The organism is Paenibacillus sp. sg306046, from assembly GCF_059821225.1.
Genome location: NZ_JCAMRT010000025.1, coordinates 1 through 57,671 on the forward strand (window position 1 = coordinate 1; position 57,671 = coordinate 57,671).

The 57,671-nt window shown below is 47.1% G+C and carries 30 protein-coding genes and 12 tRNA genes (1 of these 42 running past the window's edge); 41 read left to right on the forward strand and 1 reads right to left on the reverse strand.

Going from position 1 to position 57,671, the window contains the following annotated elements:
- The first annotated feature begins 74 nt into the window (after nucleotides 1–74).
- From AC6ROY_RS21165 to AC6ROY_RS21225, 13 genes are all read left to right on the forward strand, one after another.
- Nucleotides 75–150 (forward strand) — tRNA-Thr (locus tag AC6ROY_RS21165).
- A gap of 4 nt (nucleotides 151–154) precedes the next feature.
- Nucleotides 155–226, forward strand: a tRNA-Glu gene (locus AC6ROY_RS21170).
- Between the two features lie 38 nt (nucleotides 227–264).
- Nucleotides 265–340: transfer RNA gene (locus AC6ROY_RS21175), tRNA-Val, on the forward strand.
- Between the two features lie 13 nt (nucleotides 341–353).
- Nucleotides 354–429 (forward strand) — tRNA-Thr (locus tag AC6ROY_RS21180).
- A gap of 7 nt (nucleotides 430–436) precedes the next feature.
- Nucleotides 437–511: transfer RNA gene (locus tag AC6ROY_RS21185), tRNA-Gln, on the forward strand.
- Nucleotides 512–515: 4 nt separating this feature from the next.
- Nucleotides 516–588, forward strand: a tRNA-Lys gene (locus tag AC6ROY_RS21190).
- 7 nt (nucleotides 589–595) lie between these two features.
- Nucleotides 596–678, forward strand: a tRNA-Leu gene (locus AC6ROY_RS21195).
- Between the two features lie 26 nt (nucleotides 679–704).
- Nucleotides 705–789, forward strand: a tRNA-Leu gene (locus tag AC6ROY_RS21200).
- 651 nt (nucleotides 790–1,440) lie between these two features.
- Nucleotides 1,441–8,997, forward strand: a complete 7,557-nt coding sequence (locus AC6ROY_RS21205; RefSeq protein ID WP_500102591.1) for a pectinesterase family protein — start codon at nucleotides 1,441–1,443, stop codon at nucleotides 8,995–8,997.
- 401 nt (nucleotides 8,998–9,398) lie between these two features.
- Nucleotides 9,399–9,473, forward strand: a tRNA-Gly gene (locus tag AC6ROY_RS21210).
- A 6-nt stretch (nucleotides 9,474–9,479) separates the two neighbouring features.
- Nucleotides 9,480–9,556 (forward strand) — tRNA-Arg (locus AC6ROY_RS21215).
- Between the two features lie 18 nt (nucleotides 9,557–9,574).
- Nucleotides 9,575–9,651, forward strand: a tRNA-Pro gene (locus tag AC6ROY_RS21220).
- Between the two features lie 7 nt (nucleotides 9,652–9,658).
- Nucleotides 9,659–9,732, forward strand: a tRNA-Gly gene (locus AC6ROY_RS21225).
- 471 nt (nucleotides 9,733–10,203) lie between these two features.
- On the opposite strand, the gene AC6ROY_RS21230 is transcribed toward AC6ROY_RS21225, so the two are convergent.
- Nucleotides 10,204–14,433, reverse strand: coding sequence for a choice-of-anchor I family protein (locus AC6ROY_RS21230; protein ID WP_500102592.1), 4,230 nt, complete (start codon nucleotides 14,431–14,433; stop codon nucleotides 10,204–10,206).
- Between the two features lie 472 nt (nucleotides 14,434–14,905).
- On the opposite strand from AC6ROY_RS21230, the gene ppc reads away from it, so the two are divergent.
- The 28 genes from ppc to AC6ROY_RS21370 all read left to right on the forward strand — a co-directional run.
- Nucleotides 14,906–17,698 (forward strand): phosphoenolpyruvate carboxylase, encoded by a 2,793-nt coding sequence (gene ppc, locus AC6ROY_RS21235; protein WP_500102593.1) that lies wholly within the window; start codon nucleotides 14,906–14,908, stop codon nucleotides 17,696–17,698.
- A gap of 291 nt (nucleotides 17,699–17,989) precedes the next feature.
- Nucleotides 17,990–18,556: an RNA polymerase sigma factor SigW gene (gene sigW, locus AC6ROY_RS21240; protein ID WP_500102594.1), complete on the forward strand. Its 567-nt coding sequence runs from the start codon at nucleotides 17,990–17,992 to the stop codon at nucleotides 18,554–18,556.
- An 81-nt stretch (nucleotides 18,557–18,637) separates the two neighbouring features.
- Entirely contained in the window at nucleotides 18,638–19,249 is a 612-nt protein-coding gene (locus AC6ROY_RS21245; protein WP_500102595.1) for a zf-HC2 domain-containing protein, read from the forward strand.
- A 137-nt stretch (nucleotides 19,250–19,386) separates the two neighbouring features.
- Nucleotides 19,387–20,208 carry a diadenylate cyclase CdaA gene (cdaA, locus tag AC6ROY_RS21250; protein ID WP_500102596.1) on the forward strand — a complete coding sequence of 274 codons (822 nt, stop codon included), beginning with the start codon at nucleotides 19,387–19,389 and terminating at the stop codon, nucleotides 20,206–20,208.
- Nucleotides 20,208–21,485, forward strand: a complete 1,278-nt coding sequence (locus AC6ROY_RS21255; RefSeq protein ID WP_500102597.1) for a CdaR family protein — start codon at nucleotides 20,208–20,210, stop codon at nucleotides 21,483–21,485. Before cdaA ends, AC6ROY_RS21255 begins: the two co-directional genes overlap by 1 nt.
- 297 nt (nucleotides 21,486–21,782) lie before the next feature.
- Nucleotides 21,783–23,123 (forward strand): phosphoglucosamine mutase, encoded by a 1,341-nt coding sequence (glmM, locus tag AC6ROY_RS21260; protein ID WP_500102598.1) that lies wholly within the window; start codon nucleotides 21,783–21,785, stop codon nucleotides 23,121–23,123.
- A 726-nt stretch (nucleotides 23,124–23,849) separates the two neighbouring features.
- The gene (glmS, locus tag AC6ROY_RS21265) at nucleotides 23,850–25,679 is read left to right on the forward strand and encodes a glutamine--fructose-6-phosphate transaminase (isomerizing) (protein ID WP_500102599.1); all 1,830 of its coding nucleotides are present in this window, start codon (nucleotides 23,850–23,852) and stop codon (nucleotides 25,677–25,679) included.
- A 197-nt stretch (nucleotides 25,680–25,876) separates the two neighbouring features.
- On the forward strand, nucleotides 25,877–26,230 hold the full coding sequence (locus tag AC6ROY_RS21270; protein WP_500102600.1) for a helix-turn-helix domain-containing protein: 354 nt from the start codon (nucleotides 25,877–25,879) through the stop codon (nucleotides 26,228–26,230).
- A gap of 494 nt (nucleotides 26,231–26,724) precedes the next feature.
- Nucleotides 26,725–28,284, forward strand: coding sequence for a type I restriction-modification system subunit M (locus AC6ROY_RS21275; protein ID WP_500102601.1), 1,560 nt, complete (start codon nucleotides 26,725–26,727; stop codon nucleotides 28,282–28,284).
- Nucleotides 28,284–29,567: a restriction endonuclease subunit S gene (locus tag AC6ROY_RS21280; protein ID WP_500102602.1), complete on the forward strand. Its 1,284-nt coding sequence runs from the start codon at nucleotides 28,284–28,286 to the stop codon at nucleotides 29,565–29,567. Before AC6ROY_RS21275 ends, AC6ROY_RS21280 begins: the two co-directional genes overlap by 1 nt.
- The gene (locus tag AC6ROY_RS21285) at nucleotides 29,560–32,610 is read left to right on the forward strand and encodes a type I restriction endonuclease subunit R (RefSeq protein WP_500102603.1); all 3,051 of its coding nucleotides are present in this window, start codon (nucleotides 29,560–29,562) and stop codon (nucleotides 32,608–32,610) included. Before AC6ROY_RS21280 ends, AC6ROY_RS21285 begins: the two co-directional genes overlap by 8 nt.
- A 114-nt stretch (nucleotides 32,611–32,724) precedes the next feature.
- On the forward strand, nucleotides 32,725–34,137 hold the full coding sequence (locus AC6ROY_RS21290; protein WP_500102604.1) for a Wadjet anti-phage system protein JetA family protein: 1,413 nt from the start codon (nucleotides 32,725–32,727) through the stop codon (nucleotides 34,135–34,137).
- Nucleotide 34,138: 1 nt separating this feature from the next.
- Nucleotides 34,139–34,768 carry a DUF4194 domain-containing protein gene (locus tag AC6ROY_RS21295; protein WP_500102605.1) on the forward strand — a complete coding sequence of 210 codons (630 nt, stop codon included), beginning with the start codon at nucleotides 34,139–34,141 and terminating at the stop codon, nucleotides 34,766–34,768.
- Complete coding sequence (locus AC6ROY_RS21300) at nucleotides 34,749–38,069, forward strand: ATP-binding protein (protein ID WP_500102606.1); 3,321 nt, start codon at nucleotides 34,749–34,751, stop codon at nucleotides 38,067–38,069. Before AC6ROY_RS21295 ends, AC6ROY_RS21300 begins: the two co-directional genes overlap by 20 nt.
- Entirely contained in the window at nucleotides 38,035–39,288 is a 1,254-nt protein-coding gene (locus AC6ROY_RS21305; RefSeq protein ID WP_500102607.1) for a Wadjet anti-phage system protein JetD domain-containing protein, read from the forward strand. The genes AC6ROY_RS21300 and AC6ROY_RS21305 overlap by 35 nt, the downstream gene beginning before the upstream one ends.
- A 406-nt stretch (nucleotides 39,289–39,694) precedes the next feature.
- Nucleotides 39,695–41,251: a hypothetical protein gene (locus AC6ROY_RS21310; protein WP_500102608.1), complete on the forward strand. Its 1,557-nt coding sequence runs from the start codon at nucleotides 39,695–39,697 to the stop codon at nucleotides 41,249–41,251.
- A gap of 222 nt (nucleotides 41,252–41,473) precedes the next feature.
- A complete protein-coding gene (locus AC6ROY_RS21315; protein ID WP_500102609.1) occupies nucleotides 41,474–42,199 on the forward strand; it encodes a metallophosphoesterase in 726 nt (241 codons plus the stop codon).
- Between the two features lie 107 nt (nucleotides 42,200–42,306).
- Nucleotides 42,307–42,504, forward strand: coding sequence for a hypothetical protein (locus AC6ROY_RS21320; protein ID WP_500102610.1), 198 nt, complete (start codon nucleotides 42,307–42,309; stop codon nucleotides 42,502–42,504).
- A gap of 781 nt (nucleotides 42,505–43,285) precedes the next feature.
- A complete protein-coding gene (locus tag AC6ROY_RS21325; protein WP_500102611.1) occupies nucleotides 43,286–43,624 on the forward strand; it encodes a Mu transposase C-terminal domain-containing protein in 339 nt (112 codons plus the stop codon).
- 23 nt (nucleotides 43,625–43,647) lie between these two features.
- Entirely contained in the window at nucleotides 43,648–44,037 is a 390-nt protein-coding gene (locus AC6ROY_RS21330; RefSeq protein ID WP_500102612.1) for a hypothetical protein, read from the forward strand.
- A gap of 220 nt (nucleotides 44,038–44,257) precedes the next feature.
- Nucleotides 44,258–45,097 (forward strand): TnsA endonuclease N-terminal domain-containing protein, encoded by an 840-nt coding sequence (locus AC6ROY_RS21335; RefSeq protein WP_500102613.1) that lies wholly within the window; start codon nucleotides 44,258–44,260, stop codon nucleotides 45,095–45,097.
- A complete protein-coding gene (locus AC6ROY_RS21340) occupies nucleotides 45,087–47,282 on the forward strand; it encodes a transposase family protein (RefSeq protein ID WP_500102614.1) in 2,196 nt (731 codons plus the stop codon). Before AC6ROY_RS21335 ends, AC6ROY_RS21340 begins: the two co-directional genes overlap by 11 nt.
- A gap of 2 nt (nucleotides 47,283–47,284) precedes the next feature.
- Entirely contained in the window at nucleotides 47,285–48,937 is a 1,653-nt protein-coding gene (locus AC6ROY_RS21345; protein ID WP_500102615.1) for an ATP-binding protein, read from the forward strand.
- An 11-nt stretch (nucleotides 48,938–48,948) separates the two neighbouring features.
- Complete coding sequence (locus tag AC6ROY_RS21350) at nucleotides 48,949–50,799, forward strand: TnsD family Tn7-like transposition protein (protein ID WP_500102616.1); 1,851 nt, start codon at nucleotides 48,949–48,951, stop codon at nucleotides 50,797–50,799.
- A gap of 15 nt (nucleotides 50,800–50,814) precedes the next feature.
- Nucleotides 50,815–53,196, forward strand: coding sequence for a TnsD family Tn7-like transposition protein (locus AC6ROY_RS21355; protein WP_500102617.1), 2,382 nt, complete (start codon nucleotides 50,815–50,817; stop codon nucleotides 53,194–53,196).
- A 62-nt stretch (nucleotides 53,197–53,258) separates the two neighbouring features.
- Entirely contained in the window at nucleotides 53,259–54,278 is a 1,020-nt protein-coding gene (locus AC6ROY_RS21360; RefSeq protein WP_500102618.1) for an RES family NAD+ phosphorylase, read from the forward strand.
- 243 nt (nucleotides 54,279–54,521) lie between these two features.
- Nucleotides 54,522–56,312 carry an ATP-dependent nuclease gene (locus AC6ROY_RS21365; RefSeq protein ID WP_500102619.1) on the forward strand — a complete coding sequence of 597 codons (1,791 nt, stop codon included), beginning with the start codon at nucleotides 54,522–54,524 and terminating at the stop codon, nucleotides 56,310–56,312.
- Nucleotides 56,305–57,671: the 5' portion of a UvrD-helicase domain-containing protein gene (locus AC6ROY_RS21370; RefSeq protein ID WP_500102620.1), read on the forward strand. 352 nt of this gene lie beyond the right edge of the window; the window shows 1,367 of its 1,719 coding nt (coding positions 1–1,367); its start codon is at nucleotides 56,305–56,307; its stop codon lies off the right edge, out of view. Before AC6ROY_RS21365 ends, AC6ROY_RS21370 begins: the two co-directional genes overlap by 8 nt.

Sequence of the window (57,671 nt, forward strand, 5' to 3'; positions counted from 1 at the left end):
GATAGCTCAGTTGGTAGAGCACTCGACTGTTAATCGAGTTGTCACAGGTTCGAGTCCTGTTCGGGGAGCCATTCGCTTCCATAGCTCAGTAGGTAGAGTGCATCCATGGTAAGGATGAGGTCACCGGTTCGATTCCGGTTGGAAGCTCCAGTACGGCCCGTTGGTCAAGGGGTTAAGACACCTCCCTTTCACGGAGGTAACAGGGGTTCGAATCCCCTACGGGTCATATTCAAAAATTCAATGGTTATTACGATCATTGATCGTGGAGGCTTAGCTCAGCTGGGAGAGCATCTGCCTTACAAGCAGAGGGTCGGCGGTTCGATCCCGTCAGCCTCCACCATTAAACTTCATATGCCGCTGTAGCTCAACTGGTAGAGCAACTGACTTGTAATCAGTAGGTTGGGGGTTCAAGTCCTCTCGGCGGCACCAGCAATAATGGGGATTAGCCAAGCGGTAAGGCAACGGACTTTGACTCCGTCACCCCTAGGTTCGAATCCTAGATCCCCAGCCATTGCGAGCCATTAGCTCAGTTGGTAGAGCACCTGACTTTTAATCAGGGTGTCGTAGGTTCGAGTCCTACATGGCTCACGTTTATGCGCGTATGGCGGAATTGGCAGACGCACCAGACTTAGGATCTGGCGGGCGACCGTGGGGGTTCAAGTCCCTCTACGCGCACCATTCAGTTTATCAGTACAACTCAATATGCGGTCGTGGCGGAATTGGCAGACGCGCTGGATTCAGGTTCCAGTGGGCTAACCCCCCGTGGAGGTTCGAGTCCTCTCGACCGCATCATACCCGTAAAATCAAACTCTTCATTATATTGAAGAGTTTTTTATTTTTGTGTGATAGCCGGATAGTTGACTTAGATTTGTTCGGTATTCAACGCTCAGACATACGATGACCCATCCCCGCTCTAAAATCCACCGTGACGGTGAACTCCTTCTGAAAATCAGATGCCTGTATAAATAGCTCTTAAATAGCTCCTATCAACAGAAATCAACGAGTCGTCGATGGATTGAAATCGTGAATTTACGGTTACAGAAGTATCCATTCGGCATGATCATTATATCAGATTTGGGGTCAATACCTTGAAAATGCAGGACCTGGTTTGCGACTTAGGATGATTATTGACGCACTGTATGCGCTCTCCCTAGGATAAGGTTATGTTTTGCTAAATCACACCAGCATTGTTCATGCGAGGCGATCCATCCGGGCAAGTCTGGTGTTTCATTTAAGGGTAACGAAAGGAGTGTCGAGCTACAGACAACAGATGTAAGGACCCCGCATGGAATGAACGAACAAACGGCTCGTTAGGCAACGAAAGTAACCAGCGGGCAGCTCCGATAAATTGAATTTGGCGCGGGCAAGTAAGTATAAGAGTTTAAATGTAATCGCATTCAAGATGATTTTAAGGAAATCAAGGAGGTTTGATGACAGCTTATGATCAGTCATCTGTATAAGAAATCACTCTGCATCCTGCTATGCCTGACATTAGTCGCGGCGTTTCTGCCAATGGGTGTAGAGCAGGCGAATGCCTCCAGCTTTCCGGCGAACTGGAGCAAGCTCGGATTTAATCAGTCGGGGGGCAGCAGCGACTATGATTCATCAAAAGGGCTGCTTACACTTACTGCCACAGGGAACGGCATCACAAATCAGGCGGCTGCGGCTGAAGAATTTCAATATGCTTACACGCCGGTTAGTGGGAACTTCACGCTAATTGCGAAGCTGGATTCATTCCCTTATGCAGGCGGAGCTCAAGAGGGATTGCTGGTACGCAGCGGCTTGAAGGCGGGAGATTCGTTTGTGTATGGCTATTTGTACGGAACAAATGGCAAGTACCAGCCTTATGTATCCACGAAAGCGGCTTATTCGACAGGCGCTGCCAGCAATTCGGGCTACAAGGTGTCCGGCGCGGATGCCCAGTACGATGTGCCGCCTGACTACATGCGGATGCGCAAGCAGTGGAATGCGGCAGGCAAGGCGGATCTGTATGTAGATATCGGGAAGTCGGACGGAACGACGATTACCTGGACGCAAATTAATGCGAAGGCCATCACCGATGTGACGGCTGATCAAACGATGTACGTCGGGTTGGCCGTAGGCAAGCAAGCAACGGCTTCCTTTAGTCAGGTGACGCTGCTTCCGACCTACACGAATGCTTCGTCGACGGCTGTATCCAGCTTGACATCAAGGCTTCCCGTAGCGCTGGGCATTCCGGGCGGACTGGCGGCGACAGCGCAGCCAGCTCAGGTGAATCTAAGCTGGGAAACGGTCACGGACGCTACGTATTACCGGTTGAAGCGGAGTACGGTGACCGGGGGAACATATTCGGTCATTTATACCGGATCACTGACCAGCTATGCCGATCGGGATGTGGTCAATAACACCACCTACTATTACGCCGTAAGCGCGGCAAACGACCAGGAGGCAGGCGCTTATTCTGCTGAAATCAGTGCGCAGCCGACGGCTCCGTCTGCCAGCGTGCCTGCCGCTCCGCAAGGTGTAAGTGCGTTTGTTGGCAGCGGAACAGCTACGCTAGTCTGGAATCACGCAGAAGGAGCGCTTACGTACAAGGTACAGCGAAGCATTTCTTCCGATGGCCCCTATGTAACGGTGGGCGAGCAGCTGACAGATTCCCGTTATACGGACACAGGGCTGACGAATGGACAGGCTTACGTGTACCGGGTTATCGCGGTTAATGCGGCGGGTGAAAGCAAGCCTTCCGAAGAGGCGCGTGTCACGCCGGTCGATTTGCTGGTTAGCGATACATTTGACGCGCCGGAGCTGCCCGCAACGCAGGTGACAAGCGGAAGCCTGGCCGGGTACACGGTGTCTACGACGGTTAGCGACACGTTTCTCCAGATCAAGGAGCAAACAGCTCCCGAATGGGCCGGCTCTGCGGGACAGGCCAACAAAGCGCTGTATTTGCAGGATGAAAATGCTTCAAAGGGCATCCGTGCGCTCAAGCTGTTTCCGAGGCAAGAGAACAAGGTGATCGTCGCTGAGGTGGATTTCAAGCAGGAAATCGGCAAGGATGCGGTGTTGCCGAACAATACGAAAGTATTGCGGCTGCTCGACGACAAAGGCTCTAACGTGATCGCCGATATTGAAACGACGAACGGTTCGGTCGGCCGCAGCTTGTACTACCGCGTTGGTTCGGTATATAACGCGATTATTCCGCAAGGCAAATATGTGCCAGGGCAATGGTATCACATCAAGATTGAGGTAGATTTAACCTATACAGCCAAAGGTGCAACCATCACGATCAGCGACGGGAAAGAGACGTGGACGCTGGCAGGGCAAACGTTTTACCAGACGGGCACGGTCAACATCGGCGCTGTCGATTCGGCCACATCGGATGGAAATCGAGGGTATTACTACCTCGACAACTTGCAAGTATACGAAGCGCGAACGGCTCCGGCGGTTTTGAGCGATACCCAGGTGTTTGCGGGCAATACGCGGGTGAACTTGATCTGGGAACGCTCGGCAGGCGCTTCCAGCTACCGTGTACAGCGAGCGACGACTTCGGGCGGGCCGTATACGACATTGGTCACCGGACTGACGGCAGATTCCTCCTCGACCACGAAGCTCTCCTATCTGGATACGGATCAGGGAGCAGGGCTGGTTAACGGCACGACGTACTACTACCGAGTTATGGCGGTTAACGGGTATGGAGAAACGTCCTCCAGCGAGCTGACGGCAACGCCGATGGCGAATATTGTACCGCCTGCTACGCCGGCTTCATTCCGTGCGGAGCTGCGCGACAGCCGGGTTACGCTGCGCTGGGACGAGGTGCCGGCAGCGTTAAGTTATGTGCTGAAGCGAAGCGTGGCGGAACAAGGCCCGTATACCGAGCTGAGCGCGGGCAAGGCGATTACGGGACTGGCCTTTGAAGATATCGGACTGACGAACGAAACGGCGTATTACTATAAAGTCAGTGCGTTCAACGCGGGCGGTGAAAGTCAGGAATCGGCGCCTCTGCTGGTGACACCGGCCGCTGCTTTCTCTGAACCAGTTCGGCTGCAAGCCGAGCCTGGCGATCAGGAGGTACAGCTCACCTGGGCTGCGGTCACAGGCGCTTCCCACTACAACGTAAAGCGCAGCACGAGCAACGGCGGACCTTATACCGATTTGGCAGGAGGCAAGGTCACGGAGCCTGCATACACGGACCGCACGGCCGTTAACGGACAAACGTATTACTATGCGGTGACTGCGGTTGCGGGACAGAAGGAGAGCATGATTTCGAATCAGGCGGCGGCGACGCCTGCGACGGTAACGGCTGGCGCACCCGAACGGCCTGTCGGCTTGCAGGCGTTTGCAGACACAGGCAAGGTGGCGTTAACCTGGACGGCGGTTGAGGGCGCCGGAAGCTACACCGTACTGCGTAAAGCGGCCGGAGAAGCGGCGTACGCGCCAATCGCGGCTGATCTGCGGAAACCGGCCTTCGATGATATGCAGGTGGTCAACGGGACTGTCTACGCGTATCAGGTAACGGCTGTCAACGCCAGCGGGGCCGGGCGGCCGTCAGATGAAGCGCTCGCTCAGCCTGCCGAGGTGATTACGGTTGATCCGGCCGGAAACGGCGACTTTACGACGATTCAGGCCGCAGTGAACAGCATCGGGACGGCTAATGCAGCGAGGAAGGTCATTTACATTAAAAATGGCGTTTACCGTGAAAAGCTGAAGATTGATGCGCCGTATATGAGCCTGGTGGGCGAAAGCCGCGACGGTACCGTAATCGTCTTCGGTGATTTTGCCGGACCAAGCGGCAACGGCAAATACGCCGACGGCAGCCCGGTGCCGAACAACATCGGCAGCACCTTCGATACGCCAACCGTCACGGTGACGAAGGACTACTTTACGGCATCCAATCTGACGATTCAAAATGACGCAGGCCCGCGCGATACGGTCGGTACAGCGGTTGCGTTGTCGGTGAAGAGCGATCAGGCTGTCTTCAACAATGTACAGCTGCTTGGTTACCAGGATACGTTGTATAACGGCTCCGGCCGCCAATATTACCGCAATAGTGTTATTAAGGGCGATGTCGATTTTATTTTCGGCGAAGCGAAGGCTGTTGTCATCGACAGCAGCGAGGTGTACAGTGTCGCGCATCCAAAAGCGGCTGCGACGTCGGGCGGTTATGTCACGGCGGCGGCGCAAAGCGGGGCGAACGATCCCGGTTATGTGTTTTTCGACACCAAGCTGATCAAGGACGCTTCCGCTAAAGGCAATCATTATCTCGGACGTCCGTGGAAATCAGTCCCGAAAGTTCGGTTTATCCGGACATGGCTCGATTCGCATATCGTGGCGGAGGGCTGGAGATCGTGGAATGTGGAGCCTGCGATTTATGCCGAATACGGCAGCACAGGCCCAGGCGCCAATGCGAAGCTGCGGGACAGCTCTTTGTCCACCCAACTGACAGCGGCTGAGGCAAGCGCATTGACGATTCCGGTTATTTTCGAGGGCTGGGACCCGACGAAGGGCATCAGCCTTCCGCGGGCGCAGCAGCCGACACGCTTGAAGCAAACGACGGCGCTGTATGACAAGCATGTGAAGCTTGCGCTGCAAGCGGAGGTCGAGATGTCCGCCGATACGCTGGTGTCGGTGAAGGCGGGCGAGCAGACGCTGGCATCCGGCAAGGACTACAGCTTCAAGGGCAGCCAGCTGACGATTGAACCGGCTTATCTGGATCTGCTGGATTATGGCTTGGCGCAGCTTCGCTTGCAGTTTGCTTCGGGAGCCGAGCTGAGCCTGACGGTGAAAATAGTCGATAGCGCAATGCTCAAGACGGTAGCGGCCGGAGAGGAAGGCTGGGCTTCGACAAACGGCGGCATTAGCGGCGGCAACAGCGCAAGCCAGGAGCAGGTGCATGTGGTCAGCAGCCGGCAGGAGCTTGTACAGGCTTTGGGCGGGGCAGCCGCGAAAACAAACACTACGCCGAAGGTGATTTATATCAAGGGCACAATTGATATGAACACAGACGACCAAAGCCGTCCGCTCGGCTATGCCGATTACAAGGACCCCGCTTATACGGTGGAGGCTTATCTGAAGGCGTACGACCCGGCTGTCTGGGGCAGAACCTCGCTGCCGTCCGGGCCGCTGGAGGATGCGCGCCGCGCTTCGCAGCTCAAGCAGGCGGAACGGGTGAAAATCAATGTCGGCTCCAATACGACGCTGATCGGACTTGGCAGTGATGCGCGCCTTGTGGGCGGCAATTTGAATCTCGACAACGTCAGCAATGTTATCATTCGGAATGTTGAGTTCCAGAATGCTTACGATTATTTCCCGCAGTGGGACCCTACCGACGGAGAGATCGGCAATTGGAACTCGCAGTATGACAATGTGACGATCAGGAGCGCAAGCCGGATCTGGATTGATCACAACAGCTTTAACGATGAGACGGGCGACCGTTTCGCAGACGGCTATGAGGGAATGGTGTTCGGCAAGCATTATCAGCATCATGACGGCTATATTGATATTACGAATAACGCCGATCTGGTCACGGTTTCTTATAATCATTTCAAGAAGCATGACAAAACGATGCTGCTAGGCAACAGCGATTCTGCGCCGGATCAAGGTTATTTGCGCACGACGATCCATCACAACTATTTCGAGGATATCGGGCAGCGGGTGCCGCGTATCCGGTTCGGCCAAGTGCATATTTACAATAACTACTATAATTCGCTGTCCAGATTGGAAAATCTGTATTCGATCGGTGTCGGGGCATCCTCGCGGATCGTGTCTGAAGCGAACTATTTCGAGCAGGTCCGGGTTCCGGTCGCCTATTACGACAGCGCAGCGGCGGGAGCGATCGAGGATCGCGGCAGTTATTTCACCGGCAGCGGCACGCCGATCTGGAAGCCGGGCGTGAACTGGAATCCGGCGCAGGCGTATACGTATGCGGCTGCAGCGGCCGCTGATGTCAAACAGCTGTTGCTGGAGCAAGCTGGAGCGGCAGGACGCAGCTTGACGGCGCCGGAGCCGGTCACGGCAACAGGGCTGCATGCAGCGGCCAAGGGGGAGGCAATTGAGCTGAGCTGGTCTACGGTGGCGGGTGCGACAGCGTATGTTGTCCGGCGCAGCACGGTCAGCGGCGGCCCGTATGAAGTGGTGCAGACGGTTCCCGCGCCGGGTGCCGCCGAGCAGTCGGCAAGCTTCACGGATCGTAACGTACAGCCGGATGTGACTTATTACTACAAGGTGACGGCTGTGGCGGGAACCGGTGAATTTGTAAGCTGGCAGGAAGCAAGCGCTCGTGTGAGCGGCAGCTCCGATTCGGGCTCGGGAAGCAATCCGGGCACGCAGCCTGGTGGAGGATCAGGCGGCAATCCGGGCACAGGACCTGAAGCTCAGGCGCCGGCGGTGCCGACAGGGCTGCAAGGCTCGTCCGGCAGCTCGCAGGCTGTGCTGACCTGGCAGGCTGCGGCTGGAGCCGAGACGTATCAGGTATTGCGCAGCAGCACGGAAAGCGGTCCCTATACGGTGATCGCCGACCAGTTGGACAAGACGACGTATACGGACCAAGTCTTGTTGTCGTCCACGACCTATTATTATGCGATTATCGCAGTCAACAAGGCGGGGCAAAGCGAGCGCTCAACGGCATTGCGTGTAACGACGCAGTCGGAGGACTCCTCGACGGACGATTCCGGCAGCTCGGATACGCCAAGCGGGACAGGCAGCGGGGCTTCGAGTAGTGGAAATGGTGGGGCAGGCCAGACGCCTGGATCGACACCTGCTCCTGCAATGGAAGCAGTGGTAGCTGTTCCGGTTGTTCCAGTTAAAGAGCAGACCACTGACGGGAAAACGATAGCGAGGGTTGCTGTTGAGGAAACGGCGCTGCTGGAAGCGCTGCGTGGCTTGGACCTCGCTGCGGCGGGCAAGCAGCAGCTTACGATCGACGTAACCGGCGGGGAATCGGTGGTCAAAGTCGAGCTGCCGGCTGCAGCGTTGGCGGAGCTGGCTCGTCAGGCTCCGTCCGCTGAAGTCACGATTCGAACTGAGCAGGCGTCGTATCAGCTGCCAGTCGGCGTGCTGAAGAAGAGCGAGCTGGCACAGCAGCTGCAAGCAGTTGAAGCTGATGTACGGATTACGCTTGTCATGGAGCAGGTGTCCGGTGCAGAGGCGGCGGCGATCCGGCAGAAAGCGCAAGCAGGTGAACTGACGCTGATCGGAGAAGCGGTTGATTTCCGCCTGATGGCGGAAGCAGGCACAAGGACGGTAGACATCCGTGATTTTGGCACCAGCTATGTGACACGGACGATGACGGTTCCCGGCCAGTTAAATGCCGAGCGTACAACCGCTGTGCTGTACGATCCGGTTACGGGCTCCCTGACCTTTGTGCCGTCTGTTCTGCAAAGCACGGCCAATGGCACGATGGTTACGATCAAGCGTCCAGGCAACAGTATCTATACCGTTGCGGCGGCGAATCGGACGTTCACTGATTTGGCCGGACATTGGGCAAAGGCCGATATTGAATTGCTGGCCTCCAAGCTCGTCGTAGACGGCAAAAGCGAGCAGCGGTTTGAGCCGCAGCAAGCAATCACGAGAGCCGAGTATGCTACGCTGCTGGTGCGTTCGCTTGGTTTGCAGCAGCCGGGTGCGGCAGGCGTCAAGCCGAAGCTGTTTGCCGATGTGGCTGACGGATCGTGGTATGCGGACGCTATTCATACAGCCGCCAAAGCGGGGCTGGTCAGCGGCTTCGAGGACGACACCTTCCGTCCGGATGCGCTGATTACGCGGGAGCAAATGGCGGTCATGATCAGCCGGGCATTCAAGCTGGCAGGCGCAGATGCGAAGGCGGAGGCGCATACGCTGGAGCGCTTCGCAGACCGGTTCGAGATTAGCGGATGGGCGCAGGAAGCTGTGTCCGTAGCTGTGCAAGCCGGCGTTATTGAAGGCAAGTCGGCGGACGGCTTCAAGCCGGGTGAAGCAGCGAGTCGGGCGGAGGCAGCGGTTATGTTGAAGCGTCTGCTGCGCACTGTGGCATTTATGAACTAACAAGACTACTTTCGAGCCTGGCAGGAAACACCGTAGTAAGTAAGTCTCATCAACGTAACAACGGGGTTTGACTATACAGCTCATCATAGCTCATCACATCTGATCGAAGCGGCAGCTTCCCGGCGAAAGGCGTACAGTCTTTCAAACGGGAAGCTGTCTGTATGATGCGAAGGAGGGACGGTTAGGGAAACAGGGTACAAGCCATGTCGAGGCAGCCAATTAAATCAAGTCTGGAGAGGTATAAGCTCTATCTTATAAAAAAAATTATCAAAGAAGCTTGCTTTTTAAAGGAAGAAGTGATACTATAACACTTGTCGCTAAAACGAAGTGAACAAAATCAAGTTACTGAAGTCAGCTGCTTGATATCTGGATTTCACTTGTATCGCAAGCGAATATCATTTGCGGAAGTGGCTCAGCGGTAGAGCATCGCCTTGCCAAGGCGAGGGTCGCGGGTTCGATTCCCGTCTTCCGCTCCATAAGATGTGCCCTTAGCTCAGCTGGATAGAGCGTTTGACTACGAATCAAAAGGTCGGGAGTTCGAATCTCTCAGGGCACGCCATTTTTACAATTGCAGTATCGGGATGTAGCTCAGCTTGGTAGAGCACCTGGTTTGGGACCAGGGGGTCGCATGTTCAAATCGTGTCATCCCGACCATCAATTTGCGGGTGTAGTTCAATGGTAGAACTTTAGCCTTCCAAGCTAATAGCGTGGGTTCGATTCCCATCACCCGCTCCATATGTACAAACGTCCAAAACCTTGTGAAGCAAGGTTTTTTTGATTTTCCTAGCGGCTGGCTCCCGACTCTGCGCTCAGGCGTCTTGGATACATCGGCAGATGCAGCAGATACTGGACGATGGCGATGGTCGGAAGTTAACGGGCNATGTACAAACGTCCAAAACCTTGTGAAGCAAGGTTTTTTTGATTTTCCTAGCGGCTGGCTCCCGACTCTGCGCTCAGGCGTCTTGGATACATCGGCAGATGCAGCAGATACTGGACGATGGCGATGGTCGGAAGTTAACGGGCACAGCTGTCAGGAGAAAGTTCAAGCGGAGCTTGATCCCTTGCAGAGCTCTCATGAAGCTCCACAAAAATATGGGCCATCCTCCTGTCAGGAAGCCATGCAAAAAAAGTCTCGATTCCCGGCTTGTCCGCGCGGGTATCGAGACTTTTTTGATTTATTCATGTGGAAGGCGGTTCAGCCTACTGTCACTGAACAAAGCCAACCTTCTTCAACGTACGCAGCAAAATAGCTGCGGCCTGAGCACGGGTTGTTGCTTCAGCAGGAGCGAACCTTGCAGCGGCGTCGCCTTCCAGAATGCCTTGCTCTGTAAGCAGAGCGGCTTGGGAAGCGGCCCACTGCGGGATCGAAGCGGCATCTGTAAAGGCTGCCAGCGAGCCGGAGCTTCCAGCCGCAGCGCCTGGCTTGCCCGCGAATTGCAGCGCCCGTGTAATAAGTACGGCCATCTCCGCCCGTGTCAGCTGCGCATCCGGAGCAAACAGGTCTGCAGCCTTACCTTCGACAAGACCGGCCCGCACAGCCGTTGCCACGGCCTCGGCGTACCAAGCGGAGGCAGGTACATCCCGGAAGCTTGCGGCTGCTTCGCCTTGCGGCGTGAGGCCGAGGCTGCGGACGAGCAGCGAGGTAAACTCGGCTCTCGTGACCGTTTGATCCGGTGCGTAGCGGTCATCTGCGACACCTTGGACGATCAGCTTGGAGGCCATCGTTTCCACAGCAGCCTTCGACCAATGTCCGTTCAAGTCCTTGAAGCTTTTGTTGTACGTCAAGACCGCATACAAGCTGTTGCCGGGACGTTTCCATTCGAAGACAGGCTTGCCATCCACCGATTGGAAGGTACCCGGTACGAAGTGGAACTGGCCGCTTTGCGGGTCATACATGACGCCGGTAGCCGACGGGGAAACACCGGAGGCCGGCAGCTGCACCGTGCGGGACACATACGTGCTGCCGAAATCCGTCACTTCCTTAGTTTCACCGTTGACGGTTACGTGCAGTTGAAAATCAACAGCGGTCTGGCCGACCAGCTCGGCGTCTGCGAGTCCATTTGCATCCGGCTGCATGGTTTGCAGCAGCGAGCCTGCGGCAGGTGTGATGGTGACCTGAACGCGCTCGATGTTTGCGCCGTGTTGAGCAGAGCTGAGCAGCTGAAGCGGAAGCTGGTAGCTTGCGCCTTCGGTGCGGATCGAGATGATCGCCCGCTCTGCTGCGTCTCCAGCGGCGGCCAGCGCTTCGGCAGGCAGCGTCACTTCGGCGGCGGCTCCGTTTGTCGCCGGAACGGCGATCACGACTTGAGCTTGCTGTGAGCCTGTCAGTCCGTTCAATGCGTTCGTCAAAGCAGCTTGCAGAGCGGAGGCATCGACAACCGTTGCTTTTACGGCTTGACCGGAGCTGTTCCGGCTTTCCGTTATGGTCAGCGCAGCACCCGCCAGCTCGACGGTTTTGATGTCGGCTCCGGCGGATGGCTGAGCTGCGGGCGATGTACCGCTACCCGGCTGCGCGCTGCCGCCAGTAGAGCCTGTCCCTGCGCCGCCGTTTCCGCTATTTCCGCTGCCCCCGCTCCCGCCGCTGCCGGAAGTGGAATCATCGTTACGACTGGCAACCGTCACCGCCGCTTGCGCCTGGCTGTAGCCATCGGCCGTACGCACTTGAATGATAGCCGAGCCTGCGCTTACGGGCGTTACGTTGCCGAGCACATCGACCTTGGCGACCGCTTCATTCGATGAGCTCCAGACCAAGCCGGTCGACCCATCGCTGACTGTTGCACTCAGCTTGACGGCAGAGCTGCCCGCCTCCAGCGATAGCGTCGTTTTGTCCAGCGTCAAGCGGGCTACCTTCAGCTCCATCACGGCGATCGTGCCGCCCACCTCATTGGCTACCAGCAGCAGTGGCGTACCTGTTGGGCTGACCGCCGGCGGAATAAATTCAAGACCTTCCGGTCCGGTATCCGTGTTCAAGCCTGCCTTGAAATCACGTGTATTTGTGTAGTTGAGGAAGGCCGGCTTTGCCGGGTTGGTAACATCGTAGGTCATGACGCCGCCGATCCGCTCCAGCCCGATGAAGGCCAGCGCCTTGTTGCCGACTTCCCCGACAATCACATATTCCGGCTCCGGACCTTTTTTCGTACTGCGGTCGTCCTTCTCCGTCTTGCTGTTGCTGGCGTTGAAATAATCCGGCAGCCGCTCTCCGGTGATCCGCTCAAAGTCATTGCCGCTGTCGAATACTTGCTCCAACGTATCGGCATCCCAGATGGAGAAGGAGCGTCCGCCGTACATATACACGCCGTCCTTGCGCATATCGCTGGCCACTTCTACGCTATCGTATTGCGTTTTTCCTTGCAGGAATTGGGCAGCCGCCGAAGTTGGCTCCAGCACGGATTTCAGCTTGCCGATCGTCGTGGCGTTTTTCAAGCCGGGCCAATCGGTGGCATCGCCTTCGTTAGCGCTGAACAAATAGGTTTTGCCCCCAACGCTGTGCGTCACAATGCCGTCGGGCATATACATGCCGAAGAAGGGGACCGTTTCCAGCTTGATTTCGCCGTCTTTCACGAGATCCAGCGCATTTTTCGCTGTGCTGAAATCCTTGTAGCCGAGTGATTTGACCGCAGTGACCTTTTTGGCGGCAATGTCGACAACGGCAATCGCATTATTTTCCTGCAAAGCGATATAAGCCTTGCTTTCGTCAGCCGACAATGCGATATATTCCGGCTCCAGGTCGCGCACTGCATCGGCTTTTGTGCCGCTGCCCGTAATCAGACCGCTGACCGGGTCGGCTGCGCCGCGGATATGAACGCCGTCCTCGATCACGGTCGGATCATCGAATTTCACATGAACAACGCTGCCGGTTGTCGTATCGGCGATGGTCACGCTGCCCTCAGGGTCCTGCGTGCCGGAACGCGGCTCAGCTTCATCAGCCGTCAGCACATACCGGCCGTCTGTCGTGAACTTGACCATGTCCGGCTGAATACCCGCTTCGAAAGTGCGGATCAGCGCGCCGTCATAGTCAAGCAGCAAAATGAGGCCCGGCTTCATCGAGTCGGCATGCTGGACGGCGACTGCGATTCGTTTGGTGGCCGTGTTGACATCGACACTGGTCAAGTCGCCGAAGACGAAGCCGTTTTGCTCGGACAGCTCTTTTACCGGCACGGACTTTTCCTTCGTCATCGTGCCGCCGGCGGTTAACGGTACGATGTCCAGACTCGGCGGCGTACTGGAGCCGCTGACGACATACATCTTGCCGTTATCTTTGTTATATTTGACGATTTCGGCCACGCCGCCGTCCTTGTTGGAGGCTCCCACCTGGTATTGGCCGATCTTTTGCACAGTCAGCGTATCCGGCATCGGAGCGGGCTTGGCCGGCTTCACGTTCAACAGCAGCGCGCGGCTGGCTTGCATTTGCGGCACAGCGCTGTCGTAGACGGTGAGCGTTACGGTCGTCGCACCTTCGGCGCCTGCGGCAGGAACGCCTTGCAGCGTGCCGGTATCGGCTGCCAGCGACAAGCCGGCAGGCAGTCCCTGGGCGCTGAAGCGGTAAGGCGGCTTGCCGCCGTACACGGCCGCGGTTACCTCGTAGGCCGAGCCGACATAAGCGTCAGCCAGCTTGTCCGTCGAGACGCCGAGAGCTGCGGTCGGCCAGGAGCCGTCTACGCTGCCGCGCGGGCCTTTGGCAAGCAAGGTCGCTGCATCTGCGCTGCTGTAATCAATTTGCTGGAAATCGGACTTATTGTTATCCGTATCGGTTAATGTAGCGCGGACGATTCCTTTTTTCTTGGACTTGCCTTCGGTGCTGCCGCTCGGGTATGCGGTTTCGTAACCGTCGATAGCGCTTTCCGCATCGTTGTCGGCGACGCCGACCAGATCGACATAACCGGCCGGCTTTGAATCAGCCGTAAATGGCTGCGGAGTAAGCAAGGCGGATTGGTTGCTCATCAGCGCGACTTTGACGGCTTTATTGAAAATCGAGGCGTCCAGCGTTTGATCGCTTTTACCTGTAAGATCGACCTTGAGCTCCTCGGAGCCGGTCGCATTGCCCGTAATCAAATAAGAGGAGCGGGCTTTGATGGTGCCTTTCAAATTTACCTGCTGCCACGCTGTTGTCGTGCCTGTAGGGTTTTTCGAAATTTTCTGGTCATTGTAGGCATAATGCAGCGACCATTGATCGAGCGGCACGTCCTGGTCCGTCGGATTGTAAAGCTCGATGAAGCCATGGGAAACAGGGGCATCCTTGGCTGTCGACAAGCCTCCGCCGTAAATTTGCTGGATAAAAACGTGGGGGACCTTTACGTCATAGCTTCCGCTCTCGGTATAAGGCGTACCGGGGCTTATTGGCTCGCTTGCCTGGACAGGACCCGCGCCGAGCAAGGAGCCCGCCAGCAGCTCGCTTGCCAGGAGCAGCGATACGATCGTTGTTGATTTCTTCTTCAAGCTGAACCCACTCCCTCAAGTAAATGATCCAGTTCATTGTAAGAGGGCAGTGTTAACATAGTGTTGCGGTTTTGTGGTGTTTTTGTAAACGTCTTCACAGGGAGCGGTTGGCGAAAAAAGAGATGGAAATCATTCCCGATCGGCCGCAGACCGGCAGGAGAACGGTATAAAATTGCTAAATGGAGGAAGGCTGAATCCTGACAGACTTTGCCCGAAAGTCAAGCAGCGGCACGTCAGCCATGTAGGCTAAACGCGGCGTTGATGGCAAAAGCTGTTGATAACAGGGTTTGTTTCCTTAGAATGCTCCGGTCAGAAGCCGCTTTTTATTGTCGCCCGTACCTTTCAGCAGCGGCACTTCACATCAGCTCCAGATGTTTTTTTCGCTTTAGCGCATAAATGGGGTACATCGTCGTCGGGGGATGTGGTAAAATAGTGGCTATGACATTTGCATGAAGATGGATGGAGGAGAACCATGTCGGACTCAAGTACGATCAGTAACAAAAACACGTCCAATAATTTGCTGCGCCGGGATGTCCGGTTTCTTGGACATATTCTGGGTGAAGTGCTTATTCACCAAGGCGGCAATTCGCTGTTTACCATTGTAGAGAAAATCAGAGAAATGAGTAAAACGCTGCGCGCCCAGTATACAAGCGAGATGTATGCGGAGCTGAAGGAAACGGTCGGAGGGCTTGCGCCGGAAATTCGCCATCAGGTGGTGCGGGCGTTCGCTATTTACTTCCAGCTTGTTAATATCGCCGAGCAAAATCACCGGATTCGCCGCAAACGGGATTATGAGCGTTCCGCGGGCGAAAGCGTGCAGCCCGGTTCGATCGAGGATGTGATCCGCGAGCTGAAAAGCTTGAACATTTCCTCGGCAGAGGTTCAGGATATGATTTCCGGCATCTCGCTGGAGCTTGTGATGACGGCGCACCCGACAGAAGCTACGCGCCGTGCCGTGCTGGACATTCACCAGCGGATCGCGCAGGATGTCGCTGAGCTGGACAACCCGAACCTGACGTTCCGCGAGCGTGAACAGCTGAAGGAGAAGCTGCTTGGCGAAGTGATCACCCTCTGGCAAACGGACGAGCTTCGCGACCGGAAGCCAACCGTCATCGACGAAGTCAACAACGGGCTGTACTACTTCGACGAGACGTTGTTTGACGTGCTGCCTCAGGTGTATCAGGAGCTGGAGCGCTGTCTGTTGAAATATTATCCGGAAGAGCAATGGCATGTGCCGACGTTCCTGAAGTTTGGCTCGTGGATTGGCGGAGACCGCGACGGCAACCCGTCTGTCACCTCGGACATTACATGGGAAACGCTCGAAATGCACCGCAAGCTGGCGCTCGTAAAGTACGAAGAAGAGCTGCAGGCGCTGGTCGGCCATATGAGCTTCAGCAAAAATATCGTGGAAGTGACAGCCGAGCTGCTGGATTCGATCGAGCAGGATCGCGCTAACATCGGGCTTTCGCTGGATGAAAGCTGGCGCAACGAGAAGGAGCCGTACCGGATCAAAATGCGGTTTATGCTTGAGAAAATCCGCAATGCGGGCAATCCTTCCGTCAGTGACAAGAAAAAATATATAAGCCCTGAGCAGTTCAAGGCGGATCTGCAAATTATTGAGCGCAGCCTGCGCAATCACTTCGCAGACTACATCGCGGATGCCTACGTACAGAAGCTGATTCGTCAGGTGGAGCTGTTCGGCTTCCATCTCGCGTCGCTGGATGTGCGCCAGCATAGCAAGGAGCATGAGTCGGCGATGACCGAAGTGCTTGCAGGTATGAGCATCACGGAAAACTACGCGAAGCTGGACGAAGCGGATAAGATCAGTTTGCTGGCTTCGCTGCTGAACGATCCGCGTCCGATCACATCGCCTTACACGACGTACAGCGAGTCCACGCAGGAATGCCTGAACGTGTACCGGGTCATTCAGCTGGCGCAGGAGGAATTTGGCCGCGGCTGTATTTCCAGCTACCTGATCAGCATGACGCAAGGCGCCAGCGATTTGCTGGAGGTGCTTGTATTTGCGAAGGAAGCCGGGCTGTACCAGCAGCATGCGGACGGCTCCGTGACCTGCACGCTGCAGTCGGTGCCGTTGTTCGAGACGATCGACGATCTGCATGCCGCCCCGGACATTATGGCGACGTTGTACCAGATTCCGGCCTATCGCCGCAGCCTGGACAGCACGAACCATCTGCAGGAAATTATGCTCGGCTATTCCGACAGCAACAAGGACGGCGGCGTCATTACGGCCAACTGGGAGCTGCGGATGGCGCTGCGGAGCATTACGGCGACGGCGAAGCAATACGATGTGCGGCTGAAGTTTTTCCATGGCCGCGGCGGCGCGCTCGGTCGCGGCGGCATGCCGCTCAACCGGAGTATTCTTGCTCAGCCGGCCGATACGGTAGGCGGCGGTATCAAAATTACCGAGCAAGGCGAGGTATTGTCCTCCCGTTACTCGATCAAGGGCATCGCTTACCGCAGTCTGGAGCAAGCGACCTCCGCGCTTATTACAAGCGCGCTGTGGGCGCGTAATCCGCAGGTGGACGCCTCCGAGGAGACGTACGAGACCATTATGCGCGGTATATCCGAGCGGGCGCAGCAGAAGTATCAGGACCTGATCTTCCGCGACGAGGACTTCATGACCTTCTTCAAGGAGTCGACGCCGCTGCCGGAGATTGGCGAGCTGAACATCGGCTCCCGCCCGTCCAAGCGCAAAAACAGCGACCGCTTTGAGGATTTGCGTGCGATTCCATGGGTATTTGCGTGGACGCAATGCCGGTATTTGCTGCCGGCCTGGTATGCCGCTGGCACGGGGCTGGGCAGCTACTACCAGGATAACCCTGAGCATCTGGCTGTCATGCAGGATATGTACAACAACTGGTCGTTTTTCCGCGGGCTGATCGACAACCTGCAGATGGCGCTGGCCAAAGCGGACCTGCTGATCGCCAAGGAATACGGCAGCATGATCAAGGATCAGAAAATCGCCAACCGTATTTACCAGCTGATCGAAGACGAGTACCGCAAAACGTCCGAGCTGATTCTTCAAATTACCGGGCAGCAGGAAATTCTCGACAATGTTCCTGTCATTCAGGAGTCGATCCGGCTGCGCAATCCGTATGTCGATCCGCTGTCCTACATGCAGGTGGATCTGTTGTCGGAGCTGCGCGCTTCACGCGATGACGGCGGCGAGGATGATCCGCTGCTGCTCCGCGAGGTGCTGCTGACGATCAACGGCATTGCGGCCGGCCTTCGCAACACCGGCTGATTGCCGAATAGCGGGCGGCATGGCGTCCGCTTGACGCCGGATACGGCCGGGAGACCTGGTTCACACCAGCGGCTCCCGGCTTTCGTTTACCCCGGTGCGAGTCCTCTTGTTCCGCGCGGGCGCAATTGTCCGGTTCTTTTGGGCGCAGGCTGTACAGGAAGGGGTAGGATTTGGTATGCTTTTCCTACAACAGGCGCTGCTAGCGAAGCAAGAACGAAGCGTTCATGCCTGTAAAATCTGAATGGAGCCCGGCTTGGCACAAGCGGGGGCGTTCGGAGTGGAGGTAGGTTGGTGAATCACATGGACACCCGGCTCGCCAAGCTCGCCCGAAGCGGAGACCGTGGAGCTTTCGCCGAATTGGTGGAGCTGTATAAAGATAAAATTTTTCATCTCGCTTACCGGATGCTGCATAATCGCCATGAGGCGGAGGAGATTGTGCAGGAGACGTTTTTGCGGGTCTATATGAATCTGGAACGCTATGACGAGCATCAGAAGTTTTCCACCTGGATTTACCGGATCGGCACCAATCTCTGTATCGACAGGCTGCGCAAGCGCAAGATCAGTTACTCGCTGGATGCGGAGATGAGCGACGGCGAAGGCAGCGACTGGTATTCGACATTGGCCAGCACGGACCGGCCGCCCGACCAGCAGGTCGCGTTATCGGAAACACAGGCGCAGATTCGCGAATCCATCGAGGCGCTGCCCGAAAAATATAAGGCCGTCGTCATCCTGCGGTACTTGCAGGACTTGTCCTTGCAGGAGATCAGCGATGCGCTGTCGATGCCTGTTACGACGATCAAGACGCGGCTGCATCGCGGACGGGAATATTTGCGCAAAAAATTAGAGCAGCTCCTTTAGCTTTTTTTGAAACGCCGGGTTTGCTCCTGCGTATGGTATACCACGACAAGTTATGGAGACAGGAGAAAGGAGTGGCTCGTGATGGATTGCAAGGAGGCCCTCCCTTTGTTGCACGAATATTTGGATGGCGGACTTGAAGGCGTCGATTCCGTCCGTTTGAAGGAGCATCTGCTCGTTTGCGCGGAATGTCGGCAGCGGCTGCGGCAGTACGAGAAGGTCGAGGCGCTGGTCCATGCGTGGGCGGTTCCCGCTGTACCTGACGGCTTGACTGAACGTGTCATGCAGGCGCTGCCTCCAGTCAAGCAACGGAACGTCTTCTACCGGTATGTCCGCAAGCATCCGGCGGCTTCGGTAGCTGCAATTTTCGCCCTGATGATGCTGTCCTCGTTTCTTTCCACATGGAATAGCGACGGAGAACTGCTCGTGAAGGGAACAGACTTGCAAGCCGTTGTCATCAAAGGGGATACGGTGTTTGTTCCGGCCGGACACAAGGTTGCAGGAGACTTGACCGTTGAGAACGGAAAGCTGCAGGTCGACGGTGAGGTCGAAGGCAACATTACGGTCATCGACGGCTCGCTGCATTATGCGTCAACGGCGCATATTTCGGGGCAAATTACACAGATCGACGAAGCGTTCAGCTGGTTATGGTACAAGATGAATACTTGGGTGACGAAGGTTTCCGACGCCAAGTAAGGCGGTCCGGACCGTACGGACGAAGCATCCTCCCTCCCTTCTTACGAAAGGGGAGGGTTTTTTGTTGTAAATATGGTATGATGAAGGGAAGCAATTGCAGAGACAAACATCCCGTGTAAGGGCTGGGGGCTTCTATCATGGACTGGTATACGAACATTCGCGTTTTGGATATCGTTGATATATGTATTGTCAGTTACGTCATTTACAAGCTAATTCTTGTTGTCCGCGGTACTCGCGCGATCCAGCTGCTCAAAGGCATCCTCGTCGTGCTCGTCACTTGGGCGCTCAGCTCCTGGTTCAAGCTGAACACGCTGCAGTGGATGATGAACCAGATGTTTACGTTCGGACTTGTCGGCGTCATCATTATTTTCCAGCCGGAGCTGCGGCGCGCGCTGGAGCAGCTTGGGCGAGGCAAGCTGTTCAGCCGCTCGACCTCCGAGGAGGAGCAGGACATTAATCGCAAGATCAATGAGCTGCTGAAAGCCGTGCATTATATGGCGCAGCGCAAAATCGGCGCTCTGATCGTCTTTGAGCGGGAGACAGGGCTGAACGATTATATCGAATCAGGCATTGCGCTCGAAGCCCACATCAGCTCGGAGCTGCTGATCAATATTTTCGTGCCGAACACGCCGTTGCATGACGGTGCAGTCATCGTGCGCCGGCATCAGCTGATGGCGGCTGGCTGCTATTTGCCTTTGTCGGAAAATCCGTTCATCAGCAAGGAGCTGGGGACGCGCCACCGCGCTGCGATCGGCATGAGTGAGGTGTCGGATGCGATGTGTATCATTGTGTCGGAGGAAACGGGCCAGGTGTCGCTGACGATGAACGGTCACATTTTGCGTGATGTGAAGGAAGAAGCGCTTCTCTCCAAGCTGTTCGAGGAGCTGAAGCCGAAGGCCAAGCCCAAGCCTAAGGAGAAGTCGAAAATCAGCTCCGTGTGGAAATGGGGGCGTCGATAATGGATCAATGGCTGCGCAATACGAACGTCGTCAAGGTGATCGCGCTTATTATCGGCGTCATGCTCTGGGCGGTCGTACGGTCGGCTGGCGGCTCCGTTTCCGGCTCTAATGGGCTGGAGACGATCGAGCAGCAAATCGGCAATGTGACGATTGTGCCCCTATACGATACCGACAAATATTTTATCCAATCCATTGAACCGGCTCAAGTATCCTTATCGCTCAGCGGGCGGGAGGCTGCGTTGAAGAAAGCGATCAGCACCGGCAATTTGTCGGTGGAGCTGGACTTGTCCCAGGTCGGGAAGGGCGAATACGTGCTGCCGGTGACCCCTTCTGGCATCCCCGGCAATGTGACGGCCAAGGTTGTGCCTTCCAACGTCAAGGTAGTTGTCGATGAGAAGCAAAACAAGTCGATGCAGGTGACAATTAATGTGACGGGTATTCCCGGCGTCGGGTTGAAGGCGGGCCAGCCTGTTGTCAAGCCTAAGCAGGTGACTGTGTCGGTACCTAGCCGCATCTATGACGATGTCGATTCGGTACGCGCCGATGTCAATGTGGAGAAGGCGACTTCGGCGGTGACGAAAAAAGCAACGCTCCAGGCTTTCGACAAGGACGGCAAGCTGATCGAAACGGCGGTCATCAATCCGGCTGTCGTCGATGTCGAGGTGCCGATTACAAGCCCCTTCACGCTGGTGCCGCTGCAAGTCAAGCTGGTGGGCGAGCCGCCGCGTGGGCTGGCTGTGGCTTCGGTCCGGCAGAGTACGGACAAGGTGACGGTGTACGGGCCGCAAAACGTGCTGGACCGGATGGAATTTTACGAAGGGCCGCAGGTGAATCTGAGCGAGCTGAAGGAAGACGCCGAGTTCACGCTGACGATTCCGCCGCGCAACAATGTGAAGCAGCTCGACCCGGACAAGGTGACGGTGAACGTGTACATCGTTCCTTCGGTAACGAAGACGCTGGAGGCGATCCCGTTGTCCTTCGTTGGCCAGAACGACGGATTTAATACAAAGGTTGTGCTGCCGGAGTCCGGCCAGCTGAACCTGACGGTGGAAGGCGCGCCGTCGATTATCGAGAAGCTCAAGCCGCAGGATGTGCAGGCGATTCTGGATGTCAGCAACCTGCCGCCGGGCAAGCACGAGGTGTCCGTGACATGGAATTTGCCGACCTTTGTGAAAAAAGGCGGTCCGCAGGATTTCAAGGCGACCGTCGAAATCAGCGCCAAGGCTGACAAGCCGGCCGCGGCGGAGGGAGAGACGCCTGCCGCAGCGACGCCGTGATAGGGCTTGAGCATGAAGCCGCGGAGTGCTGCCAAGTCGAGAGCAGCAAGCTTTTGATGCGGCTATGCAATATCGCAGCGCAAAGCGTAACGGAAGGACGGCCGGAGGAGGCCTGCTCCTTCCGTTTTGTCTGTAAGGACGGCCATAGGGAATCATCATGAACGCATCATTTGACCGTGTGAATTGAATCAGGGATAATGAGAATAGTTTGCCTCATTGGCGAAAGTCATGCTGTGCAACTTGTCCACAGATAACGCGTAGAAATGGGAAGGTTAACCGATAGGGGAGAGAAGATAAATGGGGAAATATTTTGGAACGGATGGCGTACGGGGAGTCGCTAATCAGGAATTGACGCCGGAGCTTGCTTATAAAATCGGCCGCTGCGGCGGTTATGTGCTGGCCGGTCAGGTGGAGAAGCCGGTTGTCGTCATCGGTCAGGACACGCGGATTTCCGGCCCGATGCTGGAGGCGGCACTGGTGGCCGGTCTGCTGTCCATCGGCGCCAACGTCGTCCGACTGGGCGTGCTGTCGACGCCTGGGGTTGCTTATTTGACGCGCGCGCTGAAGGCGGACGCCGGGGTAATGATTTCGGCCAGCCATAATCCGGTTGAGGATAACGGAATCAAATTTTTCGGCGCGGACGGCTTCAAGCTGTCTGATGAGACCGAGCTGGAGATCGAGCGGCTGATGGATGCCGGGATCGACGAGTTGCCGCGTCCGACAGGCGGAGACATCGGGACGGTGACCGACAATGCCGAAGGAAAATATGCGTACCTTGACTATATCAAGCAGACGGTAGGCTCTTCGTTCCAGGGCTACCGGGTCGTATTGGACTGTGCGCATGGAGCGGCTTATGAGCTGGCGCCAAAAGTATTTGCGGAGCTGGGCGCGGAAGTGATCACGATCGGCGCGGAGCCGACGGGTCGCAATATCAATGACCGGTGCGGCTCGACGCATCCGGAGGAGCTGCAGCGGCTGGTCGTTCAGCATCAGGCGCACATCGGGCTTGCCTTTGACGGAGACGCGGACCGGCTGATCGCCGTTGACGAGCAGGGCGAAGAGGTCGACGGCGACTTTATTCTGAGCATTATCGGCCATGCGATGAATCAGGCGGGCAAGCTGCGCGAGCAGACGATTGTGACGACGGTTATGAGCAATATCGGCTTTTTCAAGGGCATTGAAGCGGTTGGGCTCAAGGCAGCCAAAACGGCTGTCGGCGACCGCTATGTGATGGAGGAAATGCGCAAGGGCGGCTACAATCTGGGCGGCGAGCAGTCCGGCCATGTCATTCTGCTTGACTATAATACGACAGGTGACGGCATCCTGACGGCGCTGCTGCTCGTGGATACGCTGGTCAAAGCAGGACAGCCGCTGAGCGAGTTGAAAAAAATTATGCGTAAATTCCCGCAAAAGCTGGTTAATGTCCGTGTAGGCGACAAAAGCAAGCTGAAGGATAACGCAGCCGTTGCCGCCGAAATCGCCAAGGTCGAAGCTGAGCTCGGGGATAACGGACGTGTGCTGGTGCGCCCGTCAGGTACGGAATCTCTGATCCGGGTAATGGCCGAGGGGCCGGATAAAGCGATCGTCGATGCTTACGTGCAGCAGATTGCAGCCGTCATCGAGCGGGAGCTTGTATAGGTCCGAAGCGTACGCTGAACGAACGATCCCTGGGACGGGCCGCGGCCGGTTTCAGGGATTTTTTGTCGAAACGGCATGGGAGCAGATGCGAGAAATGGGACAAAGGAATGAAATGAAAACGGAATGAAAATTAGGGGTTGCGCTTTATCCTTAAAATGCATAAGATGTGATTATGTCAATTAGGAAACGGAAGGGTGGGCAGAGGTTAGCGACGTTTGACAAGCGCCAGAACTGGCGGCAGCGTTAGCGGCATTGTACTGTGATGTGATTCGGTCTCAAGTCACCGGCACCGATTAAGTCGGGCAGGTGGACTTCTCAACAATTCCTCAGACAACACATCAAGGCAGGCAAGGCGGCAGACGATTGTCCCAGTTGACGAGGTGAAGGTGTTCGAAACATTCGGCGGGGACCTTCCGGTCATCATCCTAACCGTAAGCGGAGCAACAAATTGTCCGGGCGACCGGGCAGACAAAAGCTCAGCGGGATGGCGAATCAAAACTAAAACGAATGAAAAGCTTCGTTGCCAAGGGCAAATGCTTCCTCGTGAGAGCGCAAGCTGCAGGAGCTTTTCCGCTTCGTGTCGACAATTAAATCATTGCGCCTGCATGAAGCAGGCGAAGCTTTCTTTGCGCACGGAGCACGAAGCGAGCTTCTTAGGCGCCTGTATAGGATATGCGTTTCTCCAGGAAGAGTCGGCAGGCTTTTCGACAATTGGAGGATATGAATATGTGCGGTATTGTTGGTTATGTAGGTAAACGGAATTCACAACATATATTGATTGATGGGTTAAGAAAGCTGGAGTATCGCGGCTATGACTCCGCCGGAGTTGCCGTCTATACGACAGAAGGGCTGCAGATCAAGAAGTCCAAGGGGCGTCTGGCCGTGCTGGAGTCCAAGCTTGAAGAAGCGCCGCTGCACGGAAACATCGGGATCGGTCATACCCGGTGGGCGACGCATGGCAAGCCGTCGGATTTGAACTCGCATCCGCACACGGACAACTCGTCCAAGTTTTCAGTTGTACACAACGGCATTATCGAAAATTATATGCAGTTGAAGGAAGAGTTAACGGAGCAAGGCCATATCTTTGTCTCGGAAACAGATACAGAGGTCATTTCACATCTGATCGCCAGCTTGTATGACGGCGACATTGTTCGCGCGGTGCAGCAGGCTGTCACGCGGATGAGAGGCGCTTTTGCCTTGGGCGTGCTCACCGAATATGAGCCGGAGAAGCTCGTTGCAGTTCGTCTGTCCAGCCCGTTGATCATCGGCGTTGGGGAAGGCGAAAACTTTATCGGCTCTGACATCCCGGCCATTTTGGAGCATACACGCAACGTATACATTTTAAACGACGGCGAAATGGCTTTATTGACAAAAGACGACGTTACTTTGATGACATTGGAAGGGAATTTTATTTCCCGGGAATTATTCCATGTCGATTGGGATATTATGACGGCGGAAAAAGCCGGATTTGATCATTTTATGTTGAAGGAAATTCACGAGCAGCCGAAGGCTTACCGGGATACGATGGGCGCGAGAATTGACGCTTCCGGCAAGAAGGTGCTGCTGCCAGAAGTCGGTATGACGGCTCAACAGCTTGCGGACATCCGCAATGTCCATATTGTTGCGTGCGGTACGGCATACCATGCCGGATTAGTCGGCAAATCGGTCATCGAAAGCCTGGTGCGGATTCCGGTCGAAGCGGATGTAGCGTCCGAATACCGTTACCGTTCGCCGATCATCACGCCGCAGACGCTGGTGATTGTCGTGAGCCAATCTGGTGAAACGGCCGATACATTGGCCGCGCTGCGCGAAGCCAAGCGTAACGGAGCGCGTGTACTGGCGATTACCAACGTGGTTGGCAGCTCGGTTGCCCGCGAAGCGGACGATGTGATCGTCACATGGGCCGGTCCGGAGATTGCGGTTGCTTCGACGAAGGCGTACACTTCGCAACTGATCGCCTTTTACCTGCTCGGCTTGTATCTGGCGCAAACGCTGGAAACCGTGGAAGCCGGTTTTGTCAACGAAGTGCTGGCCGCGATGCAGGAGCTGCCTAAGCAGGTGGAGCATATGCTCACCCAGTCGGAGACGATCCGCGAGGTGGCTGAGCAAATCGCGAAGCACCACAACCTGTTTTTCATCGGCCGCGGACTGGACTATGCAACCGTGCTGGAAGGCTCGCTGAAGCTCAAGGAAATCTCGTACATTCACTCCGAGGCGTACGCGGCAGGCGAACTGAAGCATGGTACGCTGGCGCTGATCGAAGACGGCATTCCGGTCATCGCTCTGGCGACACAGGAAGCGCTGTTTGAGAAAACCGTCAGCAATATCAAAGAAGTTAAAGCACGCGGCGCTCAAGTGTTCGGCATTCATATGGAAGGCAACGACGAGCTCGCGAAGGCTGTAGACGAAACGTTTGCCATACCGCAAACTCACCCGCTTCTGGCTCCAGCGCTGTCGGTTGTGCCACTGCAGCTGCTGAGCTATTACGCTTCGCTTGCACTGGGGCATGATGTGGATAAGCCGCGGAATTTGGCGAAAAGTGTGACGGTGGAGTAGGGGAAGACGGGGGATTTTGTAGACTGACTCATTACAATAAAGTATTGTTCCGAACAATAAAGTGTTGTTCTGAAAAATAATTACCAATAAAGTTTTGTTCTAATGTGATGAGTTGGTGGAAATGAATATTACTCCCTTAAATGTCCCGATGATTATTTTCGTCGGGACATTTTTCAATTCGAAAGGAGAGAGGTAACTTGCAAGCAAGCGTAGGGGATCGTATTAGAATCATTCGTAAAATAAACCGATTAAATCAGAATGAATTTTCAAACTTAATTGGGATTTCTCAAGCAACATTAAGTGAATTAGAGCAGGGCAAATATAATCCATCACTGGAGACCATTCTATCCATACACAAAGTTTTTAATACAAACTTACAGTGGCTGCTTGTTGGAGATACTCTTCTTGAGGCTAGTGAGGAGAAAGCATTATTTAATGTTTCGCTTGATGAAACAGAAATTGAGTTAGTTAATTTGTATAGGAGTTTAAAAGATTATGACAAAGAAGAAATTACCCAATTCATGAAGATAAAAATTGACCGTTACTGTTAGTGCAAACGCATAATGTCCAGAAGTTGACGGGGGAATCTGACGATGTTCGCCAATCTGACCAGACATGGTTAAAAAGAACAGGGAGAATCAAAATGACTCTCTCTGAATGACGCGCTTGATTATGAGAACATTGATGATCCGATGTTTTTTCTGTGCGCCGTAGATAGATTAGACGTGTGTATAAGCCTTGTTGACAGCCTCGCCGAACCACTCGAAAAGCGATAAACTTCATCAATTGACCCTATTTGAGAAATATATCGCGATCAGCCCCTGCACCCTTCTCTTCGATTCGATACCCATCAGAACGGAAAGATTGCTTTTTCGCATTATGGAAACCCATAATTCTCTGAGATTTCTAGCAGGATTGATGTCGCTTTTCGTAGAATTTAGTAATATAGAACTAACTACATTCAAACATCTGTTCTATGACATGATGTTGTCTGTGCAATGAGATAAAATAAAGGAATTATTTTATATAAGAGGGGAAAATCAACATGGCATCACCGAAAGCAGATATAAACTTTGAGAAGGATCTTTTTGAAGCCGCTAACCGAATGCGTGCAACGGTCGCACCAGCTGATTATAAGCACATTGTACTACCGCTTATCTTCTTGCGCTACCTTTCTTTGCGCTACGACAAACGTCGCAAGGAATTGGAGAAGCACTTGAATGACCCCAACAGCCCAATGTATTTCAATGATGCAGAAATCGTTCGCGAGATTTTGGAAGACCGCGATCAATATATTGCCGAGCGCGTTTACGTGTTGCCCGAGGAAGCGCATTGGTCTTACATCATGAAAAATGCGAAGCAGCCGAACATCAAAGAGATTCTCGATAACGCCATGAAGTTGATTGAGGCCGAGAACGAGGATCTGGTTGGAGTTTTGCCGCGTATCTACCAGGCCACACAACTACCAGTCGAAAACCTGGCTTCTCTAATTGAGATTTTCTCTCGCGACACATTCAGTTCATCAAGCGATGATGCAGTTGACGTGTTAGGGCGCGTATTCGAGTATTTCATCGGTAACTTCGCATCGAGCGAAGGAAACCGCGGCGGTCAGTTCTTCACGCCGAGTTCCATAGTCGAACTGCTCGTTGCAATGTTGGAGCCGGAATCGGGGACGGTGTTGGACCCTGCTTGCGGCTCGGGAGGCATGTTCGTGCAATCCCAACGTTATGCTCAAAACAAACATGCGCTCTCTTTCTATGGTCAGGAAAGTGTTGACCTTACAGTACGTCTTGGGAAAATGAACGTTCTTATGCACGGCATTAATGCCGACATTCGGCTAGGCGATTCACTCCTTAACGATCAATATAAAGACCAGCAATTCGATTTCGTAATTGCTAATCCTCCATTCAACATGAAGCAGTGGGGAACGGAAAAAATTCAGAAGAACGATCCACGACTGATCATTGACTACGATAAGGCAGTGACCGACGGTAACGCAAACTATATGTGGATGCAGCATTTCCTGTATCATCTGAAAGATGGGGGAACAGCTGGCTTTGTTATGGCTAACGGGGCAATGACCACGAACAATTCCGGCGAAAAAGATGTTCGTCAGAAATTGGTGGACGAAGGCTACATCGATTGCATCGTTCAATTGCCGGAGAAGTTGTTCTTTACGACTGGCATTCCTTGCTGCCTTTTCTTCTTGAGCAAGAACCGGAATGGGGAAAAGGGGTACCGGGGGCGGAAGAACGAAGTGCTATTTATTGATGCCCGCAAAAAGGGTATCATGGTGAGTCGGAAGCAGAGGGCATTGGCGCAAGGTGATATTGCAGAGATTGCGGCTGTATACCATAGTTTCCGAATTACGGACAGTAAATTTGATAGCATTGAAGGTTTTTGCAAGTCGGCGACTATTGAAGAGATCCAAGGTAGGGACTACAAGTTGACACCTGGAATCTATGTGGGTACCGAAGAAACGGAATCAGATGATGTTCCTTTCGAGGACAAGATGTCGGAGTTGATGGCACGGTTGCAGGAGCAGTTCAACTCCTCAAACGCATTACAGCAGCGAATTGTAAAGAATTTGGAGGGATTGCTGTAATGGGTTCCTGGAAAATCATACGTATAGGTGAACTATGCGATGAGCATGGTGGATTGGTGCAGACTGGCCCTTTCGGGAGCCAATTACATGCTTCTGATTATGTCGATGAAGGCATACCTGTTGTGATGCCGGTCAATATAGGTCGAAACACGGTAAATCCGATTGGTATAGCCCGGGTAAATGAGGCTGATCATGCACGGCTTGCAAAATATCAACTTCGTTCAGGAGATATTGTCTACTCTCGACGTGGAGATATTGGCAGACACGCCTACGTTACATCCAATGAAGAAGGATGGTTATGTGGCACCGGCTGCTTATTTATTCGATTCAACAACCCGGAAGTAGACCCGAGATATGTATCCTATTTTTTGGATCTTCCGGAATCCATTGATTATGTTTTTGCGAATGCGGTTGGTACAACTATGCCCAACTTAAATACCGAGATACTTCGATCTGTACCAATAAGACTCCCAGAGTACTCTGTACAAGTAAAAATTGCTGACATTCTTTGCGCTCTCGACGACAAAATCGAACTGAACCGCCGGATGAATGAAACGCTGGAACAGATGGCGATGGCGTTGTATAAGCATTGGTTTGTGGATTTTGGGCCTTTTCAGGACGGAGAGTTTTTGGAATCGGAGGAGTTCGGACAAATCCCAGCTTGTTTTAACGTAACGAGCATAGGTAGTGAAGTAAAAGTTCTTGGGGGAGGAACACCCAGCACAAAAGTCAATGAATACTGGGCCAATGGCACTATAAATTGGTTTTCTCCGACAGACTTAACAGCGTCAAGGTCTGTCTTCATAACCAAATCAGCGAAAGGTATAACTGAAAAGGGATTGAACGAAAGTTCAGCTAAACTGTTTCCTCCATATTCGGTTATGATGACGAGCAGGGCAACAATTGGTGTTATAGCGATAAATAGAGAACCGGCATCAACGAATCAAGGATTTATCGTTCTTGTTCCAAACGAAAAATTCCCTGCCAGTTATTTATTTCTGTGGTTGAAAAGTAATATGGAGAAAATCAGGTCTATCTCAAACGGCAGCACTTTTCTAGAGGTAAATCGATCAAACTTCAAAGCCCTTCCTATATTTGAATCAGAAAAAGTGATCGAATTTGGTGCCCGTATAGATCCATTCTTTTCTCAAATTGAATCACTTACGATAGAAACAGAGACATTGACTGAAACAAGAGACTACCTACTTCCCCGCCTTCTCTCTGGGGAAATCGAGGTGAAGGCAGCCGAAGAACAAGTCGAGGAGGTGTTAGCCGGTGGCTAACGGTCTGTACGAAACGGATTTTGAAGAAGCGACGATCGGCCGTCTACAGGCCATCGGTTACGAATATACCCATGCGATGAACCTGTTCGGTCGTTCGTCACTTAATGAGGTCGTACTTCGGGACCGCCTTGAAGAGTTTATCAAGAAAACATACCCTGGGATTCCGGCGCAGCATATCCCTGCGTTAGTTTCGCGTTTTGCCGATCTTGATGGGGTGACATTGCTTCAGCGCAACCAGAGGTTTCATGAGATGCTGGTGAAGGGCATTGACTTTTCCTACGAGGAGAAAGGCGAGCAAGTGTTTCACCATGTATACCCGGTCAACTGGGACGAGCCGCATACGAATAACTTTCTTGTGGTAAACCAATTTTCGATCGAAGGGAAGATGGCGCGGCGGCCAGATCTTATCATATACGTGAATGGGCTGCCGCTGGTGGTGTTCGAACTGAAAAGTCCGTACAGCGAACAGGCGACGATTGAGTATGCCTACAATCAAATCACAAACTACACCTATGACATCGCGCAACTATTTAATTACAACGCTTTTGCGGTCATCTCCGATGGTATCTTGACGCTCCATGGAATTCCGGGAGCACCGTACGAGTTTTATGCCGCATGGAAATCCATCGATGGCAAGGAAGTCGACAACAATATCACGAACACGATGCGGACGCTCATCCAGGGTATGTTCCCAAAGGAACGACTGCTCGACTATATCCGCAACTTCATCGTGTTTATGAAAGATGGCAACAAGGAAGCAATCAAGATCGGCGCTAAATATCACCAATATTTTGGCGTTCGGTTTGCCGTTGAACATGCCGTTCGAGCAACTCGACCGGAAGGAGACCGGAAGATTGGTGTCCTATGGCATGCCACCGGCTCGGGCAAATCGCTTTCTATGTTGTTCTTCTCAGGGATTCTGTCGCGGCACCCGGAGATGGATAACCCGACGATTGTCATCCAAGTGGATCGTGCAGATCTCGACGGTCAATTACACGAGACATTCCTTCAGGGGGCGTCCTTGGTCGGTAACGTTCATCATGCAGAGAATGCCAACGAGTTGCGCGAACTGTTGCGCAACGAAGCCGGCCAAATTATTTTTTCGACCATTGAGAAGTTCCGTTTGAAAGATGGAGAAGGTGAGTTTCCAGTTTGCTCTGAGCGTCGGAATATTATTGTCGTTTCCGACGAAGCGCATCGCACCCAGTACAGTTTTGACGGTTTTGCCGGCAATCTCCGTCGTGCCTTGCCGAATGCTTCACACGTCGGATTTACGGGTACGCCAATCACATTTGCGGACCGTAACACGTTTGAATTGTTCGGGAACGTCATTCACATCTACGACATGCAGCAAGCCACGTTGGACGGTGCAACGCTTCGGATCTATTATGAATCCCGCCTGATACCGCTTGATCTCGAGAATGCGGGTCTCGACGAGGAATTCAAACAAATTGTCAACCAGGTCGGGGATGGAAAATGGGATGAACATCGCACTAAATGGGCAGCTCTGGAAAAGGTTGTCGGTACGTCCGAGCGGTTGGAGACACTTGCCAAAGATATTGTAGGACATTTCAAAAAGGCGGCTTCCCTCGAGGCAAAGGGCATGATCGTTTGCATGAGCCGCGAAATTTGCGTTAGGCTTTATGAAAAAATGCAGAAGGTGGAAGGGTGTCCACCGATCGAAATTGTCATGACCGGCGACATCGACAAGGACCCGCCAAGTTGGCGCGAAAAGCAGCCAGGTAGCGAGTTCGCCCATATCAAGTCCAAGGAAGAGCAGGAGAGTGTAAAAGCAAAGCTGCGAGACCCGAACGACCCTCTCAAGTTCGTTATCGTGCGGGATATGTGGCTCACGGGCACAGACATTCCGCCGCTAACTTACTTGTACGTCGATAAGCCAGTTAAGGGTCACGGCCTAATCCAGGCAATCGCTCGCGTCAACCGCGTCTATCCTGGCAAAACAGGCGGCGTTGTTGTCGATTACATCGGCATCGCCGAAGCACTGAAAGAGGCGACACATCGCTATACGCAAGGTGGCGGTAAAGGAAAGCCAGCCGGAGATATCGAGGAAGAGGCAGTACCAATTTTCTTCGAAGCGCTTGAAGCGGTTCGTGCCTTCATCCTATCAGGCATCGACATTACCGATTGGCGGGCAAAACCGAAGGTTGAGCGTGAGGATTGGATAGCGGACTTCGTGGGTTTTTTGATGGGACCAGACGAGGACACTTACCTGAATGCGCAGGCCAAATTAGATAAAGCTTATCAACTAGTGAAGCATTTGCCTGCCGTAATGCCGCACGCGAATGAGGTGCTGCTCTATGAAATTGCTGCGATTCAAATCAAGAAGTTCAAAATCGTTGGCGGCCCGGACGGCCAGCCAAAGAATATCCAGGAAGAACTGAAAAAATTAATCGACCGCAGTATCGGCGCTCGTGAAGAAGCTGTCGATTTGTTCGAGAAAGCGGGTTTGGAGAAGCCAGACATTTCAATTTTAGATGAAGCTTTCCTAGCCGACTTTGAGCAAAAACCGCACGTTGATCTGCGTCTGAAACTGCTTCAGAAGCTTTTAGAGGAAGAAATCTTCTACCTAGTTAAGCAGAAAAACACGCTTGGTAAAGAGTTGAGTAAATTACTGGAGAAGACGATCAATGACTACCATAACCGTGTCATAACGGCAACGGCCGTTGCACAAATGATGGTCGAAGCAAAGAAAAGAATGGATGAGGAGCGTAAGAAGAAAGAGGAGCTTGGGTTATCCGATGAAGAAATGGCCTTTTACTTTATCATCGAGAATATGGGTAATGAAGCTTTCTCCAATGAATTTATTGCAGGCTTAATTCGCAAAGTGGTCGCAGCTATGAAGAAGGAGTTCCAAATCGACTGGACGAATTCCCACCGTGCAGATGTTCTGGCAAAGGTCAGTAACGCCGTGAAGATGGTACTCATTCGGGAGAAGATTAAGGGCGAGCAGTTGCGGTTTTTGACGAATGCGATCATTGAACAGGCAAAAGAGAAATATAAGGATTGGCCAATTGAGGCGTAGCGAGGGAAGCCGTAGGTTCTAAGCCTGCGGTTTTTCTTTAAGTGAAAAGACTGAGACGTGTAGGTCAGTATTTTATTAAATATTTTAAAATGTGCCGAATGGCGGTGAAATTACTTGAATATTTTTGAACGAATACCCGATAACTTTTTTTCAATCCTTTCTACGAGATTGAAGCACCTCCACACAGACTTATTGTTTTTAATTTATCAACAATATAAAAGCAGTATTTACGTCATTGAACGCGACGTAATAATAGATTATTTTGTCGAATATCTTGAAACACATCCAGTAACAACCCTTGAAGGTGACGAGGAAAGTGATTCGGGTACCCCTTTGCCTAAAGAAACTCGGGTCCTAGCTTTTCACTTCTTGAACAAATTTATTGAGCACGGTTGGATTGAGCTTGAACAGCAACCTGACTGGTCCTATAAGGTAATTATTCCTGATTATGCGATTCGAATTTTGGATACTTTTGAGAAAATTGCTCTGGGGTATCAAATGGAGTTTCGTGGACAAGTCCTTTCCATATTTCAAAACTTAACTGGTTCGGAGGGATATAGGTATATTGCAATTCAACAAGCCTTCGAAACGACAGATGCATTGTTAAATGGACTTCGTGAATTAAATCATAATATTAAACGATATATGGAGGATATGTTAGCTTCTACAAGCATTAACGAGCTGCTCCACCATTTATTTGTTGTTTATAAAGAACGTATCCTGGATACCCATTTCTATCGTCTAAAGACATCTGAGCATATATCAAAATATCGGACGCAAATAATCCGCCGCGCAGAAGATATGCTGTACAATCGAATGGTTATTGAAGAACAGGCTCAATTAATGGTAAATGACCGAATGGCAAAATCGACCCAAGAGGCAGTCCAAACCATTGATAATTGGTTAGAATTTATCTCATCATCATTTCGAAATGTATCTGAGCTCGAAAATGAAATTGATTCTCGGAATCAGAAATACGTAAGGGCAGCTGAACGAAGGGTGTCCCTTCTTTATAATAACTCTGGAAATCTAGCAGCTCAAATTGGTTCAATTCTAAGGTTTTTAAGCAGTTTGATTAAGAACGGGAAAGGCAAGAAGGAGCTATCAGCAGATTTTTCAAAATACATACAGCTATTCCAACAGGAAATAATGGACATTAAAAGTCCATCCGTCGTGAGAAGTGCAAATCTTAAAATCACTCAAACTCCGCTTGATGTTATTGAAATTGATGAAGAAAAGAAAAGGCAAAAGTTAAAAGAATTAAGGGAACGTACCAAAGAAGTTAAAGCAGTAGAACAAATGAACGATTTTGTTAAAACATTGCTTAGGAGTAGGCGCGATATCCATATGTCTGATTTTCCAATGGAGAACTCAGAAGATTGGCTTAATGCTTTATACACCGTTGTAAGGAGTACTTCGAAAAATTCAGTATACCAAATTGAAATGGAAAATAGTCCTGAGAAACTGGTTAACGTATCCGTAGGTAAGATACCCAATATGAAGGTAAAGTTGAAAGAAGGACGATAATATGGAATGGATGAAAAAGTACGAGAGTTTAACTGAAAAAGAAAAAGAGGATTTTGCGCTAACGATAAACCGTTTGTTAGCACAAACATACTTAGTTTACCACAATGATGATGATACACGATTATATAGATTTGCTGATAAATATCATGAGCTGATAAAGGAGTATTTGAATATTGGTGGTTGGAAAGTATCGCTACATCGAGAATACCGAATAGTGGCAGTGTCAAGCATTCTAGATAAGAATAGAATGCATTTAACAATTGAAGAGACACTGTTCCTCTACATTTTGCGGCACTTGTACGATGAGAAGTTGCAGGAACTATCACTAGCTCCCCAAATCACAGTATCAATTCAAGAGTTGCAGGATAAATATGTAGCGCTTCAAGTTTCAAAACGTTTGCCAACAAAAGACACGATGAAGAAAGTACTTCGAATTTTTGAAAACCATTCTATAGTTAAACTGGTTCAAGGCGGCTATGACAACCCGGAAGGTATTTTAGTAATTTACCCGACGATAACAATAGTCACTACTATTCAGGCAATAGAAGAATTTTGCGCAAAACTACAACAGAGGTCAAAAGATAAAGGAGATGTAGAAAATGAGGAAACTGATGAAAGTGAAGCTGATTAACTTTCATTATTTTACAAACGAGACAATAGATTTCGATGGTCTACCGACCGTTATAACTGGAGATACCGGTGCAGGTAAATCAACGATAATAGATGCCCTTCAAATTATCTTTTTGGGAGATCTCCGAAAGATTAAGTTTAATGCATCAGCTCATGAACATAAAACAGAGCGTTCATTGTTGTCCTACCTTCGAGGGAAAGTAGGAACGGTTGAGAAAGACTTTTTGAGAAATACTGATTTTACTTCTTACATCGTTATTGAAATCGTTCATCAAACAAATAAAGGAGAGATCCCATACTTAGTTGGAGCGGTTTTTGATTATCAACATAGTACGCAGACTGAAACTCATTCTTTCTTTATCATTCCGAAAGTTCCGCTGTATGATGATCTTTTTATAAACGGACGTACTCCAAAGACCAAAGAAGAATTCTTCCGAGAATTAAAGAAAAATAACATTTCTCATAAACCCTTTCATAATGACTTGGAAGGGTATAAAAGCGATTTAAAAACGACTCTTGGCAATATTAAAGATTCTTTTTTTATGTTATTACCTAAAGGGATAGCTTTCTCACCAATCACTAATCTCAGAAGCTTTGTGTATGACTATATTCTAGACGAGGAACCAGTAGATGTTTCTAGAATGCGCGATTTTATGGAGCGTATGGAAGAGCTTAGCCGGCTGATTGTTCGAGCAGAGAATGAGATTACCTGGCTAAGTAAAATAAATACACTTTTTGAGAAGTATGAAGAAATAACAAAAGGGATTGTACTAAATGACTACCTAGTCAAGAAGCATGATGTAGAAGCCTCAAATGAACAAATCAGGAGACTTAATTCGGATATAAGTTTGGATATTGAACGTCAGAATGATTGCTTGCGTAAAATTGATTCGTTAAAAAACAGTTATTTGAAGCTTGATGAAGAAATCGGTGAGTTATACAAAGAGGTAGGGGCGCATAAATCAGCAATTAAGGCTGATAACCTGCGCTCACAGATCGATTTACTCACTTCGAACATTGCAGAACTCGAAAACCTGTTGGTGGAGTTGAAAAACAGTTCAAAAATAGAAATCAGGGAATTGAGTAAGTTAGAGCATTTACTACATCATTCAGACGCGCCAATAGAACTTACTCATTCTGTATTAGAGATAAAGCACGCTTTGGAGGAATTTATAGAGAGTAATGCTTTTCCGCAAAATAACTCAGTCTTGTCAACAAAGTGGAGTGACGCGTATCAATGGTTAAATCAACATCTTTTCAACATGGAAAACGAGCAGAACAATGTGAAGCTAGCCCTTGGCGAGTTGGATAGAACCATAAATCAACTTGAAAATAAGAATATATTATCAGAACAGTCACCTTCAATGAAATTAAAACGTCTTCTTGAGGAGCATTTGGTTTCAAACAAGAACGAGCAAGTAAGGGTAGACATCTTTTGTGAAGTAATTGATGTTGTGAATGATGAATGGAGAAATGCGATTGAAGGATATTTACACACCCAAAAGTTCGATATTTTGGTGCCGCCAGGTTACTTCGGGCAAGCTCTTGAGATTTACGAGAGAATGAAGTTTAGTCATAAAATTGAGAGAGTAGGTCTTGTAAATACTGATAAGTTGGTATTGAAAAAGCCGGCAGCTCAGCCTGGGAGCCTCGCAGAAGAAATTACTTCAAGCATTTCATATGCTCTAGATTATGCAAATCAGCTTATGGGTTCGATAATGAAAGTTAAAGATGTTTCCGATCTCAAGAATCATTCAAGAACTATTACATCAACTTGCATGACTTACTCAAACTTTACCGCCAGGCAAATACCCAAGGAAAGGTATGAAGTTCCGTACATCGGTAAAGATGCTATTGAAGCTCAACTGAAAATTAAGAGATTGGAGAGAAAAACATTAGCGGAGCATGTCGAAACGCTCGTAAATCAAATTAAAGATTTTATTATTTTGCGTAGTTTTAGTTCCAACAAGCATGATAAATTCGCTCAAATGAAAAGTGAAGCGAGTAAAGTGCAAAATCTAGAATCATTATCCATTCAGGTTAACGAATTGAATCAAAAACTGATGGCTATTGACATGTCGGAAGTAGATCAGTTGAACGAGATAATTAATCGTAAAAAGGGTGAAGCCCAATCTATTAATGAAGATTCGACAGCGAAATCGGCTGAAGAAGCAATTATTAAAAACCGGATACAAGATAATCGGACCGCATTAATTGATTGGCAAAACAATCTGGCGGCGGCTACTCAATCCCTTTATGAGTATGAAAAGGGACAAGATGCGTATAAAGTGAGTGATTTAGAAGCAGCTTGGAGTGAAGAATTACGTAAACATCCATTTAACCTAATAAAGAAAAACGCCCTTAGTAAAGTAGAGTTATTAAAAGGGGACAAGGGAAAACTCTGGGGAGATATAATAGTAGAACGAAACAATTACAACCATGAATTTGATATAGGCTATGATGCTAAAGAAGAAGATAATGATAAATATAATAGTCGTCAATCTTATCTAGAGAATGAAAAGATAATCGATTATAAAGAGAAAGCAGCTGAAGCCAAAGAATTGGCTCAACAATCATTTAAAGAAGACTTTATTGCTAAACTCAAGGAGCAAATTGAGCGTGCAGAAGAGGATTTTAATGCTTTGAACCGCTCGTTAAAAGACATGAAGTTTGGAACGGACCAGTATCGATTTACGATTGGGGCGCGGAACGATAATGAAATGATGCAGTATTATAAGATGCTAAAGGACCCTAACCTTATTGGGGCATCAATATTTAGCTACTCTTTTCAGGAAGAATATAAGGATTTAATAGACAATTTGTTTGTTACCATTATTCATTCGAGAGAGTTGCAAGATTATCACGAGCTCTTAGATTACAGAAGTTATCTGGAGTTCGAACTAAGTGTAAAGGATAGCCAAGGAAACACCATTGAATATTCTAAAGTTGCCTTGGAAAAATCCGGTGGGGAAACGCAAGTCCCTTTTTACGTTGCTATTTTGGCATCATTCTATTACACGTATCAGTTATTTAGAAAGACTGACACCTTCCGCTTAGTAATTCTCGATGAAGCATTTAACCGTATGGATGCGGAAAGGGTTGCAGAGGCGATTAAATTCATTAAAAGCTGTGGGTTTCAACCGATAATCGTTACACCAACTGGAAGTGTTCATATGTATTCAATGCATATGGAAAACACTTTCGTAGTATTAAAAGATAATTACCATAGTTTTGTTGCCCCATTCAGTTTTAATGCGGAGGAACAAGATGCTTACAGAACAACAGAAACAACTACTCCATAAGTTAATAGACAAGTTAGAGAATCGAAGTGGTTACGGCACAAATGAAAAAGCGAAACAACGTGTAAAGATCGGGATAAACGAAAAAGAATTTCCTGATTATTTTCATGTAAGTGAGAGTAATTTTAGAAAGGAATTTAATTTAGACTGTATTGAGCTCGAAAAAGCTGGTTACTTGATTTGCGACTGGGAGAAATACAGTAGAGGTGAGGAACTAAAAAGACTTACATTGAATGAAGTAGCAGTTCCTAACATTATGGCTGTATTGGGGAGAAAGTCCAAATCAGAACAGTACAGAAAGATGGAAGATATCTGTTTAAAATTAATGAAAGATGCGCCGCGCGAACTTTACACTTTTTATGATGAAATGCTACAAAATATAAGAAGTTTAAATTCATTGCCTTCAATCTTTTCTTTGAAATCTGAAGATGAGACAAGTAGAGCATTATATGGTTTGAATCAGCTTTTTCTGAATGACAAAGAGATTACAAAGCGCAAATGGAGTATTTATTTGTATAACGATTCAAAAGAATTTGAGACTTATGAAAAAAGAATTATTAATGTAATCAAGAAGTACGTTTCTCCGGACAAAGAGGGCCTGGACGAAAAGGATATTCTAGAATCCTACGGGGTTTCGGCAAAACCGTTAATGGTTAAGATATTTGGGAAATGGGTGATTCAAACCGATTACGGAAAGATTGACTTCGCGGCGGATAGATTTGGCATAGGGATTCATCCCGAGAATTTAGGCATCCGTTGTACGGAATCGTTAAATGTTAAGGCGATAGTTACAATCGAAAATGAAACTTCTTATTATGATTATGTTGAGTATTGCCACAATAACCAATTGGACCACCTTGTTGTCTATCTGGGTGGGTTTCATAACAGCGCTAGGCGAACGCTATTATTATCGATAAGTGATTATGTAAAGAACCATGAAGTGGGGGTTAATTTCTTTCATTGGGGAGATATCGACCTAGGTGGGATGCACATTTATAAAAGATTGTGTGAGGATACGGGTATTTTATTTACTCCGATTTATATGGACCCAAACACATATTTGAAGTTTGTTGAGCACGGTAGCCCAATTACAGAGACGTACATGCAAAAAATAAGCGCATTGTTAGGAAAAGGTGAATTCGCTATGTTTCATGATGTGATTGCCTTAATTCTTAACTATAAGCGAAAAATTGAGCAAGAAATCGTGGATATTAATATTTGAGTTTTAACCCAGGCATCCTGATCCATGGATGCCTTTTATCGTGATTCGCATTTAGGTAAGAGTGACACCGAAAATGGACGCATGTTTTATTGATGAACAGTAAAAGGACAGGAAAACCTCAACATTTATCGAAACATTACAAAAACTAATGGCATCGCTCCAAGGGCTGTAAGTATCGGCATGAGAAATGAGCGCCTGCCGATAAGGTTTGCAATTCATAATGAGGATCGTTGCTCCGAAAGTTGGAGCTATCACATTATTGCTGAACGACTAATCATAATTACGTATAAGCATTGTAGAATCAATCAAGTTCAAAGCATAGAGAAGAATCTGGAGACGATCGTTTCGCAGTTTGAGCAAACGAAGAAAGATCTAGTTTTTTTATTGAACGAAAGAAACGAATAGGATGGCGTTACTAAAACATTTTCAAAAAGCGGTATCTGAAGCTTACAAATCTGACCAGAAAATTATCTTGAAAAAGTCCTTTCAAATTGAGAAGGAGGTCTTAATGATGGCCGAGGAACAACCTCAAGTCCTGTCTCGCGAGCAGATCTATAACGAGGTGTGGGAAATATCGCTTGCTGGTGTTGCTAGGAAATATGGTACATCGTACGGCATCATATATAAGCTTTGTAAAGATGCAAATGTGCCCATACCTCCATCAGGGTATTGGACGAAATTAAATTTCGGAAAGTCGGTATCGAAACCACCTCTTCCAGACTCAACATTACATGAAGTCTCTATTCCTCGTGCGAAATCGCCGCGTATAAGAGTTAAGAATACTAATAAGGGTATGGCAACAATTCCAGAGGCGGCACCTGAGATCAGGCAGCAGGATGGGGACGCACTAAACAATGCTGATATTATTCAGAATAATCTTGGGGGAGAAGACGTCTTAGAAGCAGGATTAGATGCTGCGACATTATCACTTTCCAAATCAAGCAAAACTGAAAAAAATATCGGCAATCGTTCTTGTTCTGAAGCCGCTCACAATAGCTTCTTAGATAAGTTGGCATTCCTCGACGAGAATGAAAGGAACAAGGTATTTGATGCAGCGAGTCAATTACAGATCCCGCATGAAAAGGTTAAGACACACCCTAAAATTGCAGCACATAAGAACGTTGTAAGTGATTGGAACAAGAACGATAATAAAGAGGTCGGTGCTCAAAGAAGCCGTCAAAACTACAACTCATACAAGTCTAGCCCTCCATTTTTAGCAGGCGTGATTTCGAAAGATACGCTTCCGCGTGTTTACAGAATCCTTGGGGCACTAATTCATGTTATAGAACAGCTGGGAGGCTCTGTGACGGAATCTCTCACATTTATTATCCGGAATGAATCGCTATCTCTAGAGATATATGAAATGCAGGACAAAGTCAATCACGTTATAACAAAGGCAGAAGAAAATCAGCTTCGTAAATATGAGGAAGATAAAATACGGTACTCATGGGCTTCTAAACCGAATTTACGCAAATATGATTATATGTTTAACGGGCAGCTGTGCATCAATATAAATCATATTCAAAATAAAAGATTTCGTGATACCAAATCTTCCATTGTGGAAGACCAATTAGGAATTCTTCTGATCGAGATGTATGAATCATCTGAAATTATTCGAAAAGAGCGAGAAACCCGTGAAGAAGAGCGTCGTAAACGTGAAGAATCAGAGAGATTACGAGAAGAACGCCGAAAAAAATACATGATTGAAGTTGAGCGCACAGTTGCATTGACAAATATGGCACAGGATTACGCGGTGGCGTGCAAGATCAGGGCATTTGTTGCAACCTTGGAATCGTTCCGTAATTTGTCAGGGGAAGATTTAAAATGGATCGACTGGGCAAAGAAGAAAGCTGATTGGTATGATCCGATTACAGCTAGAGAAGATGAGTTTCTTGGTAAGCGCGATCACGAAAAAGGAATAGAATTAAAAACCGAATCTTCATGGCGCAATAGTTTTTCGTGAACGATGAAATACTTTGCTTTTAAGATAACGAGTAGTTTCCTTCTTTTAATCTTTCTTCATAGATGAGAAATGAATAACTCCGCAAAAAATAAATGGACATGATATGGTGTGAGGAGATAACTCTGGAAAGCCCAATGAAATCGCAGTAATCTCGTGGCTTAGCCAAGTATCATTCCGAGGCGATACAAAAGAAGGACCATTCAGTAGTAAGGAAGTGGTTAATTGAGAACAATTGTAATTTCCGATATCCACGGATATTATCAAACCTTTGTATCATTGCTGATAAATGTTAGTTACAGTCTCTCTAATGATCAACTTGTCTTACTGGGCGATTATGTAGACGGGGGGCCAGCATCACTAGAAGTTGTAAGAATGATCCAACTAATGAGCAAAAATTCAAATGTCCGGATAATTGGCGGTAATCATGATGAGATGTTTATTCGATGGCTAGATGGCGACGAATACCCCCGATTTAGATATAGAAGCCATCATATCGGGGGCTTACAAACTATTCGGTCATTTTGTCCACTATTCCAGTGGGAAAAGAACGAATCGGAAACACGGAATTATATTCAACAAAAATACTCACATGAAATTTGCTTTTTACGAAACTTGCCCAGCTATTATGAAGATGATAACCATATTTATGTGCATGCGGGGATTGATCCTAAACAGAATGATTGGAAATTAACATCTCGAAGAAATTTTCGTTGGATTCGCGGGCGATTTTATCGAAAGGACGGCTCACTGCCAATAAGTAAAACGGTTATCTTTGGGCACGAGGCTTGTTCTCAGTTACATGGGAATGAGGATAATTTTACACCGTGGTTTGGTAGACAAATGATTGGCATCGATGGGGGCATCAAATTTGGGAAATATCTAAATGCATTAATAATTGAGCAAAGTGGCGAATATCGCTCAGTAAGTATGGTAAACATGGATCATTAAAAAAACGGGTTATTCCGCTGCCTTCGTGATATTAAAGTATCGAGTAGGGGAAATAGTAAGGAGTAAGGTGAAATCGGGATCTGACGTTTTGAAGAGGTGGTTTGCTAATGAAGCGGTGGTTAGATAAGCTTGAGAATCCATCTTTCAAGGTATTTACTGTAATAATGCTGGGACTAGGCGTAGGTTTTATAATAAATCATGAATGGGGTAGTGCCGTTGAAGCGATAGCGATCGGTTTTTTGATGTTCTTAATTTACCGTTTGGGCAGGAAAATAGATGGATTTATGAAGGATGACGATAATTAAATAATAAAGAGGGGTTAGAATGGTATTCGAAATAACCGAAGGAATGGAGAACAGAATACGGGAGTGGGACTCCTGTAGAGCAGTTGATGTGGCCGGGGCTAAGTTTATATACAAATTCATTCCAACGGGTATTGGGTTAGTTATCGAGGTTCAATGCGATATCTGTAAAAGAGTATTGAATCTTACTGATGACTGGGGATAGGATAATGAGTTTTACCATCAAACTAAACCGCACTTGATAGTATGTTTTATGATTTCGTATGTAATCGGAAATGTTGAAAGGATCTTTCTTTGGCGAAGCGTTGTGAGCCTATTTGGGTCGCAGTGGCTCGCCATTTATTGTTTCTTACGCAAAATGCCCCTTCTGAAAGCACTTAACGAAACCAGGGCTTTTCCATTCAGAAAGCTCCTCAAACCAATTTGTATAATGACCTGGAGGATGAGAGCGTTTTAAGACTGCTGTCAATAGAAATCTTGCCGCAGGCGCAGGTTTTGAAACCATAAATTCATTTTTGATTTAATAATATTTCTGAATGACAAGCAGCGAATTGCATTTCTAGTTATCCCCTCGCATTTTATCTCCTTTTTGTAAGGTGTTCTTTACTTTGCTAATTCCGTACTCTTTCACAATTTCAAACTCCTTAAACTATAGTGTGCTTCTGATTGTTTTGTAATATTGTTGCAGTAAATATCGTGTTATCCGATATTTTAATATAAATATAGTATATTTTTATCGTAATAGGTCAATGATAGAGACAAATACGTTGAATGAGGTGTATATATGCAAAACACGTCATTATTCCTTGGTCAAGCTTTGGTAACGTCAAAGGGCATTAAGTTTCAGGACAACCATTATAGCTGCGAAAGAGCGATTAGAGAGAGGTGGTTTGAGTTTGCTCATATTTTCGGCGAGTGGACCATTCAAGTTGTATATCATCCGAATTCGATAGAGAGAGTTTACATTCCCACAGAAGTTGAAATGGAATGTTGCCGCATGATAATCCTACATGAATATAAAGGTTCCAAGCTAGAGAACTATTTTCGTAGCATTCAAAACCTTAAGCAAGAATTGAGACGAATACATAAAAAAAGATCCAGAGAAAAGACTGGATTAAGATAAAACGAAACCTTGGGGGACTTAATTTGGAAGAGTTGTTGAATGAGGTTAAAAGGATTGTAGAAACATACCGATTAAGTATTGAAAGAAACAAAAAATATTATGATTATCCGTTTACACAGGATTGCGATCATTACTACAAATTAATACATTTACAAATTAATTTGGATGTTTGGGGAAGATGCAAGAATCTAATAGAGAAATATAGGAAGACCCGAATGGGCCCTCTCATGAAGAGAAGAAGTGAGGACTTCGAAAAAATCATTGAGGTACAGAAAAAAGGGGTTCCTGGGTTTATTACTCAGGGAACTGAACAAGATATGATGGAATACATGAGGAAATTGGAATGGATAATCGAGGAACTTGAGGGGCAACTTCATACTCTTCATTTGATGATGAAAAGAAGAAGTTCCTAACATCATAAGATTTCCCCATCGGCTTAAGTTCCGGATTTACCCGGAACTTTTTTTAATAGTTGAAACCGAATAGAACTGAATATAGAACTGAATATAGAACTGAATATAGAAATGAATACAAACCTAGTCATTTATTTCCCATAATTTTCGTTTTAATATATATGTCGATTGGTCAGTTATTTGTTATATGGATGTTAAAAATGAAAGGAATGATCAAATAGTGTCGATCAGAACGATTCAAACAAAAATTCAAAGATGGGTAAAGCAAGGTAGGGGACAAGGAGAAGGTGAGAACTATATTCCATGGTTCACTGCAAAGCAAGTATCGTCAATTGGAAAGACTTTCAGGCCAAAAGGAGTTAAGAACGGACGTGAACATTTGTTTTTATCGGAGTGGGAATACTTTTATTTTTTATTATTAGACTGGTCAGACTTGGTAACTGATGTAAGGGAGCAGTTTCCATTGCTTGATTCACAACTTGATAATATTGAGGAGACGATTGAGATTGCAAGAATTTTGGATGTCGAGCACCCAATCGAACCTAGTACAAATGAATTGAAAGTGATCACTACCGACTTTTTGGTTAAATTAGTTGATGGATCTGAAGTTGCGGTTTCCTTTAAGCCATTTAAGAAAATCACGGCAAGGGAAGTCGAGAAGATGGAGATTGAGCGCATTTATTGGGAACGACGCGGAGTGATCTGGGAACTCATCACGGATAAAGATGTTCCGGTGACATATGCCAAGAATGTGGAGCAAGTTCATAGTGTATATGATCTCTCAAAATATCAAATTACTGAAAGCACTATTGCAAAAGTAAAAAGATTAATGGAACCACAAATTATGAAAAGACTTCGTAAGTTAACCGATATTACGAATGAAGTCGACGACAAGTTAGGACTATTACCAGGGAACAGCTTAACAATTGCGCGGCACTTAATCATTACGAAGAAGTGGATCGTTAATATGGAGCAGCCTATCGATTTCAATGTGCCACTTCAAATTATTCAGATAAAAGCATCGGGGGAAAAGGAAGGACTAAGAAGTTATGCAAATTGATATTTATCGAAACAGCATACTAGAAGCTTGGCCGCATCTGGATGAGGCAAAGGATCTGGTGGATGTAGAACCAACTTTATTACGAGTGCTTTGGCTGAATAACAAAGTCATAGTTACGATTGACATCCAAAATGAAACGGCACAGCCCGAAGTTCACGATCGCGCTATCATCGAGAATGAAATCCTCGAAGGGAACATTCAATTTACAGAGTATGTGATCCCAAGAGTGCTGCTTCCCGATACCAAATTAAAAGAAAAGGATAAGGCGATACGCGATAAGATATGGGGATATTTGGAGGAAGTTGTTACGGGCAAAAATGCTACCGATATCTTTAAAAAGAGGCTTCGTGGAATTATTATTGATGAAATTAGTGAAAAGTACAATGTTTCAAAAACGTTGATCAGAAACAATCTGAGAAAGTATTGGCAAAGAGGGATGACACTTAATACCCTGTTGCCAGATTTCCCGAAATGCGGTGGGAAGGGGAAAACACGAGACGGGCTTGGAAAGAAATTAGGTAGACCCAACAAAGACTCAGAATTAGATCCTGCACTTGCCGGCAAAAATATTACAGAACAAATCAAAAGGGATCATTTCAGAAAAGCCATTCAACGTTGGTACAACAAAAGGGACAAGAAGACATTATACGAAGTTTATGAGTTAATGCTTGGAGCCTATTATAAAGCAGGTATTGATGCCGAACAAGGAATTATTTTAAAACCGGAGCATGAAAGACCGACATTTCGCCAGTTTTATTACTGGTACCGAAAAGAACGTGATGTTAATGAAGAAAGTCGGAAACGATATGGCCAGAGGAAAGTTAATTTAAAGTTTAGGGCAATAGAAGGTACGTTTGATGGGCAAGCATTTGGCCCCGGCTCTCTCTATCAAATTGATGCAACTATAGGAAATGTTTATTTGGTAAACCGTAAAAATAGAAATTGGTTGATAGGCAGGCCAGTGATTTATTTTGTGGTAGATGTATTCAGTCGTTTAATCGCAGGATTATATGTTGGTTTGGAGGGACCCAGTTGGATAGGGGCGGCTCTTGCTTTGGAGAATGCAGCTTCTGACAAAGTGGAGTATTGTAAACGATTTGGCATCGATATTTCTCCTGATGAGTGGCCATCGTTTGGACTTCCTGAACGTTTGACAACGGATCGTGGAGAATACGTTGGCAATAAGCCGGCTCATCTTATAAAAACTTTAAATGTAAAGTTAGAACATCTTCCTGCGTATCGTCCGGACTGGAAACCTTTTGTCGAGAAACAATTCGATGTCAGTAATGAAATCTACGTCAGGTGGACACCGGGTGGTATCTTAGAACGTATGCGCGAACGTGGAGATGAAGGTCCCAAAATGGAGGGTCTATTAGATATCCATGAATTTGAGACCATTTTGATCGAATACGTGAGATATCACAACAAACATTATATGACCACATATAAAAGAAACGATGCAATGGTCACTGATGCTGTCGAGCCAATCCCGATTGAGCTTTGGCATTGGGGAAGGAAAAATAGCCTCGGCTCCCTCAGTTTTGTTAGCAGAGATGAACTTCGAATGAATTTGCTCCCGTCTCGGAAAAGTCGGTTTACCGCAAGTGGTATAAAGTTTAACAGAGAGCTTTATACGTGCGTCACTGCAGAACAGGAGAGCTGGCGTTTTCGGGCAAGGAATGGTGAGAAATTTGATGTCGAGTACTCCTTTGATCCTCGTGATACATCAAGATTGTTTTTGCGGCATGAGGACGGTTCGTTCGAAGAATGTTATAGATTAAGCGAGCAGAATGAGAAGTTTGTTGCTCGCAAAATGGAGGTTAGGTGGGAAGAAGAACTTGACATTATATCGTATGAAGCAAGAATGGCCCGAAAAGGGAAGTCAGAAAATACTGAAGCAAAAATAAATCTGATAAATAAGTTTCAAAGAACAGTTAAGTCTGCTAAGGTCACCTCGAACAATACGGGTGACGGAAGCGTTCAGGTTAAGGATGTTAAACAAAATCGAAATAATGCCAAACAGGAAGAACGAGAAAAGAGAAGTTGGGGGTTGGAAAATGGCATAAACAAACAGACAGAATCCGATAATGTAATCCCCTTCCCAAAAACGGAAACAATGCCAGGCTATGTGCCGCCAAAAGATAATACGGATTTGTTATGGCTGGCTCTAGAAGAGGAGGATTAACCTTGAAGGCTAGGAAACCTTTACGGGGTAGAATAGAATTTGCGGAGTACAAAGAAACAGGCATTGAAGATTACAAGGACTTCCCAATGATCGAAGCCCTTCCTGAGATTTTGGACACTATGGAGGCCGCCAAGAAGATAAAAGTGCTCAAAAAGTTTAAACATGAGGAGTTACAGCTTTCAGCCAGTAAGCGCAAGCACTGTGTGGAGCGACTCTCTACCTTCGTCATTCCCTTGAACAAACATCTTGAGGTAGAACAAAAACTTTCCATTTTCATCAGGCAAGGATACCTGTCTCGAAATATAACAAATGCAGATCATGTTCGCCGCATGAGAAACGCGATGTTGTCTTTCAAAAAGCCTGAAATAGCTGAATTGGAGAGGAAAACGTACCATGTCCCATTGCCAACATCTTCGGGTTTAGGAATTATCGGTATTTCTGGAGCAGGTAAAAGCACGGGAATATCAAAAATCCTGGATATTTACCCCCAAATTATCATTCATGAACAGTACGAAGAAAGACAGTTGGTATGGATGAAAATCGACTGTCCAGTGACTGGAACAATAAAACAACTTTGTCTCAACTTTATCGAGGAAATCGGGGAACTGATGGGAGGGTTAGATTATAAAGATTACGTCGATTACAAGACGGATGAGTTAATACGAGTGATGTCTTCGCTCGCATTGAAGCACCATCTTGGAGTGTTGGTGATCGACGAAATACAGTATTTGCATGAGGTTAAATCCGGTGGAGCGGCAATTATGCTGAATTTCTTTAACACCCTTATTAATACGATTGGTGTTCCTATAGTATTAATTGGGACACCTAAAGCCCGCCATCTGTTTACCAAGGAATTCCGGAACATTAAGAGGATTACGGCCCAAGGAAGTGTCGACTGGGACCGACTAGATAGGAAAGATAAGGACTGGAAAACCCTATTAAAGTACATTTGGGGTCATCAATGGACTTTGAAAAAAGCAGAATTAACCCCTGAGATTGAAGATGCTCTCTATTTCGAATCCCAAGGCATTCCAGACCTTGTAATAAAAATTTTTAAGGAGTCTCAAAAAAGAGTTATTGGTGTTGATGAATTAATCACACCCTCGGTGATTCATTCTGTGGCCCAAGATCAATTTCAACTCTTACAGCCACCGTTAGATGCTCTTCGCAGTGGAAAGCAAAAGGAGATGCTCAAATATCTGGATATCTTCATGAGCTATGACCCCGCAACGGTCGTTACAAAAGAGGATAAGCAAGTCTATGCTGATTCATGCGGTATTGATTTGGAAGAGGTTTTATATGAACAAGGCCAGGATGAGCAGTTGCAAGAAATCGTTCATTGGTTAATGGATGCTAATTTTCCAGAAGAAATTGCGAAGTCTGCAGCTGCTGAAACTAAGGTAGGTGATGTAAACCATTGGAAACGAGCGGCATTTCAAGCAGCCTTCGCAAATAAGAGTGAAGTGAAGATGCCAGTAACCGATGAAGATCCTAAAAAGTCACAGAAAGGTTCCAAACCACAACAAGTGAAATATAAACCTAATGGACTGCTCGCCGTTCTAATTTCTAAGGAGAAAGAAAAGAACGCAACATTGTATCATTTGATAAAAAAGGCAGGCCATGTTCAAGATGTGCGGTCCAGACTTGGTCTATGATTGGAGGTATTATGAGAGCATACCCGGACGAGCTTCTTGTAAGTTTAGTGGCAAGATACCATCATCTGCATGGCCATAGTGGTATTAAGCCCTCGAGAAGAAAAATCTATGGTTTAGATCATAAAAAAACATCAGTGGATCTGCCAACAACAATTCGTCCTATTCTAAGTATTATTCATGTTTCTGCTGATGAAGTGCTTCAGGGCAATACGATTTTTCCATTTTACAGGCCTTTTTTATCGGAAAAACAAATTGATTCGATCAGCAAACATATGCTCGAGGGTCGTGGGGGAAGCGTTCATCAAACATCCGGAGTAATGGCTAGTGTTGTAAAGGTAAGTGAATTGCTTCGGCTATGCCCTAGTTGCCTTAAGGAAGACAGCCGGAAGTATGGTGAGCCCTATTGGCATAGAGAGCATCAATTGCCAGGCAACTTGCTTTGTCATATTCACCAATGTGAGCTGCTTACCCAATGTTTAATTTGCAATGAACCGGTTTCAGCTAACAATGCAAAGGATTTGTCCATATGCCCCTTATTTTGTAGTCAGGGTCATGATCTTTCAGCCCAGGTTGCCAATAATAAGGATGAAACATTGCTGAAAATATCGAAGGGAATAGTAGCTTTATTTAAGGCAAGTTTGGAGGGGGAAATTCCGTCAGATCTCAGGTACCTGTACATTAACCGACTTGCTCAAATGAATTTTTGTACAGTAGGGGGGCGGATTAAACAGAGAGAGGTTTGCTCACAATTTCTTTCTTTGTTTTCACCCGATATTCTTAAAAAGCTCGGTGTACCAAAACCTGTTGGGCCAAACAATTGGTTGTCGACCATGCTGAGGAAGCCGCGGCATTCCTTTCATCCATTATTGCATGCGTTAGTTATAGAATTTCTTTGGTGTGGGATTGAAAGGTTGTCTCCTTGGACAGATAAGGCTCCTTTTGGCAATGGGCCCTGGCCCTGCTTAAACAAAATAGCCGACCATTACAAAAAGGGTACAATCAAGAAGGTAATGGTCACCCGTTGTACGGATACCAATAATCCGGTTGGCTCGTTTAAATGCGAATTATGCGGGTTTAATTACTCGCGGCGGGGACCTGATCTGGCTGTCGAGGATACTTTTTCTTATGGAAGAGTTAAAGACTTCGGTCATTACTGGAAAGCTAAAGCTGACAGTCTTCTTCAGAAAGGTGGCAGCATCAGATCAATTGCAAGAGCTTTAGATGTAGACTCGAGGACCGTTAATCTCTATGTAAAGAAAAAACAAGAACAACAAGATGAAGCCTCGCTTCACAGGAGCAAAGAACGTGATATCAGAAGAAAACGTCTCCTGCATAACATCCATGATTTTCAAAGCTACGAATGTTTTAGGAAGGCAAATGCAAAAGACTATAGCTGGCTATACAGACATGATAGGGAGTGGCTCCTTTCTTCCTTGCCCAGTTTCCACAAACAACCACAAAGAAAACTACGAGTAAATTGGAAGCAACGCGACAAGGAGATCACTCAGGAAATAAATCAAGCACTTATAAAGCTACGTATGGGGCAGAACAAGCCTTTGAGGATAACGCTTTCCAAAATTGGTCGTTCTATCGGGAAGCTTGCCTTATTAGAGCAACATCTTAATAAGCTGCCTATTACAAAGGGCCTCTTGAAAATCAATTTGGAAACGGAAGAGCAACATCAAATTCGAAAAATTGATTGGGCAGTCAGCAATATCAAACGGCAAGGTCAAAGACCGGTTAAATGGAGGATTTTGCGCGAAGCCGGAATTCGGGTTGTCAAAACGGAAAATGTAGAACACTATTTGATTAGCAAAATACAAGAGGCTTTCTATAACTTTCAAGATACTATTTCAGCATAATGATATCGGGATTAGGTGAAAGAAGTGCTCGGAGTGCGACCATATCCGGATGAACTGGTTTATAGTCTCTGTTCACGGATACACTTTTTTAATGGAAATGAAACAGTAAGGAAAACAACGAATAAGCTCTTTGGTAATGTTGAAAAGACAATCCACGTTTTATGGCCTACTAGGCTGGAATACTTTTCAAGAAACTATAAAATAGGTTTAAGTGCGAACGAACTGGCTACGAAGCACACGTTATTTCCATACTACGCAAGGTTTTTGTCCGAGGAAAAGAGAAAAGGGCTATTTGATGCTATGCTGCATGGAAGCAGTAGAGCTAATCCTTCGGCATATCTTGGACTAAATCAAGATAAGAGCAATGTTGCACGACTTTATCTTTGTCCTTTATGTGCAAAAGAGGACATCTCCAAGTACGGAGAGCCCTATTGGCACAGAGCGCACCACTTACCGGGTTCAAAAGTATGCTATAAGCATAACGTTTGGTTATTAACTGAATGCCCAATTTGCAGCGAACCGTTTACCAGCGGTTCAAATCAGGAATTAATCATAACCCCGATGCACTGTAACAAAGGGCATTCGTTAGAACTTATTGCAGAAAATAATAACGAAGATTTGTTGCTTATCGCGCAGGAAAACAACTTTTTACTCACGTCAGATCGACATTTTTTCCGTAAGGATGTTCATAAGAAATTTCTTGATTATGCAAAGATAAAGGAGTATCAAAATGTAGAATCAACTAAGATTTTGTATGAAAAACTGTTTCCTGATTTCATAAAAAGATTTCCCGTATCATTATTAGATCTTATCGGAGTTTCAATTCAGGGAGAAGCGATAAGGGGAATTAACAAGATTTTTTGGAAAAGGGAGACGACTATCCATCCTCTCTATGTGCTTTTGCTTATACTGTTTTTCGGGGGGACTATCGAAAATTTCTTATCCCGGAGCATTAAGTACACTCCTTTTGGAAATGGGCCTTGGCCCTGCTTAAATAAAATATGTTCGAAATTCACAGAAAAAGTTGTTGACTCAGTTGAACTCAAGAATACAAGACACTTTGCGAAGCCTCGGGGGATATTTAAATGTACAGAATGCGAGTTCACATATTCAAGATTAGGACCGGATAAAAAACAGGAGGATATCTACCAGTATGATTTGATTCCGCAAACCGGGCAACTATGGGATGCAAAATTCGAAGAGTTACTAAATAATGATATTGTTTATTTAAGCGAAATGACACAAGAACTTGGTGTAGGCACTGTTTTTTTAAGACTCAGATTAAAAGAACGGTTTGGAAAAATAAATCTCCATCAATCACGGATGCTTGCTGTGAAGCAAATGCAAAGAAATCGAGTTACTGACATTGCTAGAGATAACCCGGGGATTACCCTAACTGAAATCACCAAAATCGAACCTAAGCTCATTAAATGGATGCAAGCATATGACGTAGAGTGGCTCCGAGGAAATGTGAAATATACAAGGGAAAGACTAAGATTAGAAGATCGAAGGAAGGGGTTTCTTGAAATTCTGCGGCAGCATCCTAAAGCAACGAGAAAAGAGTTGAAGCAGATCCATCCTAGTAATTATGAATGGTTGATTATTCACGATAAGGAATGGATGTTGAAACAGCTGCCGCCGCGATCAAATCGAAGATCTAAAAGAACTGTAGAAGAAAGGAGGGAGCAATTTCTTAAGCTTTTGATTAAATATCCTCATGCCACAAGATCTGAACTTAAAGAACTGGAGAGTTCTAATTATACTTGGCTTAAGTTACACGATAACGAATGGTTTTCATTAAATCAACCACCAATTAGATTGCGCCAGGAAAAGAAACAGCGGGTCACACTTGAACAAAGAAGAGAGGAGTTCCTAGAGCTACGCAAAAACTATCCTGACATTTCTAGAGGAGAGCTTCAACGACTGAATTTAAGCAATTATACTTGGTTACGTACTAATGACAGTGAATGGTTTGAGCAACACTTGCCACCCCCCATAGAACGAAATGGATTGAAGTATCCTAGATACTCATTAGAGGAAAGAAGAAATCAATTTTTGATAATTTATCGAGAGTACCCAAAGGCTACACCGAAGGAACTTAGAAAATTATGTGGAAGTAATTACACATGGCTGCACACTCATGATTTTCTCTGGCTGAAAAAATACCAGCCTGGTATCCGAAAAATGTTAAATAATCAGAGAAGGAAAAGAACATTAAACAAATCATTGGAACAAAGAAGGGATGAGTTTTTAGCGATTAGGAACGAGCATCCCCACTTATCACGTACTGGACTAAAGGAGAAGTATCAAAGTCTTTATGTTTGGTTAATGACTAACGATACAGAATGGCTTTTAAGCCATTTGCCTCCTATATCACCTAAAAATTGTAAACACTAATAAAGTCTATTTGTCCTGCCCGTGATCCACTGGGGAATTAGGTTAAAGAGGAGGCAAAGTGCGTGGATTATTCAGATTTTCTACCGGATCTAAATAAAGCAGCGGAAAGATATCGTGAGAAGGTGCAGGTGTTATTGAAATATTGCGTAACTTGCCAACCGTATGATGGTGGCGATTATGTTTGGATTCATGGAGAAAAAACCACTGTTGATGAGATTATGGATAGCGTCAATTGCCCTGAAAAGTACCGTGATGATATTGCTGAACATTTGCATTGTCCAAACTGTGGCTCTTCTAGTATAGAACGCTATGGAACCGTTGGAACAGAGGATAGATATCGAATCGCTGAAGAAGAGCGTTACAATCGAATTTTAAAGCAATATGCCGATAAGATTGAGGGGTTTAGAAAACATATTGAAGATTATCCATCCCTGGCACTTGATCATCCAATGGGTAGGAAGATTTATAAAGAAGTTGTTCAAAGAAGGGCAGAATCTGTAACAGTTACTCCAAGTAAATGGTCTAGAGCAAGAGTTGTTGATCGCCCTGATGTATTTGATTCAAAAGATCTTCACGCCCCAGGAATCGGTTTATCCTCCGGAGGAAGGTTTCATCATCCTGGACAAAGTGTGCTTTATATTGCTGATAGTGAGAAATTAGCTATGGTGGAGACATTAGATAATCCCAACGATTCGAAATTAATATGGATACAATCGTATTCACAAACAGACAGTATCAATGACATTTTGGATTTACGACATGATTGGGATAATATTGGTCAGTCAAATAGTGATGTAATGTATGCATTGCTTGTATCTCGTTGCATATTTGAGAAAGTCCTAGATAGAAATAGCAAATGGAGACCGCAATATTTTATTACAACTTTTATTGCTGATTGTGCGCGCAAGGCAGGATTCAAAGGAATAATTTATTCATCCAGTCGTGAAAGTTATGGTTATAATTTAGTTTTGTTCGATGCTTATGAGCCATCCATCGTTCCTGACGGTCGACCAAAAGTATATATTTATGAGCCAATTACCAAAAATGTTTATGATCCGGATGATCCCACGAGTGTTTTTTAATAATCCGGAGAGTTGCAAATGGCCTTGAAACAAATTTATACATTGTCTTTAAGTATAAAAAATGCAGCTACCTCCTTCTGGAGACGGGCTGCATTTTGTTTATCAGCTTAGTTATATGTTTCTAGTACTAGTGGTAGGGATTTGGGATATTCTGTCGAATTGTATGAGTGGATATTTTGGAAGGAAAATGAAATGAAATCAATTGAGTGGGATTTCACATAAACACTACAATGGGGGATCAATATGTTTTTGAAAAATTTGAACATTAAAAATTTCAGAAATATCTCTAGTCTCAGCATTGATTTTCGTAAAGGACTAAATATATTAATTGGTGAAAATAATGCCGGTAAGTCAGCGATAATTGATGCGCTTAGAATTTGCTTCAACTACGGTAAACAAATGAGAGACACATATGTGAAGCGCAGTGATTTTCACATTAACCGACATGATCCTGAAGCAAATATTGACGCAATTGAGTTCCACTTACTTTTTAAGATAGAAGACCCTGCAGAGACCGGGACTTTTATCGATTTATTGTCCCAATCTGAGGATGGAACTCAGCAATGTTTACAGATTCATTATAAATATTATTTAGAAGATAAGAACGGCATTGAGAAAATCAGATACAACGTTTGGGGAGGAGACAACGAGGGACAACAAATTACACCCGATGTTTTAAATTTGTTGCTTTTCGTGTATCTGGATGCCCTTAGAGACGCAGCTCAGCAACTTAGACCAGTTCGTGGAAATAGATTAGGTGAATTATTTTCTTATCTCCGTGAGGATATTCATGGCAATCCTATTACTGATGAAAAACGGGATGAATTAACACTAAAACTTAGGGGGGCGTTAACTGGAGATCCTGATTGGAATAGTATTATAGAAACGGGAAAACAAAAGATTAACGAGCATCTTGATGAGACTTCTATAACAAACAAAAAGCAAAAAGTGGAGGTGGAATTTTTACCTTTTGAATTCAGAAAAATTGTTGATAGCTTAAGAGTAATACTTCCTGTATTTGATTCAGACCTTCTAGGAGGCGATTATAGCAAACAAAAATACTTTGATATTCAACAAAATGGCCTCGGTTATAATAATTTGTTATACATGGCAACAGTTTTGGGAGACTTAAAGAATCGTAAGCATTTAGAACCTGATTCATACATTGCGTTACTAATTGAAGAACCGGAGGCACACCTGCACCCGCAATTACAGAGTATTTATTTTAATTATCTAAGCAAATTAGATTCGATAGGGTTTCAAATCTTTATTACTTCACATTCACCGACAATTACAGCTAGAGCGGACCTTGATTCGTTGATCGTGGTTCAATGCCAAGACAATAATGTATCCACATATTCCTTAGCAAATTCGGAGTTGTCTGATGATAACAAAAAATATCTTGGTAAGTTTCTTGATGTAACTAAATCACAGTTATTTTTTTCAAATGGAGTTATTTTTGTCGAAGGTATTTCAGAAGCGCTTTTGCTGCAGAAGTTTTCGAAAATCATGGGAAATGAATATGATTTGGATAAAATGGGGATCGAAATAGTTATTGTTAACGGAGTTGCTTTTGAACACTTTGGAAGACTATTTAATTCGAACGATGAAAGCAAGAGATTAAGTATACGTAGTGTGATTATTACTGATGACGATAGGGACAGTGCGACAGAGGAGATCTCTTCTAGGGCACAAAATGCTTTAGATCTAAAGCGCGGCCTGCTACATGTCGAAACTTCAACTGTAACGTTTGAATACGAGCTAATTATGGCTAGTGACTATAATAAAGATTTATTATTGAGCATTTATACGGAAATGCATCCTACATCAGCCTCAAGGATATCTGGGGACACAAGCTCCGATTTTGCACGCAGCTTCCTGAGTAAAGTGGAGAGTAATAAAGCAAAATCAGAATTGGCTCATCGGCTTGCTTTAAAACTTGAGAACGATGAAACAGCCAGAAGACAGTTTGTAGTTCCAGACTATATAAAGCGGTCAATAAATTGGGTTATTAAGGGTGAGCCCGATGTTTGATAGTCTTTCGCACATTCAACGTACAATTGTGTTTGACAAGAATGGATTGTTTGCAGTTAAAGCTTGTCCTGGAAGTGGAAAAACATATACAACAGCAGCAAGATTGGCTCATAAGCTAAGTAACTGGCAGCTACCCAGCAGGGGAATAGCAGTACTATCCTTTACAAACGTGGCATGGCATGAAATTCGGAAAATGCTTGTTCAGAACTTAGGGATAACAATAAATTATCCCCATCATCTTGGAACGTTGGATAGTTTTATTAATAAATTTATATTCTTGCCTTTTGGACATTTAATAATGGGTTGCGGAAAGCGGCCTATCCTTGTTGGTGAACCACATGGCACATGGTCTGGCGGAAACTATGATCGTGATTATGATCAATACTTTGATTGCACGAGTTTTTCAATTACGGATGGTGTTATATCAACCACAACAGATCTGACAAGATTTCATTTCAAATGGAGAAATAAAGATGGTTCTGAGAGCGGACATGTGAATAGATTGCGTGAGACAAAAATTAAGTTTTGGAAGCAAGGGTACGCAACGCAAGCTGATGCTAATTACTTCTCATTAAAGCTCCTTGATAAGTATCCGAATATTGCTCGTTCCGTTGCGATGAGATTCCCAGAACTAATTATTGACGAGGCACAGGATACGTCCGAGATACAGATGGGGGTTATCAACAAATTAATTGAAAATGGTCTTGAGAATGTAATGTTAGTTGGGGACCCGGATCAAGCTATTTTTGAATGGAATGACGCCCGGCCAGATCTTTTTATCAATAAATTTAGAGAATGGGAAGAGAACTCTGTCATTTTAGATGAAAATAGAAGAAGCTCTCAAAACATTTGTAAAGTAACGTATAAACTTACATCACGTACGAATCCTTCAGCCGCGGTTACTGAGGCCGTTAAGGATTTTGAACATATCCCAGAGATTATTTGTTATGAACAGGACAACATTCAACGAACACTTGAATACTTTCATCGTTTATGTGAACAGCATCGAATTGAGATAAACTATGAACAGGTTGCTGTTATTTATAGAAGCAAGTCCATACAAAACTTAATTTTCACTCAGCCTGAACGAGTTGAGTATCCGTGGTTAGTAGGTAAATATTACGTTAGGGATCTGGCAAAAAGTAAATACCTGGCCGAAAAGGGAAATGTTTATGAAGCCTTTCGTCTGATCGAAATAGCACTATACAAAGGATTGCATAATAAAAGTTACTGCTCCACAAATGATCTTGAAAGTTGGATTTCTACACGGGGCTTTATTCATCATAGGAAAGAAATAATGCATATACTGAGATGTTTACCTTCTCCGACCGGAAGCATTATTGAATGGGTAAAACAGGC

Bases quoted from the DNA above. Each gene is read 5' to 3' on its own strand.
- AC6ROY_RS21340 (WP_500102614.1), top strand. From the start codon at position 45,087: ATGCAAATTGATATTTATCGAAACAGCATACTAGAAGCTTGGCCGCAT.
- AC6ROY_RS21295 (WP_500102605.1), top strand. From the start codon at position 34,139: ATGGAATGGATGAAAAAGTACGAGAGTTTAACTGAAAAAGAAAAAGAG.
- AC6ROY_RS21305 (WP_500102607.1), top strand. From the start codon at position 38,035: ATGCTTACAGAACAACAGAAACAACTACTCCATAAGTTAATAGACAAG.
- AC6ROY_RS21205 (WP_500102591.1), top strand. From the start codon at position 1,441: ATGATCAGTCATCTGTATAAGAAATCACTCTGCATCCTGCTATGCCTG.
- AC6ROY_RS21255 (WP_500102597.1), top strand. From the start codon at position 20,208: ATGGATCAATGGCTGCGCAATACGAACGTCGTCAAGGTGATCGCGCTT.
- AC6ROY_RS21365 (WP_500102619.1), top strand. From the start codon at position 54,522: ATGTTTTTGAAAAATTTGAACATTAAAAATTTCAGAAATATCTCTAGT.
- AC6ROY_RS21325 (WP_500102611.1), top strand. From the start codon at position 43,286: ATGCAAAACACGTCATTATTCCTTGGTCAAGCTTTGGTAACGTCAAAG.
- AC6ROY_RS21245 (WP_500102595.1), top strand. From the start codon at position 18,638: ATGGATTGCAAGGAGGCCCTCCCTTTGTTGCACGAATATTTGGATGGC.
- AC6ROY_RS21320 (WP_500102610.1), top strand. From the start codon at position 42,307: ATGAAGCGGTGGTTAGATAAGCTTGAGAATCCATCTTTCAAGGTATTT.
- AC6ROY_RS21280 (WP_500102602.1), top strand. From the start codon at position 28,284: ATGGGTTCCTGGAAAATCATACGTATAGGTGAACTATGCGATGAGCAT.
- ppc (WP_500102593.1), top strand. From the start codon at position 14,906: ATGTCGGACTCAAGTACGATCAGTAACAAAAACACGTCCAATAATTTG.
- AC6ROY_RS21310 (WP_500102608.1), top strand. From the start codon at position 39,695: ATGGCGTTACTAAAACATTTTCAAAAAGCGGTATCTGAAGCTTACAAA.
- AC6ROY_RS21275 (WP_500102601.1), top strand. From the start codon at position 26,725: ATGGCATCACCGAAAGCAGATATAAACTTTGAGAAGGATCTTTTTGAA.
- glmM (WP_500102598.1), top strand. From the start codon at position 21,783: ATGGGGAAATATTTTGGAACGGATGGCGTACGGGGAGTCGCTAATCAG.
- AC6ROY_RS21300 (WP_500102606.1), top strand. From the start codon at position 34,749: ATGAAAGTGAAGCTGATTAACTTTCATTATTTTACAAACGAGACAATA.
- AC6ROY_RS21350 (WP_500102616.1), top strand. From the start codon at position 48,949: ATGAGAGCATACCCGGACGAGCTTCTTGTAAGTTTAGTGGCAAGATAC.
- glmS (WP_500102599.1), top strand. From the start codon at position 23,850: ATGTGCGGTATTGTTGGTTATGTAGGTAAACGGAATTCACAACATATA.
- cdaA (WP_500102596.1), top strand. From the start codon at position 19,387: ATGGACTGGTATACGAACATTCGCGTTTTGGATATCGTTGATATATGT.